Here is a 57,671-nt window from a genome sequence, read left to right on the forward strand (position 1 = left end):
TTTTGATTCAGATAGCGTGTCCGGCGCTGATCATGAATCAGTCCCTGCGTTTCAAAGTGCTGACCACCGTCCAGCTCAATCGCCAATTTCAACTCCGCACAGTAAAAATCCAGCACGTAAGGCGGACACGGAAATTGCCGGCGAAATTTCAGATTGGCGATCTGGCGGGAGCGGAGTTTTTGCCAGAGCAGGTGTTCGCAGTCGGTTTGGTTGACGCGGAGCTGGCGGGCGAATTGGGCGAGGGTGAGGCGGGTTTGCATGCTTCACGATCCTTGTGAAGTTGGTTTGATATTTCACTGTAGCCGAGAACCCTCACCCCAGCCCTCTCCCAGAGGGAGAGGGGGCCGACCGAGGTGTCTGGCGTTGTACATCGACCTGAACGACCGAGTCGATTATGGATTCGGCAAAGCGGTTTCAGGTCGAGTCGATTATGGATTCGGCACAGCACGTACAGGTCGGCGTACCTCGCAAGCATCCCACGATCAGTCCCCTCTCCCTTTGGGAGAGGGCTAGGGTGAGGGGCTTCTCAATCCTCAGAACGCTACAGAAGTCTGCACATAAACCGTGCGCGGTTCCCCGACATACTTGCCCTTGTTGTTGTCATCAAACGAACGCGTGAAGTACTGCGTGTTGAAAATGTTCTTCACCCCCACGGCCACATTCAGATCCGACAACTGCGGACCGAAGTCATACCCGGCGCGGCTGCTGAACAGCATGTAGCCCGGGATCTTGCCGGTGCTGCCATCGGCACTTTCTTTCGAGGTGTTGGCGTTGTCGGCGAACTGATCGCTCTGGAAGCTGCTGTCCAGATTCAACTTCCACGGGCCTTCGGTGTAACCGACGCCAATCGTGCCTTTGTGCTTCGAGGAGAACGGCACGCGATTGCCTTTGTTCGGTCCGTCTTCGCGGATGGTCGCGTCGACATAAGCGTAAGTGGCGTAGACATCGAAACCAGCCAGCGCCGGGTTCAAGTCATCCAGCGCGTAATTGACGCTGGTCTCGATCCCTTGATGACGGGTTTCGCCTCGGGCAATCACCGAATCGTTGGTCTGGTTGCTTTCGTACTGGTTATCGAAGTTGATCAGGAACGCGCCGATCTCGGCCCGCAACGCGCCGTTGTCATAGCGCGTGCCGAGTTCCCAGGTGCGGGCCTTCTCCGGTTTGACTTCGCCGCTGGTCACACGGTTGGGCATCTGGCTGTATTGCACGCTGCCGAACGAGCCTTCGGTGTTGGCGTACAGGTTCCAGCTGTCGGTCAGGTGATAAAGCACGTTTAAAGCCGGCAGTGCGGTGTTGTAGTCGCCCTTGTATTTGACGTTGGTCAGGTTGTTGGTCTGCTGCGATTCGATCATCTCGTAGCGCACGCCCGGGGTGATCGTCCATTTGCCGATGTCGATGCGGTCGTCGACGAAGAACGCATTGGCTTCGGTGCCGCCACGGGTGTCGCGGTCATTGCGACTGTTGGTGGTCGGGTATTCGTTGCTGGCGATCGGCGTGCGATAGCGCAGTTCGTGGCCAGCCTCGTTGATGTAGCGGTAGCCGACGCCGACTTCGTGGCTGGTCGGGCCGAGGTCGAAGCCTTGGGCGAAACGGGTTTCCAGGCCGCGCACCCAATACTCGCGCGGCGACAGCGACAAGAAGCTGCCCTGATCCAGATAACCGCTGCGCAAGGTCTTGGTGAAGAAGGTGTTGGCGGTGAATTCGCGGCGATCTTCCTGATAGCGATAGCCGAAATTGAACATCGTGCGCCGGCCCCAGAACTGGTCTTTCGGGCGAGTCGATTGATAAGGATCGGCGTCGTAATCCGCGACGTTCAAACCGCCGGGCATGTCGGCTTTGCCTTCGTAATACTGGGCCATGGCGTTGAAGCTGTTGGCTTCGTCGAGCTGGTATTTGCCCTTGAGGATCAGGTCGTCGATCTCGGTGTCGCTGTGCTCACGCCAGTCGCCGCCGCGCGTCCCGGAGTAGAGCAACGCGCCGCCCAGACCATTTTCGTTCGTGCCGCCGGCCAGCAGGTTGGCGCTGGTCTTGAAGCCGTCGTGGCTCGACGAGGGGCTGGTTTCCGTCTGGAAGCCGCCCTTGACTGTCGGTTCATCAGGAATCGCCCGGGTCACGAAGTTGACTACGCCGCCGACGTTCTGCGGGCCATACCGCACTGCGCCACCGCCGCGTACCACGTCTACGGCATCCATGTTGCCCATGCTGATTGGCGCGAACGATAACTGCGGCTGGCCATAAGGCGCGAACGGCACCGGAATACCGTCCATCAACACCGTCGAGCGCGCGGCCAGGCGCGGGTTCAAACCACGGATACCGAAATTCAGCGCCATGTCGTGGCTGCCGGTGCCGTTGTTGTCTGGAGCGTTGACGCCGGGGATGCGATTGAGCACATCCCGCGCCTGAGTGGCGCCCTGGCGTTCGAACTCTTCGCGGCGGATCACATCGCGCGCGCCCGGGTGCTCGAACACATTGATTTGCGCAGCGTCGCCGAGCCAGTCGCCGACGACTTTCGAGGTGTCCAGCTCCAGCGCGGCATCCGCCACCGGTTGCAGGCTGAACGCATTGTTGCCTTCGGCGCGCGCTTGCAGACCGGTGCCTTCAAGCAATGCATTCAAACCCTGCTCAGGTGTGTAACTGCCTTCCAGGCCACGGCTTTGCACGCCGCTGGTGACTTGCGAACCAAACGAAATCAGCACACCCGCTTCACGGCCAAACTGGTTGAGGGCGTTCTCCAGCGACGACGGCGCGATGTGATAAGCCTTGGCATCAGCGGCCAGCGCGGCGGGCAGGGCACTGAAACTCAGGCTGGCGCCGAGGACAAGATTGCGCAGGGTACGAGCCAGTGGCGTGAGGCGGGTGGAGTGCATGTCGGATGATCCTGAGAAGGTTGAATCAAGGGGGCTTTCCTTCTCTGTCACGCCAGATCTGAAAAACGGCTCATTTATTTTTGATGTTTTTTAAACCCGCGCTTCGACGCTCACCCAGTAACGGGTAAAGCGCTTCACCTTCACCGGCAAACTGATTTCCAGCAGGTCGAGAATCCGCTCGCTGTCGTCCAGTGGGTAAGTCCCGGAAATCAGCAGGTCGGCGACGTTCCGGTCGCAATTGAGCTGGCCACGACGGTAGCGGCCGAGTTCATCGAGGAAGTCGCCCAGACGCATATGCGCGGCCACCAGCATGCCGTCGGCCCAGGCGCCGCTGTTGGCATCCAGCGGTTTGGCTTCGCTGATGGATTTCGAGGTGAAACTCAGTTGCCGTGCAAGCGGCAGCAGCATCGGCGCGCGTCCATTGCTGCTCAGTTCGACGCGGCCGTCAAACAGCGCAACCTGCGTGCGATCGGCAAACTGACGCACATTGAGACGTGCACCGTGAGTTTCAAGAATGCCCTGAGCGGTGCGCACTTCGAAAGATTGCGCGGCAGTCAGGAGGATTTCGCCTTCGAGCAAGCGGATCAGTCGCGCCGAGACATCCACATCGGCGGCACTGGCTGTGTTGAGTTGCATCTGATCGCCGGCACCAAGCGCCACCTTGCGCCGTTGCCCGATCGGGCTGCGGTAGTCGGCAAGCAGCGACGGCAGCGGATTGTGCTCGCGCATGCCCCAAGTGACCGCCGAACCAGCGCCGAGAATCAGCAACAGCTTGAGCGCCTGCCGACGACTGCCGGACCTCGTCCCGTTCAACGCCGCGTGTGCCAGCGGCGAAGATACGCCGCGCAAGCGCTGGTTGACCCGTTGAATGTGTTCCCACGCCCGCCGGTGTTCGCTGTGCGCGTCCAGCCACTGTTGCATTGCCAACTGCTGGCGTGGCGACAGTGCGCCTTGCTGCATTTCCATCAGCCAGTGCACCGCCTGCTCGGCAACCGGAGAGGAGAAATCCGGCGCGCGGTTCATAGGGCGAAATAGCAGCGCATCGCTGCTTTGTTCAAATGCCGTTTAACCGTGGCCACGGAAATGCCCAGTTCGGCGGCAATCTGTGGATAAGTCAGGCCATCGACCTGCGCCAGCAAAAAGGCGCGTTTGACCTGACGCGGCAAACCGTCGAGCAACTCGTCCAGCTCCATCAGGGTTTGCAGGATGATCGCTTTGTCTTCTTCTGACGGCGCGACCATTTCCGGTATCTGCGCGAGGGTGTCGAGATAGGCGCGCTCCATATCCTGACGGCGGTAGTGATTGAACAGAACGCGCTTGGCGAGGGTGGTGAGGAAGGCACGCGGCTCGATGATTACCGGTGGTTCGCGGGCGGTGAGCACTTTGATGAACGTGTCCTGCGCCAGATCCGCCGCGTTGTCCGGGCAGCCGAGCTTGCGCCGCAGCCAGCCGGTCAGCCAGCTGTGGTGGGCCTGATAGAGCGATTCGACGGGATGGGCGGACGACAACGGTGGACTCCGGGCGCTTTCTTGACGCGGTAGAGAGTACGTTAGAGAACAAGAACTGTTCGCATTGTAGTGGTCGAGATACGCCACCGGCAATCAGATGCTTTTGCGTATGAGAATATTTATCATTAATATTGCTCGCCTGTAGGTTCGGCTGATCGGCCGGACGTTTTTCGTTTCAGGGTCGAAACATGAAAGGCAAACTCGCCACACTTCCCATGTCCTATCGTCTGGCCGTCACTTCTCGGGTGCTGGCGGCGGTGTTTGGCGGCTATCTCGTCGCGGCGCTGGCCAGTGTCACCCTGACGCTGTGGCTGCCGTTGAGCCGCGCCGAAGCGGTGGTGACCGGCATGACCATTTCCTTTCTGGTCTATCTGGTGGCGGTGCTCTGGTGTTTTGCCTGCCGCACGGCGTGGTCGGCCTGGGTCGGCTTGCTGGTGCCGAGCGTGATTCTGGCAACCATCTCTGGCGCAGCACGTGGACTGGGCCTGGCATGAAAGAGGGCTTTCGTCAGGCGATGGCCTGGCTGCACACCTGGACCGGACTGCTGTTCGGCTGGTTGCTGTTCGCGATTTTTCTGACCGGGACGCTGGCCTATTTCAAGGATGAGATCAGCCACTGGATGCAGCCGGAAATCCCTGCTCGATCGGTGAGTGCCGAGACCAGCCTGACGCTGGCCCAGGATTATCTGCAACAACACGCGGCGGGTGCTTCGCGCTGGCTGATCGATCTGCCCGATGCCCGTGATCCCGGCATGACCGTGCGCTGGCAGCCAGCGCCGGCGAAGCCTGGCGAGCGCGGCCGTTTCGAAGCGAAAACCCTCGATGCGCAAACCGGTGCCGAAGTGCAGGGCCGCGACAGCATGGGCGGCGAGTTCTTTTACCGCTTCCACTTTCAACTGCAAATGCCTTACCCCTGGGGCCGTTGGCTATCGACCATTGGCGCGATGGTGATGTTCGTCGCGTTGATCACCGGGATCATCACCCACAAGAAAATCTTCAAGGACTTCTTCACTTTCCGCCCGCGCAAGGGCCAGCGTTCCTGGCTCGACGGGCATAACGCAGTGGGCGTACTGGTGCTGCCGTTTCACTTGATGATCACCTACAGCAGCCTGGTGATTTTCATGTCGATGGTCATGCCGGCGAGCATCGTCGCCTCATACGGCAGTGACGTGCGCAAGTTCTATGACGAAGTTTTCCCGGCGTCGAAGACTCCGGAACGCGCCGACATCGCGGCACCGTTGGCGGCGATGGCGCCGCTGTTGAGCAAGGCCAGCGAGCAATGGTCGGGCGGCCACACGGCGCGCCTGTCGGTGAGCAATCCGGGCGATGCCAATGCGACGGTGGTGCTGGCCCGTGCCGGCGACAGTGTCGTGCATGATTTCGGTAGGGCCGTGACCTTCAACGGTGTGACCGGGCAGATGCTCGGCAGCACACCGGAGCAGCCGGTAGCAATGGCGGTAGGTGGCGCGTTCTACGGTTTGCACATGGGCCACTTCGCTGGGCCGGTGTTGCGCTGGCTGTACTTCATCTGCGGGCTGGCGGGTACGGCGATGATCGGTACCGGGCTGGTGATCTGGCTCGGCAAGCGTCAGCTCAAACACGCCAGGAGCGGCGTGATGCCGTTTGAATTGCGGCTGGTTGAAGTGCTGAACATCGCCAGCATGGCCGGGCTGGTGTCGGCGGTGGCGGTGTTCTTCCTGGCCAATCGTCTGTTGCCGGTGAGCCTTGCCGAGCGTGCCGATTGGGAGGTGAACGCATTCTTTATTGCCTGGGGCTTGAGCGTGGCACACGCGATGTTGCGGCCGGGGCGCAAAGCCTGGATTGAGCAGCTTGCCCTGGGTGCTGGCCTGTTTGTCGCAGTGCCGCTGATCAATGCGCTGACCACTTCCTGGAATCTGGGCGTCACGCTCAAGCACGGTGATTGGGCATTGGCCGGGTTTGATCTGACGTGCCTGGCAACCGGTCTGTTTCTGGCTTGGGCCGCGTGGAAAATGCAGCGCGCCGGCAGCACGGTCAGCGTGAAAAAAGCACCACGCGAAAAGGCTCCGCCGATCACCCTTGAACAAGGGACGAACTGATGCTGTTGCCCTTGTTGCTTACCTACACCGGATTCACCGCGTTGTGCTTGTCGATGCCTCGGCACCACGATGAATTGCTCCGCGAAAAACTTTCAACCTCGCGTCGACAGGGACTGAAAATCGGTGGCTGGCTCCTGTTGTGCCTGTCGCTGTGGGCTGCCGTTTCGGCGAACGGCTGGAGTTTCGGCCTGGTCGACTGGTTCGCCGTGCTGATGCTCAGTGCTCTGGCTTTGGTATTGCTGCTGCCGTATCGCCCGCGTTTCGCATTGGCGCTGGCCGGGGTCAGCCTGCTGGCCAGCCCGGTCGCCGCATGGGCGCAGTGCTGAAGTGCTGATCGGTCTACCGCCGGAATCCCGCGACGACGAGCCGCGCGGGGCGCGTGCGCATTTTCTCCAGGTTTTTCTGTCTCAGCGTTCGCAAATGGAAGCGCTGGTGAGCCGGCGCGTGGGTTGCCGGGCAACGGCGGCGGATCTGGTTCAGGACCTGTTTTTGCGTTTCTGGCGGCGGCCGCTGGTGCAGGTCGAAGAGCTCAGCACCTATCTTCTGCGCTGCGCCGGCAACATCGCCATCGATCATCTGCGCAGCGAAGGCACACGCACGCGCGTCAACGAAGGCTGGCAACCGGACGCGCCGGACAGCCACGGCAGCGAACCGCAAGCGGCGCTGGAAGCGGGCAATGATCTGCGCCATGTCGAAGCGGCGTTGCGTGCGTTGCCCGAACGCACCCGGCAGATCTTTTTGCTCAATCGCATCCACGGCCGCAAGTACGCGGACATCGCCAAAGCCATGGGCCTGTCCCAAAGTGCCGTGGAAAAACATATGATGCGCGCCCTCGAGGCCTGCAAGGCCAGCCTGCGCGAACCCGCGCCACGCTTGCCAGGGAAAGCACCGTGAAGCCATCCGATTCCACCACCCCGACGCCCGCGCAAGAGCAGGCTGCGTTTGCCTGGCTGAGCCTGTTGCATGACCGGCCGAGCGCCGGCGATCAACTGACCTTCAGTCAATGGCTGCGCGCCGATCCGGCGCATGCCGAAGCGTATGCGCAGGCGCAAGTGCTCTGGGAGTTGAGCGAAAGCCCGGCGCGCACGCTGGCCGATGAAGAGGCTTTGGCGTTGCAGGGTTATCTCGATGCGATGGATCGCCCGCGCCGTCCGCAGCTTTTGCGTTGGTCGGGGGCGCTGGCGATGGCGGCGTGTCTGTTGCTGATGGTCAGCCTCGGCAGCGGCTGGCAACCGCAACGCTGGATCGATGATCTGGGCGCCGATTATGTTTCGGCGCCCGGAGAGATCCGCACGGTAACGCTGGCCGATCAATCGCAGGTGACGCTGGATGCCGACAGTGCGATTGCCGTGGATTTCAGCCATGGCGAGCGGCATGTTCAGCTGCGTCGTGGTGCCGGATTTTTCACGGTTACGCACACCGGCGAGCCGTTTGTGGTCGCGGCGGAAAAGGGCGAGGCGCGAGTGCTCGGCACGCAGTTCGAAGTGCGACTGCAGCCTCACGGTGCGCAGGTCACGGTGTTGTCCGGGCGCGTTGGCGTGACGGCGGATCGCGACGGCGAACAGCAGATTCTCACCGCTGGTCAGCAGGTTGCTTACGGCGAAGGCTCGGCGCAAAAGCTTCACGCGGTGGACAGCGAAGCGCAACTGGCCTGGCGTCAGGGTTGGCTGACTTATTACAAGTCGACGCTGGCCGATGTGGTCGAGGATCTGCGCCGTTATTACCCCGGGCGAATAGTGTTGCTCAACGATGAGCTGGCGGCGCGTAAGGTCAGTGGCAGTTTTCCGAGCAAGGATCCGCAGGCGGTGCTCAGTTCACTGCAAGGGGTGATGGGGTTTGAGCAGCATCAGGTTTTGGGGCATCTGATAATTTTGCGTTGAGGCGGCTAAAGCCATCGCGAGCAGGCTCACTCCTACAGGGGAACGCATTCCAAATGTAGGAGTGAGCCTGCTCGCGATGGCGCCCGATCGAACACCACAAAAAATAATTTTCAAATGTTGGTGAGGTAAACATCTGCCCCATCCGTGTAGTGACTGAAACTGCGAGTCATTCGCATCCGTTGCGGTTCTACACAGGTCATTGAGCAATGAAGTCCAGGGCAAAATCGGGTTCGGTCAAACAATGGTTAGGCGTGTCGGCACTGAGCTTTTCGGCATTGGCATTGTTGCCGATGAGCGTGGCGCTCGCCGCTGAAACCGTCAGCAGCCAGGCGCAAAAGCAGTTCAACTTTTCCCTGGCCGCCAAACCGCTGCCGCAAGCCTTGAGCGATTTCAGCCGCGTCACCGGGCAGAGCGTGGTCTACACCGACGAAGCGCCTTACGGCCTCACCGCGCCGGCAGTCAATGGCCAGATGAGTGCCGAACAAGCGCTGCAACGTCTGCTCAGTGGCTCCGGCCTGAGTTTCCGCCGCACCGATAGCCACACGCTGGCGCTGGAGCCCAAACCCACCGAAGGCGCGTTGAACCTTGGTGCCACGACCATCACCTCGATGCGCGACGAGTCGATGAGTTATCAGCCGCAGGAAACCAGTTCGGTGATGCGTTCTTCGGCGTCGTTGCAGGAAATCCCGCAGACCGTCAACGTCATCCCGGCGCAAGTGATCCGCGATCAGGCACCACGCAATCTCGATGATGCACTGGCCAATGTCAGCGGCATCACTCAGGGCAACACCTTGGGCAGCACGCAGGATTCGGTGATGACGCGCGGTTTCGGTGACAACCGCAACGGCTCGATCATGCGCGACGGCATGCCGATCGTGCAGGGCCGTGGCATGAACGCCACGGTTGACCGGGTTGAAGTGCTCAAAGGCCCAGCATCGTTGCTCTACGGCATTCAAGACCCGGGTGGCGTGGTCAACATGGTCAGCAAGAAGCCGGAATTGACGCAATACAATGCGCTGACCTTGCGCGGTTCGACCTACGGTGACGGCAAGAACGGCAGCGGCGGCAGCCTCGACAGTACCGGCCCGCTGGGTGATTCCGGGCTGGCCTACCGCATGGTGCTCGATCACGAAGACGAAGATTACTGGCGCAACTTCGGCACCCACCGTGAAACCCTGATCGCCCCGTCGCTGGCCTGGTTCGGCGAGAGCACCAAGCTGTTGTTCGCCTACGAGCACCGCGAATTTCTCACGCCTTTCGATCGCGGCACACTGATCGATCCACGTACCAATCATCCGCTGGACATCTCCCGCAAAGAGCGTCTCGACGAGCCGTTCAACAACATGGAAGGCCGCTCGGATCTGTATCACTTTGAAGCCGACCACGACCTCAACGACGACTGGAAAGCCCACTTCGGCTACAGCTGGAACCGCGAAACCTACGACGCCAGCCAAGTCCGCGTGACTGCAATCGACACCAAAAAAGGCACGTTGACCCGCAGCATGGATGGCACCCAGAACGCGATCAGCACCGACCGTTTCACCACCGCCAGTCTCGAAGGCAAGGTCAACGTGCTGGGCATGCAGCATGATCTGGTGTTCGGCGTCGATGACGAGTACCGCAAGATCTACCGCGAGGACTTGATCCGCCAGAAAAGCCTGACCACTTTCAGTTACCTCAATCCGGTGTATGGCCGCGAAGTCGCCGGCACGACCGTCAGCGCCCCCGACAGTGCGCAGACCGATGAACTGCGCAGCGATTCGGTGTTCATGCAGGACTCGATTCACCTCAATGACCAGTGGATTCTGGTCGCCGGCGGGCGCTTCCAGGAGTACGACCAGTACGCCGGCAAAGGCGTGCCGTTCAAGGCCAACACCGACAGCAACGGCCAGAAGTTCGTCCCGCGCGCAGGTCTGGTGTATCGCTACACCGACGCCTTGTCGTTTTACGGCAGCTACACCGAATCGTTCAAACCCAACTCGACCATCGCCCCGCTGAGCGGCAGCAGCACCGTGCTCGACGGCAGCATCGCGCCGGAAGAAGCCAAGTCATGGGAGCTCGGCGCGCGGCTGAATATGCCGGGGCGCGTCACTGGCAACATTGCGTTGTTCGACATCAAGAAGCGCAACGTGCTGGTGGCCAATTCCGAAGGCCCGACGACGATCTACAGCGCGGCTGGCGAGGTGCGTTCGCGCGGTCTGGAAATGGACCTGACCGGCCAACTGACTGACCGCTGGAGCATGATCGGCAGCTACGCTTACACCGATGCCGAAGTGACCGAAGACCCGGATTACAAAGGTAAGCGCCTGCAAAACGTGGCGAAGAATTCCGGCTCACTGTCGGCGGTGTATGACTTCGGCAGTGTGATCGGCGGCGACCAGTTGCGCGTCGGCGCTGGAGCGCGTTATGTCGGTGAACGTGCGGGTAACGCGGTGAACGATTTTGATCTGCCGAGCTATACCGTGGCCGATGCGTTTGCCACTTACGACACCAAAGTCGAAGGGCAGAAGGTCAAGTTTCAGCTCAATGTGAAGAACCTGTTTGACCGCACGTATTACACCTCGGCGGCGAGCCGGTTCTTTGTGTCGATGGGCGATTCGCGGCAGGTTTCGCTGTCCAGCACTTTGGAGTTTTAAGGCAAGATCAGAAGCCCCTCACCCTAACCCTCTCCCCGAGAGAGAGGGGACTGACCGAGGTGTCTTGCGCGATACATCGACCTGAGATATCGATTCGATTATGGATTCAGAAGAGCACTTTCAGGTCGGTGTAAAGCTCGAGCATCCCCCAATCGGCTCCCTCTCCCTCCGGGAGAGGGCTGGGGTGAGGGGAGAGGGGCTCAACGCAAAAACGCCTGCCGATAATCGCCCGGCGTCCCGCCCAGAACCTGCTTGAACCGATTGGTGAAATGACTCGCGCTGGCAAACCCGCACGCCAGCGCAATCTCACCCAACGGCAACGCCGTCCCGCGCAACAACTCCCGTGCCCGGCTCAAGCGCCGCGCCAGCACGTATTGATGCGGCGGTAAGCCGAAACTCGTCCGGAACATCCGCGCAAAGTGGTATTCCGATAACGCACACAACCCGGCCAGTTGACCGAGGCTGATCGGCTCGGCCAACTGAGTGTCGATGAACTCCACCAATTGCCGCCGCTGGTGTGGCGCCAATCCACCCTTCAAACGCAAACCCTGACGCGCACCCACCTGGCTGAGCAAGGTGTGGCTGATCAGTTCATGGGCGAGGCTGCTGGTCAGCAAGCGTTCGGCGGGTTCGTCCCAGTTCAGGCTCAGCAACTGCCGAAAGCGCTGCGCCTGTTGCGGGTCTTCGAGAAAGGTTTGCTCGTGCAGCTGCATTTCCCGCGGTTCGCGATCCAGCAGCGTGACGCAACCGAGGGCGAATTGTTCGGCGCTGAAATACAAGTGTGCGAGACGGATATCGCCGTTGATCACCCAGCCCGACTCATGATCGGCGGGCAGGATGCATAGCTTGTCTGGCCCGCCTTTTTGTCCGGGTTGCCCGCGCCGAAAGGTGCCGGTGCCACCGGCGATGTAACAGGACAACGTGTGGTGGCTCGGCGCTGCGTATTCCTGCGCATCGTGGTGGTTGGTCCACAAAGCCGCAGACAAGCCGTCACCGAGCTCGGCGCTGTGCACAAGGCGTGCGTTCGGCGAGCTGTTCAACGCTTGAAAGACTTGCAAGGTATCGATGGCGGCCATGAGCGGTTCTCTTCAACGCCTTGCATCCTACTCCGTAGACGCCGAGCTGCCAGCCTGCCGCCCGACAAAAGCGCAAGAATCTGCAAGCGCGCAATGAACGCCCGGGCAGACACTCAAGGCCTATCGAGGAGTGTGTGCCATGAACCTGTCGTTGTATTTGCTGACCGTGCTGATCTGGGGCACGACGTGGATTGCCCTGAAATGGCAATTGGGCGTGGTGGCGATTCCCGTATCGATCGTCTATCGCTTCGGCCTCGCCGCGCTGGTGCTGTTTGCGCTGTTGCTGCTCAGCCGTCGCCTGCAACCGATGAACCGCCGTGGGCATCTCATCTGCGTGGCGCAGGGGGTGTGTCTGTTCTGCGTCAACTTCATGTGCTTCCTGACCGCCAGTCAGTGGATTCCCAGCGGTCTGGTCGCGGTGGTGTTTTCTACCGCAACACTGTGGAACGCGCTGAATGCGCGAGTGTTCTTCGGTCAACGTATCGCGCGCAATGTGCTACTGGGTGGCGGGGTCGGGTTGTTTGGGTTGGGTATGTTGTTCTGGCCGGAACTGGCCGGGCATCAGGCCAGCCCGCAAACCTTGCTCGGTCTCGGCCTGGCGTTGTGCGGCACGTTGTGTTTCTCGGCGGGCAACATGCTCTCGAGTCTGCAGCAGAAAGCGGGTCTCAAGCCGCTGACCACCAACGCCTGGGGCATGGCCTACGGCGCGGCGATGCTGTCGGTGTGGTGCCTGGTCAAGGGCATTCCGTTCGACATGGATTGGAGCCCGCGTTACGTCGGTGCGCTGCTGTATCTGGTCATCCCGGGTTCAGTGATCGGTTTTACTGCGTATCTGACGCTGGTCGGACGCATGGGCCCAGAGCGCGCAGCTTACTGCACCGTGCTGTTCCCGGTTGTGGCGCTGAACGTCTCGGCATTTGCTGAGGGTTATCAGTGGACAGCGCCGGCGCTGGTCGGACTGGTTTTAGTGATGCTGGGCAACGTATTGGTGTTTCGTAAACCGAAAGCGGTGGTGGCGCCGGTACAGGGAAAGCTGGCTTGAAATAAACGAGCGCTGAACTTCAGCGCTCGACTTTCAATGTGATGTAAATCATTACCGGGAAGATGAAGTCAACGATATGTCGCGCCCAGTCCTTGGCATTCCATGATTGCGAAGTGTCCATGTCAAACCACTCCACACCCACGGTTTGCAGGCACACGTAATAAATGAAAATGGCTGCCAATATACCCATGATCGAGAACTTTTTTGCCTCGTGGAATATCTCTGCGGAAGCATCGATGTGGCGATATAACTGATAAGTGCCTATCAGGCACAGCACGGTATATGTGACTTCCAGCGTGATGATGAACCAGTAGATCCGGTGATGGATCATCGGTGATTCAATGGCCCTGTACTTGATGGTTTCACTGGCGGTGGTGGTGTCCATGCTCAGGATATGAGCCACATAGGTGTAGTTTGAATTGTAGTCGGTAAAGTTGTGGATCATCACCAGCACACCAAAGAAGCTGATGTAAGCCATCAATATGACTTTGCTGTAACGAATGAGCTTGTCGGTTGTCAGGGTGTTCAAGGTATTGGCTCTCCATAGCGTTTGTCGATTATTCGACAGGCAGGCAGAGCTTATAATGCTGTTGTTTAACTGGCTTTGTTGTTCAATTTCAAGTTGTGTAAGGCATAACTAACGGGCAAGTGCGATAGCGCACTTGCCCGTATTTTTTTATCCGCGCCAGACTTGCGGGTTGACCAGATCCTGCGGGCGTTCGCCGAGCAGGGCGCTGCGCAGGTTGGCCAGTGCACGATTGGCCATGGCTTCACGGGTTTCATTCGTCGCGGAGCCGATGTGCGGCAGAGTCACGGCATTGCTGAGTTGGAACAGCGGCGACTCGGCCAGCGGTTCTTTTTCGTACACATCAAGGCCGGCACCACGAATGCGCTTGTTCTGCAGGGCTTCGATCAGGGCCGGTTCATCGACCACCGGGCCACGAGAGATGTTCACCAGGATGGCGTCCGGTTTCATCAGGGCCAGTTCGCGATGGCTGATCAGGTGGCGGGTCTTGTCGCTGAGCGGCACCACCAGGCAGACGAAATCGGCTTCGGCGAGCAGTTGATCGAGGCTGCGAAATTGCGCGCCGAGTTCCTGCTCCAGTTCGGTTTTGCGGCTGTTGCCGCTGTAGATGATCGGCATGTTGAAACCGAAGCGGCCACGGCGCGCGACGGCGGCGCCGATGTTGCCCATGCCGACGATGCCGAGGGTTTTGCCGTGGACGTCGCAGCCGAACAGCGGGGCGCCGACGCTGGCTTGCCATTGGCCGGCCTTGGTCCAGGCGTCGAGTTCGGCGACGCGGCGGGCGCTGCTCATGATCAGGGCGAAGGCGAGGTCGGCGGTGCTTTCGGTGAGCACATCCGGGGTGTTGGTGAGCATGATCCCGCGTTGGTTGAAGTAGTCGAGGTCGTAGTTGTCGTAGCCGACGGAGACGCTTGAGACCACTTCCAGTTTTGTTGCGGTTTCGAGTTGGGCCTGGCCGAGTTTGCGGCCGACGCCGATGAGGCCGTGGGCGTGGGGCAGGGCTTCGTTGAATTGGGCGTTGATGTCGCCGGCTTTTGGGTTGGGGACGATGACGTCGAATTCTTGCTGGAGGCGTTCGATCATGGGCGGGGTGATGCGGCTGAAGGCCAGGACAGTCTTTTTCATCGTTTTTGGCTCTTGTTCGGGCTTGATACCTAGCAAGCTAACATTTTTGTTTTGGGGTGTCTTGGCGGCCTCTGGGCCGACCAGGTTTTGGGTGGTGTTGGGTGTATATCCGTTTTTTGGGTGATGGCGGCTTAGGGTTTCGCCCTTACGGCGACTCACTTTTTTGACAAACGCCTCAAAAAAGTAAGCAAAAAAACGCTTGCTCCTACGTGCGGCCCGCTCGCTGGGGCTCGGGGTTCCTTCGCTGCGGGATCGATCCGGGCGCAGCGCCTACGGTTTGCTTCGCTGCACCTCCTCTCGCTGTGTTTGGCTTCGCCAAACGGTCGCTGCGCTCCCACGCCCGGATCAATCCCTCCACTCAGCCTTCCGACGTCGCCCGTGGATCAAGATCAAGAGCAGGCGAGCTGGCACTCGGCCTATTGAGTGGTGAAGAGCGGGGCGTGGTCGGCTTTGGATTTGTGGTGGATTTGCCCCTCACCCCAGCCCTCTCCCGAGGGAGAGGGAGCCGATTTTTGGGCTTTTCAAAGTCTGAGTTCGACTCGGTATCGCACGTCGGCCTAGCTCTTCCAAACCCCTCGATCAGTCCTCTCTCCCTCCGGGAGAGGGCTAGGGTGAGGGGCTTTTGATCTGTTTCAGAATCTGAGTGTCGACTCGGTATTTCACGTCGGCGTAACTCTCCCAAACACCTCGGTCAGTCCCCTCTCCCTCCGGGAGAGGGTTAGTGAGGGGCTTTTGATCTGATTCAAAATCTGAATTCGACTCGGTATCGCACGTCGGCGTAGCTCACCCAAACACCTCGATCAGTCCCCTCTCCCTCTGGGAGAGGGCTAGGGTGAGGGGCTTTTAGCTTTGTGAAGGGGATTGGGAGATTTCGTGGTTATCCAGCACGCGATTCACCGCCAGTTCGGCGAGCATGATGATCTGCTGAATCGCCAGAATCGTGCGCCGTTGCGGCAGGTCGATGTAGGCGGCGATGTCGCTGGTCATGAGGCTGGCCTGTGCCAGTGATTCGCAGGCGTGGACCAGCAGGCTTTCGCTGTCCTGTTCCGGGGCGACCTGGAACATGGTGCTGGGTTTGTGGAAGCGCAGGGTGAGGGCGTTGGGTTTGAGGTAGTGGTCGAGGGCGCGCTCGGCGGCTTCGTGGAATTTCTTTGAGCCGGGAAATTCGTAAGGAGTGGTGTTCTCCGCTTCGGGCGGATTGGGCGTTGGTTTGAACATAGGAAACATACTCGTGGCAAGTTGAGTTGAAGCTGCCACTTTTCGTTTTCCAGGCGAAAGGGTGGCAGCTGTGCGCGGACTGGAAAAACCGGTCAACTCACCAAAACCGGCAGGCCCAAGGGCCTCCCGCGCACAGCCGCCATAACATTGCGAGCTAAAAAGCGCCGCAGTATGCCATGAGCTTTGGTAGTTGAAATCGGGTTTTCCAGACCCGGTCGCTGATGCGTCAGCGACACCCAAATCCTAGCCACCGCACTTCCGACGGACAACCGTCAAAACCTGTCGGAAACATCCGCAGATTCCTGGTTTTCGTAGGAGTTGTTGTAGGTGTGGATTGCTTGATTTTTATACAGAAAGTCCCTCGGTCGCAGGCTGTGGCTGATCTGCGCGAATATGACGTTCTGTTTAAAGTCAGCCCGATGGCCGCAGCCGAACTTACGTCCTGTCCGCTGGATGGGAAGACACGCGCTTGGCTTTTGTTTTGCGGTGAATTTACCCCTCACCCCAGCCCTCTCCCGAGGGAGAGGGAGCCGATTTTTGGGCATTTCAAAATCTGAGTTCAACACGGTATCGCACGTCGGTGTAGCCCTGCCAAACACCTTGATCAGTCCCCTCTCCCTCCGGGAGAGGGTTAGGGTGAGGGGCTTTTAGCTTTGTGAAGGGGATTGGGAGATTTCGTGGTTATCCAGCACTCGATTCACCGCCAGTTCAGCCAGCATGATGATCTGCTGAATCGCCAGAATCGTCCGCCGTTGCGGCAGGTCGATGTAGGCGGCGATGTCGCTGGTCATGAGGCTGGCCTGGGCCAGTGATTCGCAGGCGTGGACCAGCAGGCTTTCGCTGTCCTGATCGGGGGCGACCTGGAACATGGTGCTGGATTTGTGGAAGCGCAGGGTGAGCGCGTTGGGTTTGAGGTAGTGGTCGAGGGCGCGTTCGGCGGCTTCGTGAAATTTCTTCGAGCCGGGGAATTCGTAGGGGGTGGTGTTCTCCGCTTCGGGCGGATTAGGCGTTGGTTTGATCATGGTGAAACTCCATTCGGGATGTGGAGTTCGTCACACACTGCGACCAAGCAGTAGGGTGGCGAACTGTACGCGGGTTGGTCGACCAGGGAATGGAAACCCGGCAGGGCCAAAGCCCTCCCACGCACAGTTCGCCATTAAGCAAGCTGAAAAAGTGCGCCATTCTAAACCCGGACGACCAAGTCCGGTCGCTGATTCGTCAGCGACACCCAAATCCTAGCCACCGCACTTCCGACGGACAACCTGCAAAACCTGTCGGAAACATCCGCGAAATCCCTGTTTTTGTAGGCTCTGCCGTAGGCCGCGATCTGTTGATTTTTAAACAGCAAGATCAAAAGATCGCAGCCTGCGGCAGCTCCTGGAGGTGAGGCGTTTTGTTTAGGAGACAGTTGGGGCGATGAAGAGAGCCGTGGGTCAAAAGTCTGCGCGGCGAAGAGGGTCAGCTTTTGCTCTTCTGCCACAGGCCGCGGCAGATTCAGAGCGAAATACTGTCCCGCCCTTTGATGGAGAACGTACCACCATTGACCTCCAGCTCCTTACCTTCAGCGCCAGCAGATTTGAACTGAAAGCTCCCCTTGTACAGTTCTTGATCATGATCAAAACTCAAGGTGATGGAGCCTGTATCAGCACTGTAGGTTTCAAAGCGGATATGGGTCTCCACTTGCCATATCTTCCAAAAAGTCGCACAGACCTTTTTATCTTCGAAGTTATAGGTGCCGCTCGAGATGTCGGGTGGGAACACTATTTCAATGCCGCGCTCGATTTCGTTTCTATTTGCATCGGTAGTGAGCTGTACCGTGTTTAAAGACAAGTGCAGTTTGTTGTCGGTGGTGTAGTGGTCATAGGCGAAGCCTGAGTTTTGCGAGGTGAAGTCCAGATCACCCGATATGCGGGCCGTCATACGACCGATGCTGGGAGAGGTTTTGATAATGGGAAACTGATGCCTGGTGAACATGATGAACTCCTTGGCGTTGACCGTTCCGTGAACCAGACAAGGTCTGGCGACGTTTTCAAGCTAGGAGTGGGGGGGAACACTGTCAACTGTCAGAGTTGACAGTTGACAGTAGAGGAGAATTGAACGTCAGAGGGACTGCCAACGCCAATTGCCCCGGTTCAGTAACGTCGGCAGAACGCTACATTCAGTTGGCGACACGCACGCCGGCGAGGCTGCCACTCAACTCATACGCCGCCAATTCCGCCTGATGCGCCGCGAGAATTTCCGGCAACGACCCACGCAAATACTCAACCCACGTCTTGATCTTCGCATCCAGATATTGCCGCGACGGGTAGATCGCATACAGGTTCAGCTCTTGCGAGCGGTAGTTCGGCATGACCCGCACCAGTGTGCCGTTGCGCAAGCCTTCGATCGCCGCATACACCGGCAACACGCCCACGCCCATGCCGCTGGTGATCGCGGTTTTCATCGCGTCGGCGGAGTTCACCAGAAACGGCGAGCTGTTGATGGTGACCATTTCCTGGCCTTCCGGGCCGTCGAAGGCCCATTTTTCCAGGGGAATTACCGGGCTGACCAGGCGCAGGCAGGCGTGGTTGAGCAGGTCGCTGGGCTTTTGCGCTGCGCCGTTGGCTTTCACGTACGCCGGGGAGGCGCAGACGATGCTGTAGGTGATGCCCAGCCGTTGCGAGACGAAACCCGAATCCGGCAATTCGCTGGCGAGCACGATGGACACGTCGTAGCCCTCATCGAGCAGGTCCGGCACGCGGTTGGCCAGGGTCAGGTCGAAGGTGACGTCGGGGTGAGTCTTGCGGTAGCGGGCGATGGCGTCGATGACGAAGTGCTGGCCGATGCCGGTCATGGTGTGCACTTTCAATTGCCCGGCCGGGCGGGCGTGGGCGTCGCTGGCTTCGGCTTCGGCCTCTTCGACGTAGGCGAGGATCTGTTCGCAGCGCAACAGGTAGCGTTTGCCCGCTTCGGTCAGGGCGATGCGCCGGGTGGTGCGGTTGAGCAAGCGGGTTTGCAGGTGGGCTTCCAGGTTGGAGACCGCGCGCGAGACGTTGGCGGTGGTGGTGTCGAGTTGCACGGCGGCGGCGGTGAAGCTGCCGGCTTCGGCGACACAACTGAAGGCGCGCATGTTTTGCAAAGTGTCCATGGGGTGCTCTCAAGGGAGATGGCAAATTGTGACACGAAGTTTCAGGGGCGAGACCCCCGACTTAGGGATTATCTCGTTAACCGTAACAAAGATTCACAGAAATCCCAGCTTATCGCCATTGAGGGCGCCCCCTAGAATTGCGCCGATCCCTGTAGGAGCTGCCGCAGGCTGCGATCTTTTGATTTTGTTTTAAGGGAATCAAGATCAAAAGATCGCAGCCTGCGACAGCTCCTGCACGGGTCCTCGATCTACCCCTCTCTCAGGAATTCGCAGCTGTGCCGCGTCGCATCAACAGAGCGCTTTTGCCGCTCAGTGTTCTGGCTTTTACCCTGGGTCTTGGCGGCTGCATCTCAACCGAAGGAATTGCCCCGCAGGGCAAGGCGTTGGAAGCCAATTCACTGGCCACCGACGACGCCATCGCCCATGCCGCCCGTGACGCCAATTGGCCCACCGCGCAATGGTGGCAAGCCTACGGTGACCCGCAACTCAATCGCTGGATCGACCTCGCCGTGCAAGGCAGTCCGACCATGGCCATGGCTGCTGCGCGAGTGCGTCAAGCCAAAGCCATGGCCGGTGTCGCCGAAGCCGCCGAGTCGTTGCAGATCAACGGCGAGTCGACGCTCAAGCGGCACAACTGGCCGACCGATCAGTTCTACGGCCCGGGCGAGCTGGCCAACACCACCACTTGGGACAACAACGCCGCGCTGGGCTTCAGCTACGCCCTCGACCTCTGGGGTCGTGAAAGCAACGCCAGCGAACGTGCGGTGGATCTTGCGCACATGAGCGCGGCCGAGGCGCGATTGGCGCAGCTCGAATTGCAGAACAACATTGTTCGCGCCTACATCGAACTGTCGCTGCATTACGCCCAGCGCGACATCGTCGCGGCGACGCTCAAACAGCAACAGCAGATTCTCGATCTGGCGCAGAAGCGTTTGAACGGCGGTATCGGCACGCATTTCGAAGTCAGTCAGGCGGAAACGCCGTTGCCGGAAACCCACCGCCAGATCGATGCGTTGGACGAAGAAATCGCCCTCAGCCGCAATCAACTGGCCGCGCTGGCCGGTAAAGGGCCAGGCGAGGGCGCACAGTTGCAGCGCCCGACATTGTCCCTCGGTGCTGCGCTGAAACTGCCGTCGGCATTGCCAGCCGAGCTGCTCGGTCAGCGTCCGGATGTGGTCGCCAGTCGCTGGCAAGTGGCGGCGCAGGCGCGTGGGATTGATGTGGCGCACGCCGGGTTTTACCCCAACGTCGATCTGGTCGGCAGCCTCGGCTACATGGCGACCGGTGGTGGCGCGCTGGAGTTTTTGACCGGCAAGAAACTCAACTACAACGTCGGCCCGGCGATCTCGCTGCCGATCTTTGACGGAGGGCGTTTGCGCTCCGAATTGGGCGAGGCTTCCGCCGGTTACGACATCGCTGTGGCGCATTACAACCAGACGCTGGTGAATGCGCTGAAGAATATCTCCGATCAGTTGATCCGCCGCGAGTCGATGGACAAGCAGCAAGGTTTTGCCGCCGAGTCGGTGGCCACGGCGCAGAAGACCTACGACATCGCGATGATCGCTTACCAGCGCGGCCTCACCGATTACCTCAACGTGCTCAATGCACAGACCTTGCTGTTCAAGCAGCAGCAAGTGCAGCAGCAGGTGCAGGCGGCGCGGTTGAGTGCGCATGCCGAGTTGGTGACTGCGCTGGGTGGTGGCCTCGGTGCCGGCAACGATGTGCCGGCGGCCGAGAAAACCCAGGCACCGAAAACCCCGGCACTCCTGCATTGAACACACAACCCATTGTAGGAGTGAGCGTGCTCGCGAAAGCGGTTTATCAGTCGACATCAACGTTGAATATGAAAACGCATTCGCGAGCAGGCTCGCTCCCACAGGTTCTGCGACCAGACCGAATCTCATTGAGCACATTTGAATGACTCCCTTGCCCGCACCTCTGCGCTGGCTCTACGCCCTGGAATGGCGCCGTGGTTTCTTCGACTGGGCGCGCAGCGATGGCGTGACCTGGGTCTACATCTTCAAGGTGTTGATCGCTGCATTCCTAACGCTGTGGCTGGCCATGCGCCTGGAATTGCCGCAACCACGCACGGCGATGATCACCGTGTTCATCGTCATGCAGCCGCAGAGCGGCCAGGTGTTCGCCAAGAGTTTCTATCGCTTCCTTGGCACATTGGCCGGGTCGGCGATGATGGTCACGCTGATCGCGTTATTCGCGCAGAACACTGAGCTGTTCCTCGGCTCGCTGGCGATCTGGGTCGGCATCTGCTCGGCCGGTGCCGCACGTTGTCGCAACTTCCGCGCCTACGGTTTCGTCCTCGCCGGTTACACCGCCGCGATGGTCGGGCTGCCGGCGCTGGCGCACCCGGACGGCGCATTTATGGCAGCGGTGTGGCGGGTGCTGGAAATCTCGCTGGGGATTCTCTGCTCGACCCTGATCAGCGCCGCGATCCTGCCGCAAACCGCCAGCGCCGCCATGCGCAATGCCTTGTATCAGCGATTCGGTGTGTTCGCTTTATTCGTCACCGATGGCCTGCGCGGGCGCAGCAAAGCCGAGTCTTTCGAGGCGAGCAACGTGCGTTTTATCGCCGAAGCCGTGGGCCTCGAAGGCTTGCGCAGTGTCACCGTGTTTGAAGACCCGCACATGCGTCGGCGCAACGGTCGCCTGAGCCGTTTGAACAGCGAATTCATGGGCATCACCACGCGGTTCAACGCTTTGCATCAGTTGCTTGAACGCTTGCGTGGCAATGGCGAAGAACATGTGGTCGCGGCGATCAGACCGGGCCTGCAGGATCTCGCCGAAGTGCTCGACGGCTTCAGTGGTCGCGCCCTGACCAGCCCCGATGCCGCGCGCTTGGCGACAGCGCTGGCGAGCTACAAGGAAGGCCTGCCGGCACGCGTGCGCAGCCTGCGCGCTATCTTCCAGGAGAGCGAGCCGAGCGACGCCGAGCAACTGGATTTCCACACCGCGTACGAATTGCTCTATCGCTTCGTCGACGACTTGCACAGTTATGCACAGACCCACGCATCCTTGGCCGATCACCGCCACGAGCGCGAGCGCTGGGACGAGCCGTTCACCCCGCAAACCAACTGGTGGGCAGCTGCTGCATCGGGCATTCGCGCCTCGTTCATCCTCGTTGTATTGGGCAGTTACTGGGTCGCGACAGCGTGGCCAAGCGGCGCGACGATGACCCTGATCGCCGCCGCCACCGTAGGCCTCTCCGCCGCCACACCGAACCCGAAACGCATGGCATTTCAGATGGCGTGCGGGACCTTCCTCGGTGCCCTGATCGGCTTCGTCGAGATGTTTTTCATCTTCCCGTGGATCGACGGTTTCCCGCTGCTGTGCGTGATGCTCGCACCGGTGATCGTCCTCGGCTCGTTCCTCACGTCGCGGCCGCAGTACGCCGGTGTCGGCCTCGGTCTGCTGATCTTCTTCAGCACCGGTTCGGTGCCGGACAACCTGACCATTTACAACCCTTACACCTTCATCAACGACTACATCGCCATGGTCATGGGCATGCTGGTCTGTGCCGCTGCCGGGGCGATTATTCTGCCGCCGAACAGTCGCTGGTTGTGGAAGCGCCTGGAGCAGGATCTGCGTGGTCAAGTGGTCTATGCGATCAGCGGCAAACTCAAAGGTCTGGCCTCGAGTTTCGAGAGCCGTACCCGCGATTTGCTGCATCAGGCTTACGGTTTGGCGGCTGGGGAGCCGAAGGTGCAGAAGAACCTGCTGCGCTGGATGTTCGTGGTACTGGAAGTCGGCCACGCGATCATCGAGTTGCGCAAGGAGCAGGCGATCCTGCCGGTGCACCCGGCCTATGCCGAATCGCAGCCATGGCGGCAGGCAATCCGCGTGATGGGCCGCGCGCTGGTGCGACTGTTTCTGCAACCGAACTCCAGCAATCTCGAACGCGCACTGGTCGCGGTCGACCATGCGATCAGTCGCGTAGCGGCCACTGACGAACCGTTCGCCCCACACTTCGACACCTCGGCGTTGCGCCGGGTGAAGAGCTATCTGCACTTCATCCGTACCTCGCTGCTCGACCCGCAATCACCGCTCGCTGCCTACGCCATCGCCAAGCCGGAAGGACTTGCCCATGCCTCGTGAAATCGCCTTCCACGGCGTGTACATGCCGACCATGACTTTGATGTTTTTCATTGCTGCGGCGCTGGCCTGGGCGGTGGACCGGTTCCTGTCCGGGTTCGACCTGTACCGCTTTTTCTGGCACCCGGCGCTGCTGCGTCTGAGTCTGTTTACCTGTCTGTTCGGCGCCATGGCGCTGACTGTCTACCGTTGAGACTATCTTGATGAAAAAGTTTTTCAGCCTGCTCGCGACCCTGCTGGTGCTGGCCCTGGCGTTGTGGATCGGCCGCACGTTGTGGGAGCACTACATGAACACGCCGTGGACCCGTGATGGCCGCGTGCGCGCCGACATCATCAATGTCGCCGCCGACGTTACCGGTGAAGTCATCGATGTGCCGGTGCGCGACAACCAACTGGTGAAGAAGGGTGATTTGCTTATGCAGATCGACCCCGAGCACTACCGCATCGCGGTGAAACAGGCGCAGTCGCTGGTCGCCTCGCGCAAGTCGACCTGGGAGATGCGCAAGGTCAACGCCCACCGCCGCGCCGATCTGGACAACCTGGTGATCTCCAAGGAAAACCGCGATGACGCCAGCAACATCGCCGACGCCGCCCTGGCCGATTACCAACACGCGCAGGCGCAACTGGAAGCTGCCGAACTCAACCTGAAACGCACCGAAGTGCGCGCGGCGGTCGACGGTTATGTGACCAACCTCAACGTGCATCGCGGTGACTACGCACGCATCGGCGAGGCAAAAATGGCCGTGGTCGACATGAATTCGTTCTGGGTTTATGGCTTTTTCGAAGAGACCAAACTGCCCCACGTCAAAGTCGGTGACAAAGCCGACATGCAGTTGATGAGCGGCGAAGTCTTGAAGGGCCACGTGGAGAGCATCTCGCGCGGCATTTATGACCGCGATAACCCGGAAAGCCGCGAGCTGATTGCCGATGTGAACCCGACCTTCAACTGGGTGCGCCTGGCGCAACGGGTGCCAGTGCGCATTCACATTGATGAAGTGCCGGAAGGTGTGCTGCTGGCGGCGGGGATTACTTGCACGGTGGTGGTGAATCAGAGCGCTGTGGATAACTGACAGACCGAGTCGCTCCCTTCGCGAGCAAGCTCGCTCCCACATTAGATCTGCGGCGCAACCAGGATCCTTTGTGGGAGCGAGCTTGCTCGCGAAGAGGGCGGCTCGGTATTTCAGGAGACTACCGCGCAATCACTCAGCGCAAAACGTCTCCTGCAAATGCAGCCAGAACACTCGCCCGGATTCGAGTTTTTCAAACACCACCGTCGAGCGCCGATCCGTGTGTGCACCGCTCGCGTCGGTCTGCTGCTCGCGGTAACTCACGGTCGCGCCGCGCTGATGCAGGGCAATCACGCGTAACTCACTGAGCTGGATTCTGAAGCCTTTCTTCTGCCCGCCTGCGGCTCGGAACAGCAGGCGCAAGGCATCGACATCCAGTGTTCGGCCCAACGGCGTCACCATGGTAAAACGCGGTGAAAAACGCGCCAGCAATCGCTGCAGCGCGGCGTCATCTTCTTCTACGGCAAACCATCGTTCGATGGCTTCGTGCGCCTTGATCACTTCGTCCAGGTAGGGCGTGGCGTCATTCATGCAGTTTTTTCCTCAAGGGCAGGTGGGTTCAATAGCGCGAGCACGTGGGTCGAGTCGAAACGCAGGACGGCGACCATTGGCAGCAGGGTCAGCAGCGCGGCGGCGATAAAGCAGGCACTGAAACCGTCACCACCCAACGCGCCCAGCAGTGAGCTGAGCAGCGCCGCCGCGAGGCAGAAACCGAGTTGGCGATTGATGTTCCACAGGGCACTGGAATGGCCCATTTTTTCTGGCGTAATGCCGACGAACGCCAAGCTCTGCGCGGTGACGCTGCACAGGCTGCCGCCCAACCCCATAAGGGCGTAGGCGATGATCAGCGGCGTGCTGGCCGGTTGTTCGATGCGCATTAGCAAAACGATGCCGACGCATTGCAGGAGCATGCCGGCGCTGAGCAATGGCTTGGGGCCGATGCGGTTGAAACTGCGTTTGCCAAGCATGATCCCCACGCCCGAACCGACGGCCCACGGCAGCATCAATGCGCCGGTCTGCGCCGCGCCGACACCGAGGGTATGCAGGTACAACACGGCAATCATGTGGGTGCCGGTGAAAACCCCGGGCACACACAAGTAGATCAACATCGCCAGACGCAGCGACGGGTGCTTGATCAGTTGCAGGTCGAGGATCGCGCCGGGTTTGCGCCAGCCATCGCGCAGGTAAAGGCCCAGGATCAGGAGGCTGAGTATCAGCACAATGATGCCGAGTGCTCGGGTGCTGGCGTCGCTTACCAGGCTGACGGCGATCAACAACAAACTCAGTGCCGACGCCGCCAGCAACAGGCCACGGGCGTCCAGCGTCGGCCGCTCATGCAAGGGCTGATCGGCTTTCAACCAGAGCAGGCCGAGCCCGAATGCGAGCAGTGTCAGCGGCAGATTCAGGTAGAAAATCCAGCGCCACGACAGCGCCTGAACGATCAGTCCGCCGGCCGCTGGCGACAGTGCCGGCACCAGCAGCGCCACCAGCAACACCACACCTGTGAAGTGCGCGCGTTGCGTCGCCGGAAACTGTCGATACGCCAGGGCTTGGCCCACCGGCAGCAGCAGTCCGCCACCGAGCCCCTGCAGGAGTCGCCAGGCAATCAGGCTTTCAATCGATCCCGCTTGCGCCACCAGTGCCGAACCGACGCCGAACAACAGCAGCGACGCGAGGATCAGCCGGCGCTCGCCAACCCGTGTCGCCAGCCATACGCTCAGCGGAATGATCAACGTCAGGCCGAGCATGTAGGCGTTGCTGATCCACGCCAGTTGCGTCACCGAGGCGTGCAGTTGTTGAGCGATGTCGGGGTAAGCGATGCTGGCGACGAACATGTTCAGCAGGTCGAGCGCGAAGCCCAACAAATACACCAGCGCGACTTTCGAGCGATAAGCCATGGCAGCTTCCCTGTGATGAGACGTGCAGGGTAGGGCGCTTCTGGTCATAGGAAAACGCTGGTTTGGCTGCTAGTTTGTCAAAATTATTTTGACAAGGAGTGCCGTGGATATGGTCAGCCTGGATCGTTTTGACACCTTCAAAGCCGTGGTCGAGGCCGGTTCGCTGACCGCTGCCGCCGATACGCTGGGGCAGACGCGCGCGGTGGTCAGCTTCAACCTCAAGCGCCTGGAGGAAGAACTGGGCGTGACCTTGCTCACGCGCAATACCCGGCAACTGGCGCTGACCGATGCCGGTGAACGCTTTTATCGACGCTGTTTGCGCACGCTGGATGAGGCGCGGCTGGCGATCGAAGAGGCGCGTTCCGAACACGCACAACTCAAAGGCACACTGCGCATCACCACGACTGTCGAGTTTGCCTTGGCTCAGGTGGTGCCGGCGCTGGAGGTGTTTCGCCAGCAGCAACCGCAACTGAACATTCATTTGTCGACGTCTTCGACCCATGCCGATCTGATTTCCGAGCGCTTTGACATGGCGATTCGGCTGGGGCGCATGCACGACTCCAATCTGCGTGCGGTGCAGTTGTCGACGTTCGAAATATTTGCCGTGGCGGCACCAGGGTTGGTCGAGCGCTTTGCACCGGTGGTCACGCTGGCCACGCTGGAGTCGATGCCGACGTTAGGGCATGGACGAGTGCCGGAAATGACCGTGATTGATCCGCACGGCGTGGAGCATTTCTACCAGCCAAAACCGGGAACCACTGCCATCGTCGCGGACAACTCGGCGACGCTGCGGGCGTTTGCGTTGACCGGGCAAGGCGTGGCGATTTTGCCGCAATGGCTGATTCAGGACGATCTTGATGCGGGGCGGTTACAGCGTTTGCTGGTGGATTACCGGTTTGCGCCGCAAGGGGTGTATGCGCTGTACCCGGACACCCGGCATTTGCCGCTGAAAGTGCGAGCGTTCATTGATTTCATGAAGGGCTGCGCCTGAGTGTTTGAGGTGTATTTTCTGGCCTCTTCGCGAGCAAGCTCGCTCCCACAGGAGATCTTCGGTGTGACAGATAGCCAATGTGGGAGCGAGCTTGCTCGCGAAGGTGTCGACTCTAGTTCAGAGCTTTGCGCGCAATCCGAACCGCTTCATCAACGTCGATTCGAGCAAGCCCTTGGGCAACAACGCCGCCAACAACGGCAACGCCCGGCTGCCATTACCAATGCGGATCAACCGCGGCGGTTTGCTCTGTTGCACAGCCTTGAGCAACACCGCCGCAAACTCACTGGCCGGCGTCGGTTTGTCCTGCGACGCCTTGGCCCGTGCGCGGATGCCTTCACGCAGTGGAAACCACGGTGATTGTTCATTGATCAACTGCTCGGCTTCATGCCCGGCGTTCTTGGCAAAACTCGATTGAATCGCCCCCGGTTGAACCTCCATGACGCGTACACCAAACGGCGCGAGTTCCATGCGCAAGGCATCACTCAACGCGTGCACGGCTGCTTTCGAGGCGCAGTAAGCACCGGCAAACGGCGTGACCAGCACACCGGACACACTGCCGATATTCACCACCAGACCCTTGGCCCGGCGCAGCACCGGAAACAACGCGCGAGTGACGCCGACAATCGAAAACACATTGGTCTCGAACTGGCGCTGCATCGCCGGTACACCGCCGTCGAGCAGCGGCCCCATGGCGCCGTAACCGGCGTTGTTGATCAGCACGTCGAGGCCGCCGTGTTGCTGGTTGATCCGCTCGCCAAGTTGCTCCAGCGCCGCATTGTCGTTGACGTCGAGTTGCACGGCGGTGAATCCGGCTGATGCCAGCAACGCGACATCTTCAGCCTTGCGCGCACTGGCCCAGACTTCGAAACCAGCGGCTTTGAACGCATCGGCGAGGGCACGGCCGATGCCGCTGGAACAACCGGTAATCAACGCAACGGGCATGGCGCATTCCTTGTGCAAATAGAGTGGGGAAGGGGATCAGTCGGAGAAACTACCCTGCAATCGCTCGGCGCGAAACTCCAGGGTTTGCGGGCGATAACCGGGGCGCAGCGGCGGCATCGGCAGACAGTCTTCCCATTCGCCGCCGGCTTGCAGTTCGCCAGGGCCGCGATAGCGTGGCGCGGTGTATTGGTTGTCGGCCAGATTCACCGTGTCGCCCGGCGCATAGGCTGCAATGCGCCAGCGTAGCTCGGTGAGGGGCACGTCGTTGGCGTTTTTCATTTTCAGTTGCAACGGACGATCGGCCGGGCATTGCTTCGGGGCGTACGCGATACGCATCTCAAGGCGCGCCAGTTGCTTGATCTCGCGGTTGTCCAGCCACACCACCCACATGGCCACAAAGCCCAGGCCAATCGCCGCCGCCACCGAGACCGGCAAGGCCTTGGCCGGGTAGCGCAACAGCAGGATCAACCAGGTAATGACCAGCAGAATGCCGATGAACATGCGCACAACCTCGAGGAGAGAGAGGGTCATCCTACCTAAGCGTAGGTGAGGTTGGCGATGGGCATGGGGACTTGCGGTGTCTGACCGGGCCTCTTCGCGAGCAGGCTCGCTCCCACTTTTGGAATGCGGACAACTGTGGGAGCGAGCCTGCTCGCGAAGAGGCCGGTTCAGACGACACAGACTTCGAACAAAAAAAGCCCCCGCCCAACCCGCTGCGGATAGGGGACGCAGTGGGCTGGACGGGGGCTTCTTGTTCTACTGAACGTTATTGCGCGATGGTCTTCACCGACACGCCACGTTCGATCGGGGTGGAGCGGCCGTAGATATCTTCGAAGCGTTCGATGTCGTCTTCGCCCAGGTACGAGCCCGACTGTACTTCGATGATTTCCAGCGGGATCTTGCCCGGGTTGCGCAGGCGATGCACCGAGGCGATCGGGATGTAGGTCGACTGGTTTTCGCAGAGCAGGAACACGTTTTCATCGCAGGTCACTTCGGCGGTGCCGCTGACCACGATCCAGTGTTCGGCGCGGTGGTGATGCATCTGCAGCGACAGGCACGCGCCCGGTTTCACCGAGATGTGCTTGACCTGGAAACGCCCGCCCATGTCGACCGAGTCGTACGAGCCCCACGGACGATAGACTTCGCAGTGGTTCTGGGTTTCGCTGCGGCCCTGCTCGTTGAGCGTGTTGACCATTTGCTTGACGCCCTGAACCTTGTCTTTGTGGGCGATCATCATGGCGTCTTTGGTCTCGACCACCACAATGTTTTCCAGACCGATCACCGACACCAGTTTGCCGTTGCCGTGGATCATGCAGTTCTTGCTGTCCTGAATCACCACATCGCCTTTGGTGACGTTGCCGTTGGCGTCCTTCTCGTTGACTTCCCACAGCGACGACCAGCAACCGACATCGCTCCAGCCGGCGGTCAACGGCACGACGCAGGCGCGCTGGGTTTTTTCCATGACGGAGTAGTCGATGGAGTTGTCCGGGCAGCAGGCGAAGGTGGCTTCGTCGAAGGTGATGGTGTCGGCGTCTTGCTGGCTGCGTTCGAGGGTCAGCAGGCAGGTGTCGTAGATGTCCGGATCGTGCTTTTTCAGTTCTTCGAGGAAGCGGCTGGCGCGGAACAGGAACATGCCGCTGTTCCAGTAGTAACCGCCGGATTCGACGTACTCGGTGGCACGTTTGACGTCAGGTTTTTCGACGAAGTGCGAAACGCGGCTGACGCCTTCGGGCAGCAGCGAATCGCCGGTGGATTTGATGTAGCCATAACCGGTTTCCGGTTTGGTCGCCGGCACGCCGAACAGGACCATTTCGCCATTTTCGGCGGCGACGGTGGCCAGAGCCAATGCACGTTGCAGGGCTTTCTGGTCTTCCAGCACGTGGTCGGCCGGCAGCACCAGCATCAACTCGTCACGGCCTTCATTGACCAGCATCATCGCCGTCAGCGCCACGGCCGGTGCGGTGTTGCGGCCGAACGGTTCCATCAGGATGCGCTGGCATTCCAGATTGCGGTTGCTCAACTGCTCGTTGACGATGAAGCGGTGATCCTTGTTGCAGACCACGATCGGGGTGTCCATGCCTTCGAACACCAGGCGCTCGAGGGTCTGCTGGAACAGTGTGTGTTCGCCGGTCAGGGCGAGGAATTGCTTAGGGAACTGCTTACGCGAAAGCGGCCAGAGACGCGAACCGCTACCACCTGACAAGATCACCGGAATCATATTGTTTACTCCATAAAATCGATTGGTTAGAGGCACGAACGCTGTGTCGTTTCACTCTTGTTTTGGTCTCGTATCCGAACTGACAACCCGGTCAAGGGTGGGAGCGAGCCTGCTCGCGAAAGCGGCGTATCAGTCGACATTGATGTTGGATGTCAGACCGTATTCGCGAGCAGGCTCGCTCCCACATGGGGGACTGCGTCAGTTAGGAAAATTTGTTAGCGAGTCGATACCGGGCGTTTTACCCAGACTGGCGACAGGCTGCTGCCGCTGCCGGTGACGTACAGCACCGCAGCTTCACCGCGCTCAAGGGCGACCGGTTTTACGTCGCCGACTTTCTTGTCACCTTCGTACAGCGCCAGGCTGACTTTCACCGGGTTGATTTCACGTTCGCCACGGCCCTTGGCGGCGACGTTCGGCACCACGTCGGTCTTGCCGTCGGCGGTCTTCAGGGTCAGCGGCTTGTCGCTGAGGTTCTGCACGCGCACTAGGGATTTCTGCTTGTTCTTGAACGGCGGCTCTTCGATCAGCTGCGGCGCGCCGGAAGCGTTGTTGACCAGGGTGTAGTAGTGGTCACCGGCGAGTTTCACCGGCAGGGTCTGGCTGCCGACCTTGGCACTGTAATCGCCGCCCGGCATGAAGCTGAAGTCGCTGCTGGCCAGTGGCGCAACGTCGCTCAGATTGGTGCTGCCGACAGTCGCGCTGACTTCTGCGTTGCTGGCGTTGTAGACACGCACGAAGGTCGAGCCTTTCGGTGCGGTCGGGCCGTACAGTGCGGCGTCGCCGCCGGCGAAGGCTGGCACGGAAAGCACGCTGAGGCCAGCAACCAGAGCGAAGCTTTTAGCGAGACGACGAGGAGTAGTAGTGAAAGTCATGGTGTACCTCTCTTTCAGTTTTGCGCCCGATCGGGCGTCTCGGATTTAGTGTTGATTGCTACGTTTTGTTGGCGTGCGCCGGCTTGTTTAAGCTCTGCGACCCACTGCGGGTCGGCGTCGCCGATTTCGTTGTTCACAGGCAGATAACGTTCAGGAAACTCCCAGATCAGCACCTGTGGCGGGCTGTTCTTGAAGTCATCGCTTTTCAGGTAGCTGAGCATCGGCAGGATCGGGCCGTGGCCGTCTTCGGCGTAGCTCACCACGTCGCTGTGCAGCGCTTGTTTCAGCGCACCGACGAAGTTCCAGTTGGGGTTGGCGCTGTAGCTGGTGCCGACCAGTGCCACTGGCACTTCATTGCTGGCGAACAGCGCGTCATCACCAGCAGGCTGATCGCCGGCTGCGACGGTGTTGCGCTTTTGCAGTGGCTCTTGCGCCGGCATCAGGTTTTCAAACAGCGGATCGAGCGGCAGGAACAAGCGCAGGTCGCCCTTGTGCGTGACCTTCTCCGCCGGCGTGGTAACGAAGCGTTGTGGCTCGCCGCTGAGCGGGAACTTGTCGGCGATGGTTTTCGCCAGGGTGTTGGCTGCAATCTCGGCGCCTTCCGGCGTCCAGTGGGTGTCGGTGCGCAGGAACACTTGCTGACCGTTTTGCTTGGCCTGTTGCAATGGCTTGAGCAGGTCAGGGGCGAGGATCTTGTCGGCCGCCACGCGCTGGTGGAAATCCTGATAGAGATTTTCGTGAATGCTCGCCGGTTTAACTTCACCCAGATGCTCCGGGTACAAACGAACCTTGGCCGGCACGATCGCCATCACCAGTTTCACGCCTTTCTCTTTCAGGGTCTGGCGTACGCCTTCGACCAGCGCGTAGTTGCCTTGCAGGTTCAGCTCTTCGTTGACGATCGGGTTGAATTCCTCATCGCTGTACAACCACTGATCGCGACCGAGCACCACGCCCGGACGACCTTCGTTGAACAGTTTGAAATCCAGCGCGGCCCAGAGATTGGTGCCCAGACGCTTGATCGGGAATTCATCGTCGTAATGAGTTTCCACAGCCTTGGTCCAGCGGCCGTTGAGCACCGTCGCGTCGGCGTTGGTGCTGAAGCCGAAGAAGCTGCGAACTGACCACAGACCGAGGACCAACAGGGTCACCAGGAACAGGGCGATGTAGAAGATGCGTAATGAGCGGGTCATGTCAGATCCCTCAGAACTGGAAGTAAAGGAACGGCGAGAAGCTTTGCGCCGAAAGTTTGAGAATCGAGGCGATGAACAGCAGCAGGATCAAGCCGCGCATCACGTAGCGCGACCAGTCCGCGCTCCAGTAGGCCGGTTGCACCTGGGCTTCGACGCCGACGGTGTAGCCAGGTTCGTGGATGCTCGCCGGGTTTTCGCCAGGCGCGGCCTTGATCATTCCCGGGGTCGCGGTGGCAGGGCCGTTGGCCTCGACGTTGACTTCAGGTTTGCTCTTGACCGGCGGCTGGTTGGTGTACAGATCACGCAGGCCGAAGAACGCCAGCGTCACGTACGCCACAACCAAAGTTGCCACTTGCAGACCGGTAAGGCTGGCCTGATTGAGTTCCGACAGCGACCAGTCGCCAAAGCTGAACATCGCACCGTACATACGCCCGGCAACGTGCAGATTCTCGGCGCGGAAAATCACCCAGCCCATGACCACGAGCAGGAATGTCAGCGCCCAGCGGATCGGGTTGAGGCTGCGTGGCGAGGTGTTCAGTCCCAGCGCTTTTTCAATCGCCAGCCACATGCCGTGCCATGCGCCCCAGACGATGTAGGTGATGTTCGCGCCGTGCCACAGACCACCGAGGAGCATGGTCAGGAACAGGTTGCGATAGGTCATCAGCGTGCCTTTACGGTTACCGCCGAGGGTGATGTACAGATAGTCACGCAGCCAGGTCGACAGGCTGATGTGCCAGCGGCGCCAGAACTCGGTGATCGACTGGCTGATGTACGGCTGTTTGAAGTTTTCCATGAAACGGAAACCCATCATCAAGCCCAGACCAATGGCCATGTCGCTGTAACCGGAGAAGTCGAAATACAGCTGCGCGGTGTAGGCCAGCGCGCCGAGCCAGGCATCACCGGTAGTCGGGTTTTGCAGGGCGAAGCAATGGTCGGCGACCACCGCGAGGGTGTCGGCGATAAAGACCTTCTTGATGAAACCCTGCATGAACCGCGTGCAGCCCTCGGAGAACTTGTCGAGGGTGTGCGTGCGGTTGTTGAACTGATCGGCGAGGTCGCGGAAACGCAACACCGGGCCGGCAATCAGGTGCGGGAAGATCGCCACGAATGCCGCGAAGTCGATCAGGTTGCGCGTCGCCGGGGTATCGCCGCGATACACGTCGATGATGTAGCTGATCGACTCGAAGATGTAGAACGAGATACCGATCGGCAGCAGCACGTGGGTGAGGATGAACGGCTCAAGACCGACCGACGTCATCATCGCGTTGATGCTGTCGACGCCGAAGTTGGCGTACTTGAAGTAGCCGAGGATGCACAGATCCACCGCGACGCCAAGCAACAGCCAGCGCTGCGCCGGTTTGGTCCGTACGCCGGCGGCACCGACTTTGAGGCCGATCCAGTAGTTCCACAGCGTGACGGCGGCGAACAGCGCGAGGAAGTCCACACGCCACCAGGCGTAGAACACGTAGCTGGCAATCAGCAGCAGCAGGTTGCGATAGCGTTGCCCGCTCAAGTAGTACAAGCCGAGAAAGATCGGCAAGAACAGAAACAGGAACACGTTGGATGAAAATACCATCCCGATCTCTCCATGTTTGAACCAACAGTCAAGGGCCAAAGCCCCCCCAAACCCCCCGTGGTAGTGGAGGGGTGATGCGTGTCTGCTTGAGGTTTCGGGGAGGCCTTCAGACCGCGCCCCTCACCCCCCGCCCTCTCCCGGAGGGAGAGGGAGCCTGATCTCCATGGTTTTCAGAAAAGGAGATCGACCCGATATTTCTGTGCAGCCTGATCTCGGTTTTTTTTCAACACCTGAGATCGACCGGTATTTCCTTGCAGCCTGATCTCGGTTGTTTTTCAACACCTGAGATCGACTCGGTATTTCATTTCGGCGTAACTCGCGCAGCCACCTCGGTCAGTCCCCTCTCCCTTTGGGAGAGGGTTAGGGTGAGGGGCTTTTGCTTTATGAGCCTTTGTTGCCCTTCTCATGCGACGGGTCGTAGACCTTGGTCAGGTCGCCGCCAAGCCGGAAAGTCTTGAACGGCTGCATGCCGTGCTTCTTCTCGATCACATCCGGCGCACAGGTGTAGAGCGTGCAGAACGGTTCGAGCCAGGCGAATTTCATGTCCTCTTTCAGATCGGTCATGTCCTGCTCTTTGCCGTTCTTCTTCTCGAATTCATCCGGGTCTTTCACCCCCGCCAACACCCGATCACCGAGACGCTTCAGCGCGCCGTTGTTTTCCTGACGCAAATCAACACCGTTGACCTGGGCGAAACTGGCGATCATCGCCAGCGGCGGCAGGGCGTAGTTGTGATAGGCGAGAGCGCGTTGCTGACGCTTGAGTTCGTTCGGCAGGAAGCCGTCGGCATCGACTTGATTGACGCCGACCTTGTATTCCTTCACTGCCCAGTCAAACAGGTCGCGGCGGTTGGTCGCGATCGAGGTCGCCATCACCGACCATGCAGCCCAGTACGAGTGATTGTTGGTTTTTTCCAGCGGCAGGTTGTCCCAGTCGCTGACCACCTGATCGGCCATTTTGCTGAACCACGCCTCGATCAACTGCGCTTCCTGCTGATGCTGGGCCAGCGGATGCGAGTCAGAGAACTTCAGGCGAATGTACGAAGAGGCCATGCTGCCCAGTGCCCATTTGCGCATCGACTTGCCGGTGTGGTTGAAGTCTTTGGACATCAACGCATCGGCCTTGGCCCACGCGGTCAGCCAGTTCAGCGTGCAATCGAGCTGCTCAGGACGACCGTCGCGCATGAACTGCATCACCCGTTTGGCGGTGCCGCGTTCCAGCGTGGTGATGTCTTTGGTGGTGTCGCGAAAGGCTTTTTCCGACTGCACGTTCAGCGTCGCGCGGGCCTTGTCCGAACCTTCGTATTTGCTGCGAAATTGCAGCGGCCCGGTGTACGGCGTCGGCATCGCGTCGCAGCCTTCGCTTTTGTCACCGGTCTTGAATTTATCCACAGGCGCGAAATAGCCCTGAGGTGGACGCAGTGGCGCGGCGGCCTGAGTCGCCCCGGCGAACATCGCCAGCCCGAGCAGCGTCGGCGCTAAAAGAGTTTTCAGTTTCGAGTTTCGCATAGCAGACCTCATTGCCCGACCTGAGCGGTTTGTTGCCCAGCGCCCGGGAATACGTTGCGTTTGCAGATTTTCGCTTCGACTTTCTGTGGCGCGGTGCCCGCTTCCGGGCCCTGGACTTCGACCGCCAGCAGGTTTTGCGAGGCCCAGTCTTCGTCCGTGCGCAACTCAAAGGCGAAACGACCGTCGGTGTCGGAGGTTTCCGGTTTCTCGATCTTGATGTCCTCGTGGCGACCGTTCATGTACCAGAGGGTGGCTTGCAGGGTTTTCACCGAAGGGTCGGCGAAGCGGATGTCGACCTGATGGCTGCTGTTCTGCAGGTTCAGGTTCTTGCTGTTGACCAGCAGTTCTTGTTTGCTGCCCGGCTTGAGCGTGGTGCTCGCGGACATTTGCGCGTCTTTGCCTTCGCAGCCGTTGTCGAGAAGAGACATCATCTGGCGATAGATGGTTTCCTGGTCGAGGCGGTACAGCGGCGAGAATTCCCAGATAAGAATCTTCGGCGGCGTCTTCTGGAATTCGTCGCTGCCCAGGTACTGCAACATCGAACCTTCCAGACCACCGCCGGGGAAGGCGACGTTGAGAATGTCGGCGCCGATGGCTTCTTCGAGGAAGCCGGCGAAGTTGTAGTTCTTGCCGCTGTGCGAGGTGCCGACCAAGGTGATTTGTGGATTGCCGGAATCACCGAACAGGTCGCCGTCACCGGCCTCGCCCTTAGGCTCGGTGGTGAACTGATCCATGTACTGGATCGCGTAACTGGTGCCGCACAATTGCCCGGCCATGTTGTGCAGGGTGCCGGTCTTGCCCATGCGCCCGGAGCGTTTGGTTTCGAATTCACGCTTGGGCACGTCGGCGAAGGCCGGGATCTGCTTGACCTTCTCGGCGACGATTTTCGCCGTGCGCTGTGCACCGTATGGCGTCCAGTGTTGGTCGCCGCGGAAGTAGAAATCGTGGGCGGGCAGGGTGTCCGGCAGCGATTCGTTGGTCAGCGGCGACAGGTCCGGCACCACGTAACCCATCTTGGCGAAACGGCCGAGCATGGTCTTGTAGTTGCCCAGCGCTTTCTCGTAATCGAACGCGGCTTTTTCCTGCGGGTTGAGCTTGTTGCGGTTCACCAGACCACGGGTCGGCTGGTAAACGATCACCAGTTCGACGCCTTTGGCCTTGAACGCATCGTGCAGTTGTTGCAGGCGTTTGTAGCCGGCCGGGGTGGTGTTGAACTCGGTGCGCAAATCTTCCTGAGTCCGGAACAACCAGTCGCCTTGTGCCTGCACCAGGGTGGTGAAGTTTTGCTGATAACGCGTGGTGTAGTTCTTCGCGTCATGCGCGGCCGGGCACAGATTGCAGCACGGTTCGGCGCTGAATTTTGGCGGCGTGGCAGCGGCGCCTTCATCGGCGCGGGCGCCGTTGCTGGCCGCGAGAATGCCCACGGTCAGGGCCGACAGGCTGAGTAATCTGATCAAGTGTGGGTGCATAAAATTATCCTCAGTCCTGCATTTCGGTCTGGCGTTCGACAGGGTCGATCAGCACGGCTTTCTGCTGGCGCACCAGCAGGTCGAGAATTTCATCCTGGCGCTCGCCGAGGATGCCGTTGAAGCTGATGCCGCTGGATTTGGTCGGCGCCAGCATCGACACGCGATACAGCTCGACACTCAAAGGCGAATCGATCGACAGCGGGCCGCTGCCGTTGGCCGCCAGCTCACCGCCGACGACGATCAGCGACACCTGCGCATCGAACGGGTCGAGCTTGATGTCACGGTCGGTGTCGCTCAGATCCTTGATGTGGCCGTAAACGCCGGTCAGGCCGTTGGCCATGGCGACGTTTTCGTAGAGGCGAATGTTCACGCTGTTACGAATGCGGATGCCGTGGCGCTTGTTGCTGATGACCTTGTTGCCCCACAGCAGGTTGTCGGCGGACTCGTAGAGGGTGATGCCGTCGGTGTGGTTCTTGTAGATCTCGTTGTAGGCAATGATGTTGTTGACGCTGTTACGGTCGATCACCAGGCCCGAGAGATGGTTGTCGAAGCTTTTGTTGTTGAAGATGAAGCTGTCGTTGACCTCACGGGAAATAATGATCCCGTGCTTCTTCTTCGTGCCGTACACGGTGTTCTCGGCAATGATCAGGCCGTGGGAACGGTCGTGCGGGTCGATGCCGTAGACGATGTTGTCTTTGTAGGTGTTGCCCTTGACCACGAAGTCGCGGGTCTCGTAGCAGTAGAAGCCGTACCACATGTCGGAGAACTCGGAGCCGACGATCCAGCCAGTCGGTTCAGGGCGCTTGAGGACCTTGGCCATGTTCGGCGTGTACTGGGAAATACTCACCCCGTACGACTTACTGTTGGCGTAGCCGAAGCTGGCCATCTTGCTATTGACGATGTAGGTCTCGGTGCCGCCCCAGGCGAGCAGAAACGGGCGGAATTCCTTCGGCGAACGGAAGGTTGCCGGGCCGTTTTCCTTCTCGCGCCAGCCGGTGACTTTGGTGTCACGCACGAACAGTTGGCCGTCGTTGACCATGAACGCCCCGGCCTCTTGCGACAGGCGCAGTTCCTGGGTCTGGCCGTCGATTTCGAGGATGCCTTTACGGCCCACCACGATCGGCAGCTTCGACAGGTACACGCCCGGCGAGGTCTCGCTGAAGTACTGCTTGGGCAGTTTCTGCGCCAGGTCCTTGAGATTCATGTAGCCGTCGTCGACAAAGATCGCCTGCGGGATACCGTGCTGACGCACCACCCATTCGGCCATCTTGTTGTCGCCGCCGATGAAGTCCTTCAGCGCGTCTTCCTGCATCATCCGGCGCACGCTGATCTTGCCCGGTTTGCTACGGACGATTTTCGCCGCAGCGGCCTCGGCGGTGAAGCCGGAAAGGTCGGGCAGTTTCGGTGCGGCCAGATTCAGCGCCTCGGTGGGTGCGCTGCTGACGGTGTAGGTCTTGGCTTGTTGCAGCTCCTTGGCCGTGGTCGCAGGCTTGGCCGGCTCCACGTTGGCGAAGGCGCCAGCGCTGGCCAGCAGCATCGCGCCGGCCAGCAGGCTGAGTGAGCCTATCCTGGTGCTGATCATGTCGGGCACTCCCTTGGCGGTTTGCATCAGAAGCGCCAGATCACGTCGATGAACGCGCGGTGCATGTACGAATCAACCTGCTTGCCGTAGGCATCGCCCGGTTTGAACACACCGCCACGGAAGCGCACCAGGGCCGAAGGCTCGTCGATCGACTGGCTCAGCGCCGCCGGCAACAGGCCTTGCTTGAAGTACTTGGTGACGACCAGGTCCATCTCCTGACCCAGATCCTTGTTGCCGTCTTCAAGCGGCAGCGAGGTGCTGGAGAGGATCGCGCCGGTGGCGTCGTCGGTGTTGTTTTCCACGGCGTTGATGCCGTTGCTGCCCACCGGCTTGTTGCCGTCGACACGCCAGAACTTGTGGTAGATCAGGCTGGCGTCGTACTCGTCGTTGACCATCCACGAACCGAACAGGGTCGCGGTCTGCATGTTGTTCATTTCGCCACGGAACGCTTCGCCGAAACGGTGAACACGCGAGCGGGTACCGGTGTAGTTGGAGCGGTTGCTCTCCAGACCGGTCTGCTCGTAATCGGCGCTGGCACGGGCATAGGCACCGCCGACTTGCCATTGCGGATCGAGGCGCAGGCGCACACCGATGTCAGTGGCCCAGCCGTTGACGTCGTCGCTACGCTTGGCTTGCGCCGGGCGCGAACCATCGGCGTTCAGCGCGTTGACCGTGTCGCGGTCGCCGCTCATGCCGGTGATGCTGCCCCAGTAGTTGACGGTGTTGGTGTTGCGCCAGTTGTAGGCGTCGCTGTCGGCGGTCAGGCCGATCCAGCTGATGTCGCCATTCTCGGTCTTGTCCAGCGAGTCGCGCGGAACACCCGGTTCGGCGTAATCGAGTTTGCCGTCATCGTGGGTGTGATGACCGCGAATGCCGACCCAGTTGCCCGGCGTCCACTGATAGGCAGCATCGGCGTAAGCATGCAGGCGATCCTTGTCTTTCGGCGCCAGCTCTTTCAGGTCGGTGCGGTATTCGCTGAAGCGTTCGGCGACACCGGCGTTGGCGCGTAACAGGGTGGTGTCGAAGGTCCAGTTCAGTGCTTCGATGTTGGTGTCGCGCCATTGGCCGTCGTCATTACGCAGACGCTGGCGACCGAACTTGAGCATCTCGCCCGGGTACGGAGTGAGGCCGCTGTAACCGACCCAGAACTCGCGCATCGCCAGGTAGTTTTTCTTGGTTTTGCGATCACCGTTGTCGGTGGCTTGTTCACCGTCGGATTGTTGCAGGGTGTCGGTCTCGATGATGTCGGTCGAGGTCACGGCCTGGCCCATGGCGTAGGCGCTCCACGCGCCGCTTTCGCCGTAGATCCACGGACGCAGGTCGAGGCCGACGCCGTTGACGTCGCCGCCGCTGGCGGTGCCGAGGTCGCGGTCATCTTCGGACTGGCCGGTGACTTTCACTTCCAGGCCGAAGTTTTTGCTTTCAGTCATCGCGGCCAGTGTCGGGCAAGACCAGAGCAGCGCGAAGGTGAGGCCAATACCGGCCTTCACGAATGGATTCAGCTTCATAGTTTTTCCTCGCCGTCTTCTTCTTGCAGGGCGTGCAGTTGCAGCGTGTTCGGGTTCAGAGCGCCACGGCTGGCTTGCTCTTGTTGCAGCAGACGTTGCGCTTCGGCCAGACGCTCGGGCGGCAGTTGCGCGGCGAGGGTGGTCGCCAGCTCATCGGCTTGAGGAGTGTTTTGTGCCTTGGCCAATTGGCTGAACACGTAGGCGTTGAGCGGGTCGGGCTTGGTGCCCTTGCCTTGGGAGAACAGTTGGGCGATGGCGAAGTCGGCGCTGTTCTGGCCGTTGCGCGCAGCGGTCAGCAGATGGTCGAGAGCCTTCTGCGGATAGACCTTGCCCAGGTAGCCACGGCGATAGATCTGGCCGAGGTAGTAGTCGGCGGCGACTTCGCGGCCAACGGCTTTCTGGAAATGTTCTTCGGCGACTTTGGCGTCGGCCGGGACCATTTTGCCTTCGTAGTAGAGCTTGCCCAGCAACAACTCGGCGCGCGGTTGGTCGGCGGCGCGGCCGTTGTCGAGGTACTTCATCATCTGATCGACGTCACCCAGTTCCGGGTAGTCGTAGAGCAGTTGCGCGAGGGTCACCCACGACGCCGGGTAGCCCGGAGCGATCGGCTCGAGCAGCGACTGCGCGGTTTTTTCGTCGGGCTTGCCGAGGGTCGAATCAGCCAGTACACGGGCCACGGAATCGACGCGCTGCGCGGTGACGGTGCCACGGCTGTAACCGGCCTGCATCTGCTTGATCAGCTCGGCTTGTTGCTCAGGCTGCGCGCGTTTCTGGTACACGGTGGCCAGTTCGACGTAGCAGATGTCGGTGGTGTTGAGCGCGGCTTTGCAGATCTTTTCCACGTCATCCAGGTGCTGGTCGTAAGTGCCCTGAGTGCGATACAGCAGCACCTGCGCCAGACCCGCTTCCGGGTAGCCGGATTTGCGCCACTGATCGATCTGCTGCTGCGCGTTGATATTCGGGAAGCTGTGCGGGTATTGCAGGTAGAGCATCGCCAGCGGGATCAACGTATTGCCTTCGCCATTGGCGGCGGCTTTTTTCAGCAGGGTTTCGGCTTCGTGGTGTTCGGCTTCGGTAGAACCCGGTTTGGCCACCAGCAGGCGACCAAGACGCGCCTGAGCACGCGGCGAAACACTGGCGGCGGCGCGGTAAGTCGCCTCGGCCTGTTTCATTTGCGCAGGGTCGCGGCTGTCGACCTGGATATCGGCGAGGCCGACTTGTGCTTCGCTGTAACCCAGATCGGCCAGTTGCTGATAATTCTGCGCAGCGGTGGCGGTGTCGCCACGCTTGAGCGCTTCGTTGGCCAGACGCTGATCGGGCAGGCCGGCGCAACCGGCGAGACTGACTGCCAAAGCCAAGGCACACACCGTTCCCATGTAGGAGTGAGCCTGCTCGCGATTCAGCCGACGCGGTACATCAGACACACCGCGCTGATCCAATCGCTGGCAGGCCAGCTCCCACAGGGATCGCGGTGTTTTCAGGATGGGTGGAGTAGTCACAGGCATGTCCTCGACTTAAAGACCGGCAGCCATGGCTTTGTCGATCAGCCAGTTCAGGTTCGGGCCACGGTCGCTGTTCACTTCCACCGGGCGGCCGGCGAGGCTGCTGTCGAGCGGCTCGTCAGGCTGGATCTGTACGCGGATATCGGAGGACAGGTCGGCGCTTTTCAGGCTGGTGCTGCTGACGATCTTGCCGGTGCGGGTCTTGTCTTCGCCGGCGATCTGGAAGCTCACCGGAGTACCCGGACGCACGTCGCCGAACTGGCGATAGGAGAAGCGCGCATCGACGGTGGCCTGGGTGTTGCGCGGCACCAGTTGGAAGATCACATCACCTTTGCTTGCGTACTGACCGTCCGCCACCAGTTGCTGGGCCACGGTGCAATCGCACGGCGAGGTCAGCGTGCCGGTCATTTGCTTGCCGAACAGTTCTTCAACCTTGGCCGGCGACAGCTGATCCTCTTCCAGATGGCCCTTGAGCACATCGAGCATGCTGGTGCTGAAGGTCGCCAGTGGCGCACCTTTGGCCGCGACGCCGTCGGACTTGACCAGACTCTGCACGGTGCCGTCGCGCGGCATGGTGATGTTCATGCCCGGCACGCTGACCAGACCGGCCTGCGCGTGGCTGACGAAGTACATGCCGTATACCGATTTGAAAATGAACCCCGCCGCGACCAGACCGACCGCGAAGATACCGGCGCTGAAGGTCACTGCTTTCAGGCGCCCGAACGGGGTCATGCCGGAGCCGCCGTCCTTGACCTTGCGTGCCTTGGTGAAGTTGTCGCGCTGCAGGGTCGCCAGCACTTCGCCGATGCTGACGATGTCGCCGGCCAGGTGCGAGGTGATCAAGTGGCGCAGGGTGGAAATATCCTGCGGCTCCAGATTCTGGAACTGGCAACCGGCGCGGCCGGTCTGGCGGTCGAAGGAACGTACTTGCAGTTCAACGTCCATGGCGATGCCGAGGTTGTCGATGACGAATTGCAGACGCGCCTTGTACACCTGGCCAATGGTCAGCTGAAGTTGCCCGGCGTTAAACGCCAGACCACCGGCAGACAGGTCGATGACCCGCGCTTCAACCGGCGTCCGGTCTGGACCGAAGAAGCGCAGTTTGGCCGGGATTTTCACGCGGGCGTGTTGGCGCTGGGCTTCGGATTCATGCACTACGTTGGCGTTGACGGCGGTATTCATAGGGGCGATTTCCTTGTTAATTCAATAGGGGCGGGTCAGACCATCATCAGCAGCACGGCGACAAAAATGCTGCCGGCGGAGAAGGTCATGGTCCGAGACGACCAGGTGTTGAACCAACGTTGAAAGCTGGCGAGATCACGGGTCAGGGATGTGGGTTGGCGAGTCCAGGATTGTTGGTCGAGGCGGAAGAACACGTAGATCTTCACCAGCGCGCCGACGATCTGGTTGTAATACAGAATCGCTGGGTAAGCCGGGCCGATGCGGTGACCGGAACACGACAACAGCAACGTCAGGATCAGGCGGGTGATGCCGATCCACAGCAGGTAAACGAGGATGAACGCGGTGCCGTATTTGAAGCTGGCGATGATCGCCACGGTCAGGCCGAGCAAGGAGGTCCACATCGATACGCGTTGATCGAACAGCACCACCGAGGTGAAGGCGCCAAGGCGTTTCACACCCAGGCCCAGCGCTCGCGAGTTCTGCCGCAGGTTGTTGCCGTACCAGCGGAACATCAGTTTGCGGCTGGCCTTGATAAAGCTTTTTTCCGGCGGGTGTTCAACGGTGTTGATCGCCGCGTCAGGCACGTAAAAGGTGTCGTAACCGAGGCGCATCAGGCTGAACCAGCTCGACTTGTCGTCGCCGGTCAAAAACTTGAAGCGGCCCAGACGCCAGTGTTGCAGCGAGTCGCTTTCAACGTCGGCGATGAATTCCGGGTTGGTCACCACGGTGGCGCGGAACACCGACATACGACCGGTCATGGTCAGTACGCGCTTGGACAGGGCCATCGAGCACATGTTGATGTGACGCTGGGCGAAACGCAGCTTGTGCCATTCGCTCATGATGTAGCCGCCGCGTACTTCGCAGAATTCGTTGGTGGTCAGGCCGCCGACGTTGCCGAACAGCTGGAACCACGGCACGGTCTTGCGCACGGTGCCTTCGCCGAGCACGGTGTCGCCGTCGATCACGGCCACCACGGCGCGGTCGTCTGGCAGGTGACGGGAGATCGCGCGGAAGCCATAGGCCAGGCCATCGCGTTTGCCGGTGCCGGGAATACGCACGAAGTCGAGCTTGACGCGATCGGGCGGATTCATCCGCGCCCACAGCGCCTTGACCAGCAGCTCATCGGACATTTCGACGATCGAGCAGACCACGGTGGTCGGCAGTTCGCAGTCGATGGCTTCGCGGATCACCGAGCTGTAGACCTGCGCGGTGGTGAGCGCGTCGATCCGGAAACTGGTGACCATCAGAAACACATGCGACGGATCCGCCGCCTTACCCAGCTTGCGCACTTTGCGGCGCAGGTGCGGGTAAACGATGTAGAGAAAAATCATGCCGCGCACAAAGTGCGTTGCACCCATCGAGTAGCGCCAGATACCCACGGCGCCAATCAGGAAAATGAAGTCCTTCGACTCGGAGTCGAACGTGGACGTGGGCAGCATCAAGGCCAGGCCCATCAGCAGACTGAGATAAAAAAGCCAGCCGGCTGATTGCAGAAAAAAATGTTTGAGCTTGCTCATCAGCGTCTTCCGAAGGTAAGGGAGGCTTCAAGCTGCAAGCTTCGAGCTGCAAGTACTGCAGCTCGAAGCCTGTCGCTTAGGTCTGCATTACCAGCAGATACCTTCGGTGCGAGTACCGGCGTCGGTGGCTTTGGCCATGAAGCCGACCAGGTCGATGACCTGCTTGCCGTGCGGCGCTTGCTGGGCCAACGGGCGGAACTTCTCGTCGCGGTTGCCGAGGATGATCACGTCGGAGTTGTCGATCACCGAATCGAAGTCCGCGTTGAGCAGGGACGATACGTGCGGGATTTTCGACTCGATGTAGTCTTTGTTCGCGCCGTGAACACGGGCGTACTCGACGTTGCTGTCGTAGATGCTCAGGTCGTAACCCTTGCCGATCAGCATCTCGGCCAGTTCCACCAGCGGGCTTTCACGCAGGTCGTCGGTGCCGGCCTTGAAGCTCAGGCCGAGCAGGGCGACTTTGCGTTTGTCGTGGCTTTCCACGATGTCGAAGGCGTTCTGCACTTGCGATTCGTTGCTGCGCATCAGCGAGTTGAGCAGCGGCGCTTCGACGTCCAGGGAGCCGGCGCGGTAGGTCAGCGCACGCACGTCTTTCGGCAGGCACGAACCGCCGAAGGCGAAGCCCGGGCGCATGTAGTACTGGGACAGGTTGAGGGTCTTGTCCTGGCAGACCACTTCCATCACTTCACGGCCATCGACGCCGACCGCTTTGGCGATGTTGCCGATCTCGTTGGCGAAGGTCACTTTGGTCGCGTGCCAGACGTTGCAGGTGTACTTGATCATCTCGGCAACGGCGATGTCCTTGCGGATGATCGGTGCGTCGAGTTCTTCGTACAGCGATTGCAGAACGTCGCCCGAGGCCTTGTCGAACTCGCCGATAACGGTCATCGGTGGCAGGTCGTAGTCGGCGATCGCGGTGGATTCACGCAGGAACTCAGGGTTGACCGCAACGCCGAAGTCGACACCGGCCTTCTTGCCCGAGCAGTCTTCGAGAATCGGGATCACCACGTTGGCAACAGTGCCCGGCAGTACGGTGCTGCGTACGACGATGGTGTGGCGAGTGGTTTTTTCACGCAGGACAAAACCGATCTCGCGGCATACCGCTTCGATGTAGTTCAGTTCGAGGTCGCCGTTCTTCTTGCTCGGCGTGCCGACGCAAATCATCGACAGGTCGGTGTCGCGAATCGCCTCGGCGAAGTTGGTCGTGCCACGCAGGCGACCGGTCTGAATACCCTGTTGCAGAAGTTCGCCCAGGCCTGGTTCTACAATCGGCGATTTGCCGGCGTTGATCATGTCGATCTTGTCTTTGGCAACATCGACGCCAACTACGTCATGGCCCCGTGCAGACAGGCAACCGGCACATACTGCGCCAACGTAACCCAAACCAAATATGCTGATGCGCATCGCAATTACCTCTGTATATATCAGGCCTTAGAAGGCCGGAGTTAATGGTGTTCAGCGTTCATTAGTGCACTCGAAAGTGCGGCATACAGGCGCCACAATGCCGTGTGCAGGCATACTAAGTTTCGAGTGTCTAAATAAGTGCACTCAAGATGTGCGCAACCAGGCTTTGTTGTTATGACTTGCCCTGTTATGCAGCCGATCTTCTTTGGAGAAGACTCTTGTGCAATCGTCCTGCGCGCTCGATGTCAGGATGAAAGTCCCGTGAATCAAGCGGTTGGGTGCTCAGGCGAGCACGTTTATAAGGGCGCGGTCATGGCCTTTGTAGGGGATATTAATGGTGCGTATCTCCTGTCCATCGTCTGTTTTGAGACTAGTTAGTCATCTAGGCAAGTTGCTGTGACAACTTGGTTACATGGCTATCTGCTCCGCGTAAGTTATCTCGTACAAACTCGGCGAGAATCGTTACCGGTGGTATGAGCTATGCATTCGGACGAAGTTCCTGTCCGCTCATCGCGAAATCTGAAATTTCTTGAAATATTGTCAGAGATGGCACTAGTCTCAATTTGATAGCACTTTCGTTTTCGACCTTTAATAACAGGCGAAAAATCACGTTAGATAGTTTTGTGCCACTACGGTGAAAAAATTTAGGTGCCACTACTGAAAAAAATGATCAGTGTCGAGTGAAACTAATCTTAGAAAAGACAGGGAGGTTTTTTTGGCGCCAGTAAAATGGCGAAATGGGGCGGGGGATTTTTGACAGCGTGCAGGCTGCACGACTCTTTATAGAAAGAGTCGTGCAATAGGCATGCTTTATTCGGGGGCGTGGTCGCGCAGAAATACCAGATTGTCGGGTTTCGACTGCTCGGCGTTGTAGCGATACCCCTGCACATCGAATTGTTTGAGCAGGGCCGGATCGTTGATTTTTTCCTGGATCACGAAACGGCTCATCAGGCCCCGGGCCTTCTTGGCGTAGAAGCTGATGATCTTGTACTGGCCGTTCTTCTGATCCTTGAACTCGGTATTGATGATCCGCGCGTTCAGGGCCGTGCGTTTGACCGCCGAGAAGTATTCGTTGGACGCGAGGTTGAGCAACACGTCGTCGCCTTGATCGGCCAACGCTTCGTTCAGCCATTCGCTGATGCGCGTGCCCCAGAAGGCATAAAGGTCTTTGCCGCGAGCGTTGGCCAATTTGGTGCCCATTTCCAGGCGATACGGTTGCATCAGGTCGAGCGGGCGCAGCAAGCCATACAGGCCGGAGAGCATGCGCAGGTGTTTTTGCGCGTAGTCGAAATCGGTTTCGCTGAAGGACTGTGCGTCGAGACCGGTGTAGACGTCACCCTTGAACGCGAGCAGCGCCTGCTTGGCGTTGTCCGGGGTGAAGGCGGGTGTCCAACTGCCGAAACGTGCGGCGTTGAGCCCGCCGATCTTGTCGGACACGTGCATCAGTTCGCTGATCTGCGCCGGCGTCAGGTCGCGCAGTTGCTGGATCAGCGCCTGGGAATGGTCGAGGTATTGCGGCTGGGTGAAGCGCTGGGTCGCCGGCGGTGTTTCGTAATCGAGGGTCTTGGCGGGGGAAATCACCATCAGCATGAAGTCGTCTCCTTTAATCGTGGGGGCGATTCTAGGGGGTTGTCGGTGTTGACTCCAGCTATGGGGGTTATAGGCAGGTGTAAGTACCGGCATTTGCGACGGCTGGTGGATTTTTTCCCTCACCCCAGCCCTCTCCCGGAGGGAGAGGGAGCCGATCTTCGTTGGTTTCAAAATTTGAGTTCGACTCGGTAGTTCCGATTGGCGGATATCGAAAGCGATACTCGGTCAGCTCCCTCTCCCTCCGGGAGAGGGCTGGGGTGAGGGCGGCGTCCTTCAGCCTTGCACATCAGCTATAGTGCCGCGCGGGTTTTGTTATGGAGACATCCCTTTTGCGCATTGTTCTTTTATTCACCGCGTGGCTGTTGAGCTTCGGTGCCGTGGCGGCGCCGGGCGATGTGGCGACGCTGGATCGCAGCACCTGGCCAGAGCAGCTCAGCAACCCGACGCTGTTTGATGTGGCGTCCCGGGCGGAAATCCTCATGTTCGCCCGTGGCCTGCTGGGCACCGAATCGATGGACGAAGCCGCGTTGGCTCAGCGGCTGGGCTTGCGCACGATCAACATCGACGCGGTCAACAGCCTGCGCCAGCGCCTCTGGCAGCGCCTGTTGGCCAACTACAACTACGCCCAGCAAAGCTGCGATCAGGACGCCTCGTTCTGTTTCCTCGTCGAAGACCTGCCGACCTTGCGTGAGCAAGCGGCCAAGTTCGTGGTCAGCGACGACAGCTATTACACCAAGTGGGCCGAGCCGAGCCGGATCTTCCATTTGCAGTATCTGGACGAACTGATGCGCAAGGCGGCGCTGTCACCGCAGACCAGCAGCGAAATCGATCGTTTCGGCGACTACGAGCGTAACGGCGACGAGATGCATGACCGGCTGTTTTTGCTGACCTTCGACAGCGCCGCCAACCTGCAACCGGACAACACTGACTGGCTCACCGAATACCTGCGCAAGTCCAACCTGAGCGGTACCTTCTTCGTGTTGGGCAAGGATATTCAGGCGCGGTTGGCTGATCGTTCGGTGAGCAGCCTGCAAGCCGGTTTCTCGAGACAGTGCGTCGGCGTGCAGGGTTGGGAGTTCCGTTCCCACAGCCACTGGCAGGACTGGCAGGATTCGGTGCGACGCAGTGCTGATCTGGTGAAGAGCAAGTTGCCGGAGAACTACGTGCCGCTGTTCCGTCCGCCGGAAGGGCAGCGTCGCAGCGATGGGCAAGGTTTCTTCAATACCCAGGGCCTGCAAGTGGCGCTGTGGGACATTGATGCCCAGGACAGCGCCGGCAAACTCAAGGGCTCAGCGAGCGCGCAGCGGGTACTGACGCTGATGCTGTTGTGGCGGCACGGGGTGATCAATTTCAACATGAAACAGGACGCGGTGAAGACCTCGTTGCCGTGGCTGATCACGCAAACCGCGCAGAGCGGCATCGGTTGGGAAGATTGTCAGGACGCGTTTCGCTGAGAAACGGCAAAAGCCCGGAAACATTGGGCTTGGGGCGATTTTTTTGCAGGATTCGATGCAGGTGGACTTCCGACTTTAGCGGGGTCTGGGCAGTCCGCCAAGGGCTTTTCGTCACTCTGCAAAATAAACTTAAAAAAACCGTCAAAGTACTTTTTTATGTCATGGGTTTTGGAGTATTACGAAGACAGACCGCCGAAACCTGCAACACAGGTGGCGTCTTCCAAGACCCGTTTGTTTGCAGTCACTTGAATCTCCGCAGGTGAGATTTCGGCAGTCACTTCGAGGCGCAGCACCGTCAAGGTATTGCGTCTACTGGCTCTGACAAAGGTGACCGAGTATGGATGATCACGGACGTAGCCCTTCCTCCAACCAGCCAATCCTGTATGTACTCGATACCAACGTATTGATTCACGATCCAAACGCCCTGCTGAATTTCGAAGAACACCACGTCGCGATCCCGATGACCGTGCTTGAAGAGCTGGACAAGCTCAAGAGCGGGCATCACAGCGTGGCCGCTGAGTGCCGTCAGGCCATCCGGCTGATCGACAAGACCCTGGGCGATGCGTCCCCGGAAGATGTCGAACTGGGTGTGCCGATCCAGCGCGGCAAGGGCGGGCCGAAGGGCTTGCTGTCAATTCTGATGAGCAAGCAGGCCGAATCTAACCTGATTCTGCCCGAGCATCTGAACGACAACAAAATCATCAACCAACTCATCGACCTGCACACCCGCGACCCGAAAAAACCGGTGGTGCTGGTCACCAAAGACATCAACATGCGCCTGAAGGCGCGCGCCTGCGGCATTGATGCCGAGGATTACAGCACCGACCAACTGGTCGATGACGTGTCCCTGCTGCCCAACGGCTACCACAACATGACCGGCTCTTTCTGGGACCGCGTGAGCAAGGTCGACACCCGTCAGGATCACGGCCGCACCTGGCATCAAGTGCAACTGATCGACAACCTGCCGGCGGTGCACATCAACGAGTTCATCATTGACGAACAGGGCTTTGTCGGCTGGATCAAGGAGATTGACGAGGCCAAGCTGCTGATCCTCGACCTGCACCAGGAACCGCTGCTGCATCAAGAGGCTTGGGGGCTCAAGCCGCGCGACATCTACCAGAGCCTGGCGCTGTACGCGCTGCTCGATCCGGACATTCATCTGGTCAATCTGTCGGGTGCTGCCGGTTCCGGTAAAACCATTCTGGCACTGGCCGCTGCGATCGAGCAGACCATGGTCAGCAAGCGTTATCGCCGCATCATCGCCACCCGTAGCGTGCAGGGTCTGGATCAGGAGATCGGTTTCCTGCCCGGCACCGAAGCGGAAAAAATGGAGCCTTGGCTGGGCGCCATCACCGACAACCTCGAAGCCTTGCACATGGATGACGAAAACACCCATGGCAGCGTCGATTACATCCTCAGCAAAGTGCCGTTGCAGTTCAAATCGCTCAACTACATTCGCGGGCGCAGCTTCCAGCAGAGCCTGATCCTGATCGACGAATGCCAGAACCTCACGCCGCACCAGATGAAAACCATCATCACCCGTGCCGGCGCCGGTTCCAAAGTGGTGTGCCTGGGCAACCTCGCACAGATCGACACCCCTTACCTGTCCGCGACCAGCTCCGGGCTGACCTACCTGACCGAACGCTTCAAGGATTTCCCCAACGGTGTGCACATCACCCTGCAAGGGGTGCCTCGCTCGATTCTGGCTGAATACGCCGAAACCCATTTGTAGCCCTTCACCCAAAACCGGGCGGCCCAAAAGCCGCCCGGTTTTTTATGCCCAACACAAATCAAATGTAGGAGTGAGCCTGCTCGCGATAGCGGTGTGTCGGCCAACATTGGTGTTGAATGTCACACCGCTATCGCGAGCAGGCTCACTCCTACAGGGGATTTGCGGGGTGACGGTAATCTCACTCGCAGAAATTTGACCCGCAGGTTTACAATCCACGCTCCTGATCAGGAGTAATCCCGTGCTGACTCATCTCGATTCCCAAGGTCGCGCCAACATGGTCGACGTCACCGAAAAAGCCGTGACGTTCCGTGAAGCGACGGCCCAAGCGCTGGTGCGCATGCTCCCCGAAACGCTGCAGATGATCGTCAGCGGCGGCCATCCCAAGGGCGATGTGTTCGCCGTGGCGCGCATTGCCGGCATTCAGGCGGCGAAGAAAACCAGCGATCTGATTCCCCTGTGCCATCCGCTGATGCTTACCGGCGTCAAAGTCGAGCTGAGCGCGGATGGCGAAGACACCGTGCGCATCGTCGCCCGTTGCAAACTGTCCGGGCAGACCGGCGTCGAGATGGAAGCGCTGACCGCCGCCAGCGTCGCCGCGCTGACCATTTACGACATGTGCAAAGCTGTCGATCGCGGCATGACCATCGAAAGCGTGCGCCTGCTGGAGAAGGTCGGCGGCAAGAGCGGGCACTTTCAGGCGGAGCAGCCATGAACCTGACCGTGAAGTTTTTTGCCCGTTACCGTGAAGCGCTGGGCGTGGATTCGGTGAAGGTTGAAGGTGATTTCGCTACTGTTGACGACGTGCGAGCGTTGCTGGTGCAGCGTGATGGCGCTGATGTGCTGAGCGAGCAGAATCTGATGTGCGCACGCAACGAAGACCTCTGCCAGCTCGACGAGCCAGTGGTCGATGGCGACGAAGTGGCGTTTTTTCCCACCGTGACCGGAGGCTGAGCCATGGCGATTCGCGTGCAGGCCACGCCGTTCGACCCGGGCGCTGAAGTCAACGCGATGCACGCGGCCAATGTCGGCGTCGGCGCGGTGGTGAGTTTTGTCGGCTATGTGCGCGACTTCAATGATGGCCTGGATGTGGCGGGGATGTTCCTCGAGCACTATCCGGGCATGACCGAAAAAGCCCTCGGCAAGATCGCTGTCGAAGCCGAGCAGCGCTGGCCGCTGCTGAAACTGGAAGTGCTGCACCGCATCGGCGCGCTGGAACCGGGCGAACCGATCGTCTTCGTCGGCGCCGCCAGCGCCCATCGCCAGGCCGCGTTCGATGCCTGCGCCTTCGTCATGGACTACCTGAAAACCCGTGCACCGTTCTGGAAGAAAGAGAACACCAGCGACGGGCCGCGTTGGGTTGAGGGGCGGGACAGTGATCACGCGGCTGCGGATCGCTGGAAGAAATAAACCCTGTGTCGCCCTCTAGTCCGCCATCGCGAGCAGGCTCACTCCTACAATTGGAATGCGTTCCCCCTGTAGGAGTGAGCCTGCTCGCGATGACGTCATCTGCAACACCAAAAACCTCTGTCTTTGCCTGATTGACTGCCTATACATATAAGTCCAATATGGATTTATAAGTACAAAAAAAGTATCTCCCTCCGTTTCAGCTCTTTCTTGCCAAACCAACAACAACCCGCGAGAGAACGAACATGAAGAAACTCCCCCTCATCACCGGTCTTGCCCTAAGCCTGTTGGCCTCCGCCAGTGTGTTGGCCGCCGAACAAACCCTGCGCATCGGCATTGAAGCCGCTTATCCGCCGTTCGCCTCGAAAACCGACAAGGGCGAAATCGTCGGTTTCGACTACGACATCGGCAATGCCCTGTGCGCGCAAATGAAGGTCAAGTGCGTGTGGGTCGAAGGTGAGTTCGACGGTCTGATTCCTTCGCTGAAAGTGAAGAAAATCGATATGGCGCTGTCCTCGATGACCATCAACGAAGACCGCAAGAAGTCGGTGGATTTCAGCCACAAGTACTACTTCACTTCGTCGCGGCTGGTGATGAAAGAAGGCGCCAGCGTTGACGATCAATACGCCAGCCTGAAGGGCAAGAACGTCGGCGTGCAGCGCGCGACCACCACTGATCGTTACGCCACCGAGGTGTTCGAGCCGAAGGGCATCAACGTCAAGCGCTACAGCAACAACGAAGAGATCTACATGGATTTGGCGGCAGGGCGGCTGGATGCGATTTTTGCCGACACCATTCCGTTGAATGACTTTTTATCGATGCCGCGTGGCAAGGGTTATGCGTTCGTCGGGCCTGAGTTGAAGGATCCGAAGTACGTGGGCGAGGGGGCGGGGATTGCAGTGCGCAAGGGTAATGCCGAATTGGTCAGCCAGTTGAATGGGGCCATTGATGGCATTCGCGCGAGTGGCGAATATCAGAAGATTTCCGAGAAGTATTTCAAGTCCGACATTTACGGCGACTGATAGTCCGCTATCGCGAGCAGGCTCACTCCTACATTTGGAATGCGCTCCCCTGTAGGAGTGAGCCTGCTCGCGATGGCGTCAGAGAAATCACCGCAAACCTTTAGCCCTTCATTTCCTTCAAATGCTTGTACACCGTCGCCCGCCCCATGTTCAGCACATTGGCCACATAGTTCGAGGCGCTCTTGCCCTTGAACGCGCCTTCGGCGTGCAGTGCCAGCACCAGTTCACGCTTGTGATCGCGGGTCAGCAGATTCAGGCTCAGCTGCCGTTCGCGCAGCCAGGCGTGGAGGAAGGTGTTGATGCGCTCCTGCCAGTCATCGCGAAACAGTGAGTCCGGTTGCGGGATCAGTTTGCTCGGAGAGAGGAACAGGTCCAGCGCCGCCTTGGCATTTTCGAACAGCGAAATATTCAAGTTGATGCACAGCACCGCCAGCGGCAGGCCTTCGTTGTCGCGCAGGACGCTACTTAGGCTACGGATCTTCTGGCCGTCCCAATTGAGCTTTTCGTACGGACCGATATTACGGTCGCTGACATCCTCGCTGAGCATGTCTTCCAGCGATGAGTCGTCACCGATCTCGCGTTTGGACAGGTTGTTGGCGATGTAATCGACCTTCTGCGTGCGCAGGTCGTGCAGCACCACTTCGGCGTGCGGAAAGAACAGTGTGGCGATGGCATCGGCGATGGCGCGGAAGTTATCCAGCGCCGGGTCGAACTCAGGGGCGGTCATGACAGTGGAGCTCCAGGCAGCGTCAACGCCCCCGTGATCAGGAGGCGCTGCGAGTGTGCCGCAATCCGTTGGGCGCGTCATCCGGATGGACGATCAGGCGAGGCGGGCAGGGGAGAGCATGGCGCTGCTCAGGCCGAAGTCACGCAAGTGCTCGGGCAAAGGCTCGCCGCGCACCAATGCCGCACTGGCCTGGCCCATGGCTGGCGAAGTCTGGATGCCATAACCACCTTGCGCCGCGACCCAGAACAGCCCCGGCACCTGCGGATCGAAACCGCTGAGCAGATCACCGTCGCCGACGAAACTGCGCAGCCCGGCCCACGTGCGGGTCGGGCGGCGGATGGTCAGCGTCGTGGCTTCTTCGATCTGGTAGATGCCCATGGCGATGTCCAGCTCTTCCGGCTGCACGTCGTGGGGCTCGACCGGGTCGGCGTTGGCGGGCGAGCCGAGGAACATGCCGGCGTCAGGCTTCATATAGAAGGATTCGTCGAGGCTGACCAGCATCGGCCAGTGATGAATGTCGACGCCTTCGGGGCCGGCGAAAATAAATGCGGCGCGGCGTTTCGGTTGCAGGCCCAGCGGCTTGGCACCGGCCAAAACGCCGATTTTGTCGGCCCAGGCGCCAGCGGCGTTGATGATCATCGGTGCGCTGAAAGTCTGGCCGTTGGTTTGCACGTGCCAGAGGCCGTCGGCGTCGCGGCTCAGGCCGAGCACTTCGCAATCGGTATGCACTCCACCGTTATTGCGACGGATGCCGCGCAGGTAGCCCTGATGCAAGGCGTCGGTGTCGATGTCGCTGGCACTTGGATCGTAGATCGCACCGTGGACTTTTTCCCGACGCAGGATCGGCAGTCGCGCACAGGCTTCGTCGGCGCTGAGCAATTGCATTTCCGGCACGGTGGCTTTGGCGCTGAGGTATTGGTTGTTCAGTTCGGCGGCGTCACCGGTGAAATCGACGGTCATTTCGCCGCGCGGGGTCAGCAGTGGGTGTTCGCAGAAACCGCTGGGCGGGTTGTCGAAAAACGCCCGGCTGGCCTGGGTCAGCGCGCGTACTTGTGGTGTGCCATAGGCTGCGGTGAACAGCGCGGCGGAGCGTCCGGTGGAGTGATAGGCCGGGTGGGATTCACGTTCCAGCACGAGGACTTTGCCGTGCGGCGACAGCCAGAAACCGGTGGAAGCGCCGGCAATTCCGCCGCCGATGATGATGAAATCTGCCTGGCTCATGAGGTTCTCCAGTGGGTACGCAATATCCAATAGTTCGCTATCCCCTGTAGGAGTGAGCCTGCTCGCGATAGCGGTGTATCAGGCAACAATAATGCTGAATGTAAGACCGCTATCGCGAGCAGGCTCACTCCTACAGGGATATGTGGTGTTAGTGGGTTAAGAGATAAAGCGCATTGGCGAGGGCGATGTCTTCCAGGCCCAAGCCGATTGAACGGAAGAACACGTGACGATCGTAATCCGGGCGCTGCACTTTTTCGCTGAGCAGATCGGCGAGATCACCAACAATTAAATCCTTGCTCCAGCCATGTTGTTCACTGGCAATCAACATCTCACCGGCCGACCCCGGCGTGGTCAGACGATAGTCACAGAACACCTGCATGCCGTTGAGGCTCTGCGGCGGCACTTCGTGGGCGCGTGGGGCATTGGTGCTGATCGAGGTGATCAGCGCCGGTTTGCTCAATGCGGCAGGATCGATCACCGGTCCGGCGGACGAAGTGCAGAGCATGATCACATCGGCCTCGGCGATGGCCGCATCACGGCTGTCAGCGATCTTCAGATTGGGCGTAATGGCTTTCAACAGTGCCTGGGTTTGCGCGTCGGCGGACAGGCTTGGCGAATACAGGCTGATGCTCTGCCAGTCGCGCAGCGACTTCACGTAGTGCAGATGCGCCTGGGCAACCTTGCCGCTGCCAATGATCGCCAGTCGCGAGGCATTCAGCGGCGCTAGGGCGTCGACAGCCACGGCGGTGGTCGCGGCGGTGCGCGCGGTGGTCAGTTCACCGGCATCGCAGAGCAGCAGCGGGTGGCCGGTTTTCATCGACATCAGCAGTGTCCACGCCGTCACCAACGGGCCTTGCTCGCGAACGATATAAGGAGAAGTCTTCACACCGTACACGCCGTCCTCTGCCAGCACCCCCAGATAGTTGATGAAGTCGCCGGCACCCTGCGGGAATTCCACCAGTTGCTGCGCCGGCTGCACGGCGTTTCCGGCAGCCAGGTCTCGGAACAGCTTGCGCAGGATCTGCGGCACATCAATGCGCGCCAGTAACTCGCGGGCCTGGGCTTGGTCGATCACGTGGGGCGTACTGGACATGTCAGGCTCCGAAAATGGAAATCTAAACTCGTTTGTCCATTATGGACTTTTAGTTTTGTCGGGCAAGCACCTGATGAAAATCCGCACGAAAAAAAAGCGCAGTCCGTTGCCGGCTGCGCTTTTCTTTTAAACGTCGTTTACTGCGGACGCTTGCGCTCAACCGCACGCAACAGATGCGTCGGCGGCGTTTCACAGCTGATTTTGCGACCGAGCTTTTCTTCGATGGACGGCAACTGGTAGGAGTCGTCCTCACCGGCGAAGCTGATCGATACGCCATCGGCGCCAGCACGACCGGTCCGGCCGATGCGGTGCACGTAGTCGTCCGGGACTTCCGGCAGGGTGAAGTTGATCACGTGGCTGATGCCGTCGATGTGGATGCCGCGACCGGCCACATCGGTGGCGACCAGTACGCGAATCTTGCCTTCGCGGAAACCTTCCAGGGTCTTTATGCGTTTGTGTTGCGGCACATCGCCGGACAGTTGCGCAGCGTTAATGCCGTCGCGCACCAGACGCTCTTCGATGCGACGCACTTCGTCCTTGCGGTTGGCAAACACGATCACACGTTCCCAGCCGTTATCGTTGACCAGGTTGTAGAGCAGTTTGTATTTGTCGGCACCGGCCACCGCATAGATGTGCTGCTCGACGTTTTCGTTGGCCACGTTGGTGATTTCGATTTCGACGATCGCAGGATCGGTGGTCCACTGCTTGGCGAGGTTCATCACGTCTTCGGTGAAGGTCGCGGAGAACAGCAGGGTCTGGCGTTCGGACTTCGGCGGGGTCTGGCGAATGATCTGCCGTACTTGCGGGATGAAGCCCATGTCGAGCATGCGGTCGGCTTCGTCCAGCACCATCACTTCGACCATGTCCAGGTGCACGTCGCCGCGTTGGTTGAAGTCGAGCAGACGGCCCGGGGTGGCAACGAGGATGTCGCAATGGCGCGCTTCGAGGTGCTTGAGTTGCTTGTCGAAGTCCATGCCGCCAACAAACGTCATGACGTTGAGGCCGGTGTACTTGGTCAGGTCGGCGGCGTCCTTGGCGATCTGCACAACCAGCTCACGGGTCGGCGCGATGATCAGCGCACGGGGTTCACCCATGTAGCGTTCTTTCGGCGGCGGCGTTTGCAGCAACTGGGTGATGATCGAAATCAGAAACGCGGCGGTTTTACCGGTGCCGGTCTGCGCGCGGCCAATGGCGTCTTTGCCGGCGAGGGTGAAGCCCAGCACCTGCGCCTGGATCGGCGTGCAATACGGGAAGCCCAGATCCTGGATGGCGTGCATCAGTTCTGGAGACAGCTTGAAATCGTGGAAGCGGGTTTTGCCTTCCTGTGGCTCGACGACAAAGTCTTCGAGTTTCCACGCAATGACCGGCGCCTTGGGCTTCGGTTCGCGGCGTGGCTTGACCGGTTTCGGCGCTTCGCTGCGGGCAGGTTCGGCGGCGACGGGTGCGGCCGGTGCAGGTTTGGGTGGCTGCTTCGGTGCCGCTACGGGAGCGGGGCGGTCGGCCTGTGGGGCATCGGTGCGATGACCGGGGGCGTGCGACGGCGCACTGGGAACTGGCGCGAGCTGCTCAGCCTCGCTTTTACCGAACATCTTCTTGAGTGCTTTGAGCACGGTCATCTCATCAATTGGTTAAGGAATGTACGCCGGCCAGTGTAATGCAAGAAACGGGCGCGGCGTAGGGGGAGGGATCAAAGGGCGATTTTAATCTCGCCGCTTAGCGCAGGCGCTCGTTCAACCAGACACCGATGTCGCGAATTTCCTCGGGTAACACTTCGTGCTCCATTGGGTATTCCTGCCATGTCACGGTGACACCATG

General features: G+C 59.8%; 51 protein-coding genes (2 of these 51 only partly in view). 18 read left to right on the forward strand and 33 right to left on the reverse strand.

Annotated features, from left to right (window positions below):
- The 4 genes from QOM10_RS04950 to QOM10_RS04965 form a co-directional block, all read right to left on the reverse strand.
- Positions 1–260, reverse strand: partial view of an endonuclease domain-containing protein gene (locus tag QOM10_RS04950; protein ID WP_150749528.1) — the 5' portion only. 109 nt of this gene lie to the left of the window's left edge; only the first 260 of its 369 coding nucleotides appear in the window; it begins with the start codon at positions 258–260; its stop codon lies off the left edge, out of view.
- A gap of 273 nt (positions 261–533) precedes the next feature.
- Complete coding sequence (gene fecA, locus QOM10_RS04955) at positions 534–2,867, reverse strand: TonB-dependent Fe(3+) dicitrate receptor FecA (protein ID WP_316917689.1); 2,334 nt, start codon at positions 2,865–2,867, stop codon at positions 534–536.
- A gap of 90 nt (positions 2,868–2,957) precedes the next feature.
- A complete protein-coding gene (locus QOM10_RS04960; protein ID WP_316917690.1) occupies positions 2,958–3,890 on the reverse strand; it encodes a DUF4880 domain-containing protein in 933 nt (310 codons plus the stop codon).
- Positions 3,887–4,375 (reverse strand): sigma-70 family RNA polymerase sigma factor, encoded by a 489-nt coding sequence (locus QOM10_RS04965; RefSeq protein WP_127925887.1) that lies wholly within the window; start codon positions 4,373–4,375, stop codon positions 3,887–3,889. The genes QOM10_RS04960 and QOM10_RS04965 overlap by 4 nt, the downstream gene beginning before the upstream one ends.
- A 188-nt stretch (positions 4,376–4,563) precedes the next feature.
- Between QOM10_RS04965 and QOM10_RS04970 the strand changes: the two genes are divergently transcribed.
- The 6 genes from QOM10_RS04970 to QOM10_RS04995 all read left to right on the forward strand — a co-directional run bounded on the left by QOM10_RS04970 (position 4,564) and on the right by QOM10_RS04995 (position 10,968).
- Positions 4,564–4,869: a DUF3649 domain-containing protein gene (locus QOM10_RS04970; RefSeq protein ID WP_016986986.1), complete on the forward strand. Its 306-nt coding sequence runs from the start codon at positions 4,564–4,566 to the stop codon at positions 4,867–4,869.
- Positions 4,866–6,452, forward strand: coding sequence for a PepSY-associated TM helix domain-containing protein (locus QOM10_RS04975; protein ID WP_316917691.1), 1,587 nt, complete (start codon positions 4,866–4,868; stop codon positions 6,450–6,452). Before QOM10_RS04970 ends, QOM10_RS04975 begins: the two co-directional genes overlap by 4 nt.
- The gene (locus QOM10_RS04980) at positions 6,452–6,778 is read left to right on the forward strand and encodes a DUF3325 domain-containing protein (protein WP_160038360.1); all 327 of its coding nucleotides are present in this window, start codon (positions 6,452–6,454) and stop codon (positions 6,776–6,778) included. The genes QOM10_RS04975 and QOM10_RS04980 overlap by 1 nt, the downstream gene beginning before the upstream one ends.
- Position 6,779: 1 nt before the next feature.
- Positions 6,780–7,346 (forward strand): RNA polymerase sigma factor, encoded by a 567-nt coding sequence (locus QOM10_RS04985; protein WP_127925890.1) that lies wholly within the window; start codon positions 6,780–6,782, stop codon positions 7,344–7,346.
- Positions 7,343–8,332 (forward strand): FecR family protein, encoded by a 990-nt coding sequence (locus QOM10_RS04990; RefSeq protein ID WP_316917692.1) that lies wholly within the window; start codon positions 7,343–7,345, stop codon positions 8,330–8,332. The genes QOM10_RS04985 and QOM10_RS04990 overlap by 4 nt, the downstream gene beginning before the upstream one ends.
- Before the next feature lie 206 nt (positions 8,333–8,538).
- Positions 8,539–10,968: a TonB-dependent receptor gene (locus tag QOM10_RS04995; RefSeq protein WP_316917693.1), complete on the forward strand. Its 2,430-nt coding sequence runs from the start codon at positions 8,539–8,541 to the stop codon at positions 10,966–10,968.
- 200 nt (positions 10,969–11,168) lie between these two features.
- Here the strand turns inward: QOM10_RS04995 and QOM10_RS05000 are convergent, their stop codons facing one another.
- The gene (locus QOM10_RS05000) at positions 11,169–12,044 is read right to left on the reverse strand and encodes a helix-turn-helix domain-containing protein (protein WP_150749521.1); all 876 of its coding nucleotides are present in this window, start codon (positions 12,042–12,044) and stop codon (positions 11,169–11,171) included.
- A 139-nt stretch (positions 12,045–12,183) separates the two neighbouring features.
- Here QOM10_RS05000 and QOM10_RS05005 point away from each other — a divergent pair, with 139 nt between their 5' ends.
- Complete coding sequence (locus QOM10_RS05005; RefSeq protein ID WP_316917694.1) at positions 12,184–13,086, forward strand: DMT family transporter; 903 nt, start codon at positions 12,184–12,186, stop codon at positions 13,084–13,086.
- A gap of 19 nt (positions 13,087–13,105) precedes the next feature.
- Here the strand turns inward: QOM10_RS05005 and QOM10_RS05010 are convergent, their stop codons facing one another.
- The 6 genes from QOM10_RS05010 to QOM10_RS05035 all read right to left on the reverse strand — a co-directional run bounded on the left by QOM10_RS05010 (position 13,106) and on the right by QOM10_RS05035 (position 19,082).
- The gene (locus tag QOM10_RS05010; protein ID WP_127925895.1) at positions 13,106–13,615 is read right to left on the reverse strand and encodes a DUF2165 family protein; all 510 of its coding nucleotides are present in this window, start codon (positions 13,613–13,615) and stop codon (positions 13,106–13,108) included.
- 147 nt (positions 13,616–13,762) lie between these two features.
- On the reverse strand, positions 13,763–14,737 hold the full coding sequence (locus QOM10_RS05015; protein ID WP_150749520.1) for a 2-hydroxyacid dehydrogenase: 975 nt from the start codon (positions 14,735–14,737) through the stop codon (positions 13,763–13,765).
- Between the two features lie 843 nt (positions 14,738–15,580).
- On the reverse strand, positions 15,581–15,955 hold the full coding sequence (locus QOM10_RS05020; RefSeq protein ID WP_316917695.1) for a DUF6124 family protein: 375 nt from the start codon (positions 15,953–15,955) through the stop codon (positions 15,581–15,583).
- Positions 15,956–16,602: 647 nt separating this feature from the next.
- On the reverse strand, positions 16,603–16,977 hold the full coding sequence (locus tag QOM10_RS05025; protein WP_127925898.1) for a DUF6124 family protein: 375 nt from the start codon (positions 16,975–16,977) through the stop codon (positions 16,603–16,605).
- A gap of 472 nt (positions 16,978–17,449) precedes the next feature.
- Positions 17,450–17,929 (reverse strand): hypothetical protein, encoded by a 480-nt coding sequence (locus QOM10_RS05030; RefSeq protein WP_127925899.1) that lies wholly within the window; start codon positions 17,927–17,929, stop codon positions 17,450–17,452.
- A 184-nt stretch (positions 17,930–18,113) separates the two neighbouring features.
- On the reverse strand, positions 18,114–19,082 hold the full coding sequence (locus QOM10_RS05035) for a LysR family transcriptional regulator (protein WP_102900633.1): 969 nt from the start codon (positions 19,080–19,082) through the stop codon (positions 18,114–18,116).
- Between the two features lie 275 nt (positions 19,083–19,357).
- Here QOM10_RS05035 and QOM10_RS05040 point away from each other — a divergent pair, with 275 nt between their 5' ends.
- The 4 genes from QOM10_RS05040 to QOM10_RS05055 all read left to right on the forward strand — a co-directional run bounded on the left by QOM10_RS05040 (position 19,358) and on the right by QOM10_RS05055 (position 24,259).
- A complete protein-coding gene (locus QOM10_RS05040; RefSeq protein WP_316917696.1) occupies positions 19,358–20,857 on the forward strand; it encodes an efflux transporter outer membrane subunit in 1,500 nt (499 codons plus the stop codon).
- A 142-nt stretch (positions 20,858–20,999) separates the two neighbouring features.
- Entirely contained in the window at positions 21,000–23,192 is a 2,193-nt protein-coding gene (locus QOM10_RS05045) for an FUSC family protein (RefSeq protein WP_316917697.1), read from the forward strand.
- Positions 23,182–23,382, forward strand: coding sequence for a DUF1656 domain-containing protein (locus QOM10_RS05050; RefSeq protein WP_007914106.1), 201 nt, complete (start codon positions 23,182–23,184; stop codon positions 23,380–23,382). Before QOM10_RS05045 ends, QOM10_RS05050 begins: the two co-directional genes overlap by 11 nt.
- Positions 23,383–23,392: 10 nt before the next feature.
- Positions 23,393–24,259 carry an HlyD family secretion protein gene (locus QOM10_RS05055; RefSeq protein WP_038357606.1) on the forward strand — a complete coding sequence of 289 codons (867 nt, stop codon included), beginning with the start codon at positions 23,393–23,395 and terminating at the stop codon, positions 24,257–24,259.
- A 129-nt stretch (positions 24,260–24,388) separates the two neighbouring features.
- On the opposite strand, the gene QOM10_RS05060 is transcribed toward QOM10_RS05055, so the two are convergent.
- On the reverse strand, positions 24,389–24,787 hold the full coding sequence (locus tag QOM10_RS05060) for a DUF4440 domain-containing protein (RefSeq protein ID WP_316917698.1): 399 nt from the start codon (positions 24,785–24,787) through the stop codon (positions 24,389–24,391).
- A complete protein-coding gene (locus QOM10_RS05065) occupies positions 24,784–26,154 on the reverse strand; it encodes an MFS transporter (RefSeq protein ID WP_316917699.1) in 1,371 nt (456 codons plus the stop codon). Before QOM10_RS05065 ends, QOM10_RS05060 begins: the two co-directional genes overlap by 4 nt.
- A 109-nt stretch (positions 26,155–26,263) precedes the next feature.
- Between QOM10_RS05065 and QOM10_RS05070 the strand changes: the two genes are divergently transcribed.
- Positions 26,264–27,145, forward strand: coding sequence for a LysR family transcriptional regulator (locus QOM10_RS05070; RefSeq protein WP_316918365.1), 882 nt, complete (start codon positions 26,264–26,266; stop codon positions 27,143–27,145).
- 117 nt (positions 27,146–27,262) lie between these two features.
- Here the strand turns inward: QOM10_RS05070 and QOM10_RS05075 are convergent, their stop codons facing one another.
- From QOM10_RS05075 to yaaA, 15 genes are all read right to left on the reverse strand, one after another.
- Positions 27,263–28,087, reverse strand: coding sequence for an SDR family oxidoreductase (locus QOM10_RS05075; protein WP_316917700.1), 825 nt, complete (start codon positions 28,085–28,087; stop codon positions 27,263–27,265).
- 36 nt (positions 28,088–28,123) lie between these two features.
- On the reverse strand, positions 28,124–28,588 hold the full coding sequence (locus tag QOM10_RS05080) for a multidrug transporter (RefSeq protein ID WP_137219188.1): 465 nt from the start codon (positions 28,586–28,588) through the stop codon (positions 28,124–28,126).
- A gap of 265 nt (positions 28,589–28,853) precedes the next feature.
- A complete protein-coding gene (locus tag QOM10_RS05085) occupies positions 28,854–30,305 on the reverse strand; it encodes a mannose-1-phosphate guanylyltransferase/mannose-6-phosphate isomerase (protein WP_077571209.1) in 1,452 nt (483 codons plus the stop codon).
- A 215-nt stretch (positions 30,306–30,520) separates the two neighbouring features.
- A complete protein-coding gene (locus QOM10_RS05090; RefSeq protein WP_007914291.1) occupies positions 30,521–31,177 on the reverse strand; it encodes an alginate O-acetyltransferase AlgF in 657 nt (218 codons plus the stop codon).
- 14 nt (positions 31,178–31,191) lie between these two features.
- Complete coding sequence (locus QOM10_RS05095; protein WP_316917701.1) at positions 31,192–32,367, reverse strand: alginate O-acetyltransferase; 1,176 nt, start codon at positions 32,365–32,367, stop codon at positions 31,192–31,194.
- A gap of 10 nt (positions 32,368–32,377) precedes the next feature.
- Positions 32,378–33,943: an MBOAT family O-acyltransferase gene (locus tag QOM10_RS05100; RefSeq protein ID WP_137219189.1), complete on the reverse strand. Its 1,566-nt coding sequence runs from the start codon at positions 33,941–33,943 to the stop codon at positions 32,378–32,380.
- Positions 33,944–34,324: 381 nt separating this feature from the next.
- Positions 34,325–35,449, reverse strand: coding sequence for a mannuronate-specific alginate lyase (locus tag QOM10_RS05105; protein ID WP_316917702.1), 1,125 nt, complete (start codon positions 35,447–35,449; stop codon positions 34,325–34,327).
- Between the two features lie 8 nt (positions 35,450–35,457).
- Entirely contained in the window at positions 35,458–36,918 is a 1,461-nt protein-coding gene (locus QOM10_RS05110; RefSeq protein WP_077571213.1) for an alginate O-acetyltransferase, read from the reverse strand.
- A gap of 10 nt (positions 36,919–36,928) precedes the next feature.
- Positions 36,929–38,500, reverse strand: a complete 1,572-nt coding sequence (gene algG / locus QOM10_RS05115; protein WP_316917703.1) for a mannuronan 5-epimerase AlgG — start codon at positions 38,498–38,500, stop codon at positions 36,929–36,931.
- A gap of 26 nt (positions 38,501–38,526) precedes the next feature.
- Entirely contained in the window at positions 38,527–40,008 is a 1,482-nt protein-coding gene (locus QOM10_RS05120) for an alginate export family protein (protein ID WP_316917704.1), read from the reverse strand.
- Positions 40,005–41,507, reverse strand: coding sequence for an alginate biosynthesis TPR repeat lipoprotein AlgK (algK, locus tag QOM10_RS05125; protein WP_177413848.1), 1,503 nt, complete (start codon positions 41,505–41,507; stop codon positions 40,005–40,007). Before algK ends, QOM10_RS05120 begins: the two co-directional genes overlap by 4 nt.
- 15 nt (positions 41,508–41,522) lie before the next feature.
- Positions 41,523–42,692: an alginate biosynthesis protein Alg44 gene (locus QOM10_RS05130; protein WP_105705589.1), complete on the reverse strand. Its 1,170-nt coding sequence runs from the start codon at positions 42,690–42,692 to the stop codon at positions 41,523–41,525.
- 35 nt (positions 42,693–42,727) lie between these two features.
- Entirely contained in the window at positions 42,728–44,209 is a 1,482-nt protein-coding gene (alg8, locus tag QOM10_RS05135; protein ID WP_150776501.1) for a mannuronan synthase, read from the reverse strand.
- A gap of 87 nt (positions 44,210–44,296) precedes the next feature.
- Entirely contained in the window at positions 44,297–45,613 is a 1,317-nt protein-coding gene (locus QOM10_RS05140; RefSeq protein ID WP_007914305.1) for a nucleotide sugar dehydrogenase, read from the reverse strand.
- A gap of 810 nt (positions 45,614–46,423) precedes the next feature.
- Complete coding sequence (gene yaaA / locus QOM10_RS05145; protein WP_316917705.1) at positions 46,424–47,203, reverse strand: peroxide stress protein YaaA; 780 nt, start codon at positions 47,201–47,203, stop codon at positions 46,424–46,426.
- A gap of 314 nt (positions 47,204–47,517) precedes the next feature.
- Between yaaA and QOM10_RS05150 the strand changes: the two genes are divergently transcribed.
- From QOM10_RS05150 to QOM10_RS05175, 6 genes are all read left to right on the forward strand, one after another.
- Positions 47,518–48,657: a polysaccharide deacetylase family protein gene (locus QOM10_RS05150; RefSeq protein WP_410479203.1), complete on the forward strand. Its 1,140-nt coding sequence runs from the start codon at positions 47,518–47,520 to the stop codon at positions 48,655–48,657.
- Positions 48,658–48,994: 337 nt separating this feature from the next.
- A complete protein-coding gene (locus QOM10_RS05155; protein ID WP_016985016.1) occupies positions 48,995–50,389 on the forward strand; it encodes a PhoH family protein in 1,395 nt (464 codons plus the stop codon).
- 238 nt (positions 50,390–50,627) lie between these two features.
- The gene (gene moaC / locus QOM10_RS05160) at positions 50,628–51,101 is read left to right on the forward strand and encodes a cyclic pyranopterin monophosphate synthase MoaC (protein WP_016985015.1); all 474 of its coding nucleotides are present in this window, start codon (positions 50,628–50,630) and stop codon (positions 51,099–51,101) included.
- The gene (locus QOM10_RS05165) at positions 51,098–51,340 is read left to right on the forward strand and encodes a MoaD/ThiS family protein (RefSeq protein ID WP_127925915.1); all 243 of its coding nucleotides are present in this window, start codon (positions 51,098–51,100) and stop codon (positions 51,338–51,340) included. Before moaC ends, QOM10_RS05165 begins: the two co-directional genes overlap by 4 nt.
- Before the next feature lie 3 nt (positions 51,341–51,343).
- Positions 51,344–51,796: a molybdopterin synthase catalytic subunit MoaE gene (gene moaE / locus QOM10_RS05170; RefSeq protein ID WP_016771590.1), complete on the forward strand. Its 453-nt coding sequence runs from the start codon at positions 51,344–51,346 to the stop codon at positions 51,794–51,796.
- Between the two features lie 242 nt (positions 51,797–52,038).
- Positions 52,039–52,815, forward strand: a complete 777-nt coding sequence (locus tag QOM10_RS05175) for an ABC transporter substrate-binding protein (RefSeq protein ID WP_160038396.1) — start codon at positions 52,039–52,041, stop codon at positions 52,813–52,815.
- Between the two features lie 100 nt (positions 52,816–52,915).
- Here QOM10_RS05175 and QOM10_RS05180 read toward each other — a convergent pair whose 3' ends face one another.
- From QOM10_RS05180 to QOM10_RS05200, 5 genes are all read right to left on the reverse strand, one after another.
- Positions 52,916–53,542 carry a transcriptional regulator gene (locus QOM10_RS05180; RefSeq protein WP_127925916.1) on the reverse strand — a complete coding sequence of 209 codons (627 nt, stop codon included), beginning with the start codon at positions 53,540–53,542 and terminating at the stop codon, positions 52,916–52,918.
- A gap of 93 nt (positions 53,543–53,635) precedes the next feature.
- Positions 53,636–54,763, reverse strand: coding sequence for an FAD-binding oxidoreductase (locus QOM10_RS05185; protein WP_316917708.1), 1,128 nt, complete (start codon positions 54,761–54,763; stop codon positions 53,636–53,638).
- Between the two features lie 148 nt (positions 54,764–54,911).
- Entirely contained in the window at positions 54,912–55,856 is a 945-nt protein-coding gene (locus QOM10_RS05190; protein WP_316917709.1) for an ornithine cyclodeaminase family protein, read from the reverse strand.
- A gap of 137 nt (positions 55,857–55,993) precedes the next feature.
- Entirely contained in the window at positions 55,994–57,472 is a 1,479-nt protein-coding gene (gene rhlB / locus QOM10_RS05195) for an ATP-dependent RNA helicase RhlB (RefSeq protein ID WP_127925919.1), read from the reverse strand.
- 97 nt (positions 57,473–57,569) lie between these two features.
- Positions 57,570–57,671, reverse strand: the 3' portion of a protein-coding gene (locus QOM10_RS05200; protein ID WP_316917710.1) for an alpha/beta hydrolase. 555 nt of this gene lie beyond the right edge of the window; only the last 102 of its 657 coding nucleotides appear in the window; its start codon lies beyond the right edge, outside the window; its stop codon occupies positions 57,570–57,572.

It is taken from the genome of Pseudomonas sp. P108 (genome assembly GCF_032613195.1).
In the GTDB taxonomy this organism is placed as follows: Bacteria; Pseudomonadota; Gammaproteobacteria; order Pseudomonadales; family Pseudomonadaceae; genus Aquipseudomonas.

Excerpts from the sequence above, each read along its gene's own strand:
- fecA (WP_316917689.1), bottom strand. The coding sequence starts at position 2,867 with ATGCACTCCACCCGCCTCACGCCACTGGCTCGTACCCTGCGCAATCTT.
- QOM10_RS04960 (WP_316917690.1), bottom strand. The coding sequence starts at position 3,890 with ATGAACCGCGCGCCGGATTTCTCCTCTCCGGTTGCCGAGCAGGCGGTG.
- QOM10_RS04970 (WP_016986986.1), top strand. The coding sequence starts at position 4,564 with ATGAAAGGCAAACTCGCCACACTTCCCATGTCCTATCGTCTGGCCGTC.
- QOM10_RS04975 (WP_316917691.1), top strand. The coding sequence starts at position 4,866 with ATGAAAGAGGGCTTTCGTCAGGCGATGGCCTGGCTGCACACCTGGACC.
- QOM10_RS04980 (WP_160038360.1), top strand. The coding sequence starts at position 6,452 with ATGCTGTTGCCCTTGTTGCTTACCTACACCGGATTCACCGCGTTGTGC.
- QOM10_RS04995 (WP_316917693.1), top strand. The coding sequence starts at position 8,539 with ATGAAGTCCAGGGCAAAATCGGGTTCGGTCAAACAATGGTTAGGCGTG.
- QOM10_RS05000 (WP_150749521.1), bottom strand. The coding sequence starts at position 12,044 with ATGGCCGCCATCGATACCTTGCAAGTCTTTCAAGCGTTGAACAGCTCG.
- QOM10_RS05005 (WP_316917694.1), top strand. The coding sequence starts at position 12,184 with ATGAACCTGTCGTTGTATTTGCTGACCGTGCTGATCTGGGGCACGACG.
- QOM10_RS05015 (WP_150749520.1), bottom strand. The coding sequence starts at position 14,737 with ATGAAAAAGACTGTCCTGGCCTTCAGCCGCATCACCCCGCCCATGATC.
- QOM10_RS05020 (WP_316917695.1), bottom strand. The coding sequence starts at position 15,955 with ATGTTCAAACCAACGCCCAATCCGCCCGAAGCGGAGAACACCACTCCT.
- QOM10_RS05025 (WP_127925898.1), bottom strand. The coding sequence starts at position 16,977 with ATGATCAAACCAACGCCTAATCCGCCCGAAGCGGAGAACACCACCCCC.
- QOM10_RS05030 (WP_127925899.1), bottom strand. The coding sequence starts at position 17,929 with ATGTTCACCAGGCATCAGTTTCCCATTATCAAAACCTCTCCCAGCATC.
- QOM10_RS05035 (WP_102900633.1), bottom strand. The coding sequence starts at position 19,082 with ATGGACACTTTGCAAAACATGCGCGCCTTCAGTTGTGTCGCCGAAGCC.
- QOM10_RS05045 (WP_316917697.1), top strand. The coding sequence starts at position 21,000 with ATGACTCCCTTGCCCGCACCTCTGCGCTGGCTCTACGCCCTGGAATGG.
- QOM10_RS05050 (WP_007914106.1), top strand. The coding sequence starts at position 23,182 with ATGCCTCGTGAAATCGCCTTCCACGGCGTGTACATGCCGACCATGACT.
- QOM10_RS05055 (WP_038357606.1), top strand. The coding sequence starts at position 23,393 with ATGAAAAAGTTTTTCAGCCTGCTCGCGACCCTGCTGGTGCTGGCCCTG.
- QOM10_RS05060 (WP_316917698.1), bottom strand. The coding sequence starts at position 24,787 with ATGAATGACGCCACGCCCTACCTGGACGAAGTGATCAAGGCGCACGAA.
- QOM10_RS05065 (WP_316917699.1), bottom strand. The coding sequence starts at position 26,154 with ATGGCTTATCGCTCGAAAGTCGCGCTGGTGTATTTGTTGGGCTTCGCG.
- QOM10_RS05070 (WP_316918365.1), top strand. The coding sequence starts at position 26,264 with ATGGTCAGCCTGGATCGTTTTGACACCTTCAAAGCCGTGGTCGAGGCC.
- QOM10_RS05075 (WP_316917700.1), bottom strand. The coding sequence starts at position 28,087 with ATGCCCGTTGCGTTGATTACCGGTTGTTCCAGCGGCATCGGCCGTGCC.
- QOM10_RS05080 (WP_137219188.1), bottom strand. The coding sequence starts at position 28,588 with ATGTTCATCGGCATTCTGCTGGTCATTACCTGGTTGATCCTGCTGTTG.
- QOM10_RS05085 (WP_077571209.1), bottom strand. The coding sequence starts at position 30,305 with ATGATTCCGGTGATCTTGTCAGGTGGTAGCGGTTCGCGTCTCTGGCCG.
- QOM10_RS05090 (WP_007914291.1), bottom strand. The coding sequence starts at position 31,177 with ATGACTTTCACTACTACTCCTCGTCGTCTCGCTAAAAGCTTCGCTCTG.
- QOM10_RS05095 (WP_316917701.1), bottom strand. The coding sequence starts at position 32,367 with ATGACCCGCTCATTACGCATCTTCTACATCGCCCTGTTCCTGGTGACC.
- QOM10_RS05100 (WP_137219189.1), bottom strand. The coding sequence starts at position 33,943 with ATGGTATTTTCATCCAACGTGTTCCTGTTTCTGTTCTTGCCGATCTTT.
- QOM10_RS05105 (WP_316917702.1), bottom strand. The coding sequence starts at position 35,449 with ATGCGAAACTCGAAACTGAAAACTCTTTTAGCGCCGACGCTGCTCGGG.
- QOM10_RS05110 (WP_077571213.1), bottom strand. The coding sequence starts at position 36,918 with ATGCACCCACACTTGATCAGATTACTCAGCCTGTCGGCCCTGACCGTG.
- algG (WP_316917703.1), bottom strand. The coding sequence starts at position 38,500 with ATGATCAGCACCAGGATAGGCTCACTCAGCCTGCTGGCCGGCGCGATG.
- QOM10_RS05120 (WP_316917704.1), bottom strand. The coding sequence starts at position 40,008 with ATGAAGCTGAATCCATTCGTGAAGGCCGGTATTGGCCTCACCTTCGCG.
- QOM10_RS05130 (WP_105705589.1), bottom strand. The coding sequence starts at position 42,692 with ATGAATACCGCCGTCAACGCCAACGTAGTGCATGAATCCGAAGCCCAG.
- alg8 (WP_150776501.1), bottom strand. The coding sequence starts at position 44,209 with ATGAGCAAGCTCAAACATTTTTTTCTGCAATCAGCCGGCTGGCTTTTT.
- QOM10_RS05140 (WP_007914305.1), bottom strand. The coding sequence starts at position 45,613 with ATGCGCATCAGCATATTTGGTTTGGGTTACGTTGGCGCAGTATGTGCC.
- yaaA (WP_316917705.1), bottom strand. The coding sequence starts at position 47,203 with ATGCTGATGGTGATTTCCCCCGCCAAGACCCTCGATTACGAAACACCG.
- QOM10_RS05150 (WP_410479203.1), top strand. The coding sequence starts at position 47,518 with ATGGAGACATCCCTTTTGCGCATTGTTCTTTTATTCACCGCGTGGCTG.
- QOM10_RS05155 (WP_016985016.1), top strand. The coding sequence starts at position 48,995 with ATGGATGATCACGGACGTAGCCCTTCCTCCAACCAGCCAATCCTGTAT.
- QOM10_RS05165 (WP_127925915.1), top strand. The coding sequence starts at position 51,098 with ATGAACCTGACCGTGAAGTTTTTTGCCCGTTACCGTGAAGCGCTGGGC.
- moaE (WP_016771590.1), top strand. The coding sequence starts at position 51,344 with ATGGCGATTCGCGTGCAGGCCACGCCGTTCGACCCGGGCGCTGAAGTC.
- QOM10_RS05175 (WP_160038396.1), top strand. The coding sequence starts at position 52,039 with ATGAAGAAACTCCCCCTCATCACCGGTCTTGCCCTAAGCCTGTTGGCC.
- QOM10_RS05180 (WP_127925916.1), bottom strand. The coding sequence starts at position 53,542 with ATGACCGCCCCTGAGTTCGACCCGGCGCTGGATAACTTCCGCGCCATC.
- QOM10_RS05185 (WP_316917708.1), bottom strand. The coding sequence starts at position 54,763 with ATGAGCCAGGCAGATTTCATCATCATCGGCGGCGGAATTGCCGGCGCT.
- QOM10_RS05190 (WP_316917709.1), bottom strand. The coding sequence starts at position 55,856 with ATGTCCAGTACGCCCCACGTGATCGACCAAGCCCAGGCCCGCGAGTTA.
- rhlB (WP_127925919.1), bottom strand. The coding sequence starts at position 57,472 with ATGACCGTGCTCAAAGCACTCAAGAAGATGTTCGGTAAAAGCGAGGCT.